This is a genomic window from Pantoea sp. USMM079 (assembly GCF_037153115.1).
Lineage (GTDB): Bacteria > Pseudomonadota > Gammaproteobacteria > Enterobacterales > Enterobacteriaceae > Pantoea > Pantoea communis.
Map to the genome: position 1 here is coordinate 57,672 of NZ_JBBCKX010000020.1, position 41,093 is coordinate 98,764.

The following is a 41,093-nucleotide window of genomic DNA, read 5'->3' on the forward strand; positions in this document are numbered from 1 at the left end:
GCTGGCCAGCATCGGTTCTGGGTATGATGCTTTATACGCTGGTGTTTATTTTTGCACACCATTTTTGGGCCGTTGCCGCGGAACAAGCGATGCGCGGACAGCCTGAATTATTGCTGTTTTTATTGCCGGGCATGTTAATGGCGCTGTTGCAGCCGGATAGTCCCCTGGTCAGTACACTGTGGGTCGCCGTGGTGGGCACGCTTTTGGGTATGGCCTGGATGTGGCTCACCGTCACGCAGATGCACAGTTGGCTGCTGATTGTTGCATGGAGTTTAAGTGCGCTGTTTTGGGCTGGATGCGGGGCGTTACTGATCCGCCTGATGAGGATTATGCTGGCGATGCGTGCCGAATAGCACGATCAAAAACGGGCCCGCAGGCCCGTTTGCTTAGGCTTCAACACCCAGATTTTCTTTGGTCCATGCCGCAAATTCGGTGTAACCACCGATGTGCTGGTCATCAAGGAAAATCTGCGGCACGGTGGTTACCGGTTTGCCGGCACGTGCTTCCAGGTCGGCCTTGGTGATGCCGGTCGCCTGAATATCGACGTACTGATAGTTGAAATCATCGCGCTCGCTGGTCAGCTTGGTGGCTAACTCTTTCGCACGTACGCAGTATGGGCAGCTTGAACGGCCAAAAATCACTGCAATCATTGCTTCTCTCCTTCCGCTGCTGTTTTGTGACCAGTTTCACATTACAGCGTGAATAATGGCTAACATCTTGCCCGCCCATCCTGCTTAAGCAAAGAAGAAAATGCCTGTTACTCTAATGACCGCAATCTATGTCCATCATACTTCACTCCGCAGACGCGTTTGGCTTCAGTTAAGCTGCTGGTGATAGCCATGCCTTGCTGCAGAGCGAATTATTCGGGTCTAAAATGCGACTGACCTATTGAGCAACTGAGGAAATCGCCCATGCGTAATCTGGCCACGTTGCCGAAACCGGTTTTGCTGCTGGAAGTGCTTGGCGTGCTCGCGGTGATTGGTGCGCTATTACTGGTTAATAACTGGATTGCGGCACCTGATTTTATGGCGCAGAAGTCGCTGGCGACGCTGCTTTTTTTCCTTGGCATTGCGCTGATGCTGCCTGCCGCCTGGCTGATGATGTGGCGTACCGCGCAAGCGATGGCACCGCAGTTGTTCAATCACAACCACAAAAAGAAGTAACCGGAGAGGATTATGACGCCGACCATCGATTTACTGTGCAGCCACCGTTCCATTCGCGCCTTTACCGAGCAGGGCATTGATGATGCTCAGCGCAGCGCGATCATTGCTGCAGCACAAGCGGCCTCGACCTCCAGTTTTTTACAATGCTCCTCGATTATTCGCATTACCGACCAGGAAAAGCGTGATCAGCTGGTGCAACTCAGCGGCGGGCAGCCATGGGTGAGTGCCGCCGCTGAGTTTTGGGTATTTTGTGCCGACTTTAATCGTCATCAGCAGATTTGCCCGGATGCGCATCTCGGACGCGCCGAGCAACTGCTGTTGGGTTGTGTCGATACCGCATTAATGGCACAAAACGCCATGGTCGCGGCGGAATCGCTGGGGCTGGGTGGCGTGTTTATTGGTGGTATCCGTAACAGTATCGCGCAAGTCACCGATTTGCTGGAACTGCCGAAATTTGTGCTGCCACTGTTTGGCTTCTGCATCGGCCATCCAGCCTCTGCCCCAGACGTGAAACCGCGTATGCCAGCGGCGATGCTGGTGCATGAAAATCGTTATCAATCTGTCGATAAAAGCGTGCTGGACCAGTACGATAACCAAATCACGGCTTATTACCAGCAACGTGACAGCAACCAGCGTTCGGAAACCTGGAGCGAACTGATTCAACGCCTGATCATCAAAGAAACGCGTCCGTTTATGCTGGATTATCTGCATCAACAGGGCTGGGCAACGCGCTAAGCACAAGGAATTCTGCAATGAAGATGGCCATTCTCACGCGTGATGGAACGCTGTACTCGTGTAAGCGCCTGCGCGACGCCGCGGAAGAGCGTGGCCATCAGGTGCAGATGATCGATCCGCTCTCCTGCTACATGAACATCAACTCCGATTCGCCCGCAGTGCATTATCGTGGCGAACCGCTGGGCCACTTTGATGCCGTTATCCCGCGTATTGGCACGGCGACCACCTTTTACGGCACGGCGGTGCTGCGCCAGTTCGAGATGTTGGGCAGCTATCCGCTGAATGAATCGGTGGCCATCACCCGGGCGCGTGACAAACTGCGATCGCTGCAGCTGCTGGCGCGCGAAGGCATTGATATGCCGATCACCGGGTTCGCCTCTTCGCCTGATGATACCCAGGATGTGATCGCCATGGTCGGTGGTGCGCCGCTGGTGGTGAAACTGGTAGAGGGCACGCAGGGGATTGGCGTGGTGCTGGCGGAAACGCGCCAGGCGGCTGAGAGCGTGATTGATGCCTTTCGTGGCCTTAACGCCCACATTCTGGTGCAAGAGTTTATCAAAGAGGCACAGGGGCGAGATATTCGCTGCCTGGTGATCGGCAATGAAGTGGTAGCGTCGATTGAGCGTGAAGCGAAAGAGGGGGATTTCCGCTCAAATCTTCATCGTGGCGGTAAAGCGCACGCGGTGACCATCACCGACAAAGAGCGGGAAATCGCCGTGAAAGCCGCATCCACGCTCGGGCTGGAAATCGCAGGGGTGGATATTTTACGCGCCAACCGCGGCCCGCTGGTGATGGAGGTGAATGCCTCGCCAGGGCTTGAGGGCATCGAAGGCACCACCGGCCTCGACATCGCTTCCATGATGATTCATTGGGTAGAAGCGCATGCTTGCCCCGGCTATCGTCTTAAAACCGGGGGCTAGGCGCGCTTTTACGTGGTTTTCGTGGCATCAGTTAGACTTTTTCCGTAAGCTAAGGCGCTTATTTCTTCACCCCACAGGACATAACGATGGATTCACTGGTCGTTCCTGACATCGACATCCTGCGTCGCTGGCTGGATCAACAAAATATCACCTGGTTCGAATGCGATGCCTGCCAGGCACTGCACCTGCCGCACATGCAGAATTTTGACGGGGTGTTTGATGCAAAAATCGACCTGGTGGACAACGTCATCCTCTTCTCGGCCCTCGCGGAAGTGAAACCCACAGCATTGATTCCTTTGGTCGGCGATTTATCGCAGATCAATGCCAGTTCGCTTACGGTAAAGGCTTTCATCGATATCCAGGATGACAATCTGCCCAAGCTGATTGTCTGCCAGTCGATCAGTACCACTGCCGGATTGACGTTTGGTCAGTTCTCGCACTTTATGAAGCAAAGTGAAGAGGGCGTTTCCATGGTGATCATGGAAGCCTTTGCCAATAATTTGCTGATGATGGGCGAAGAAGAGGAGCGCCAACCTGGCTCCAGCAGCCACGCGATGCTGCACTGAGTTCCCCGCCTCGCTAACTGCCGCTTTTTGCGGCAGTTTTCATTTTAGCCCTACCACTTTTTATTCTGCATTTTGCCCTTTATTGCCAGATATTAGTCGTGCTTTATGCCGCTAGTGCCAAACCCCATAGCAGAAACATGCATAAAATATCGCAAAAAGGCGTTTTTTACGCTGGGATCTGGCACGCCTGAAGCAGGGGGGCTATTCTTGCGGGGCTGCTTGAGACGTGCAACCTCAGCACAGGTATAGGTTTTTGCTATTAAACTCCCGCTGAATATTGATTCATTGTGTGTCTGTGATTAAACAGAAAACGCAACGTCCGGATCGCGTGTATGCAGCGTTGTGATGACCCCCTCAGGAGGATGGAAAACATGTTCAACCAACGTAAAAAATGGTTGCCAGGTGTGGTTGCTGGTGTGCTGATGGCTGCGGTCGCTGGTGCTCAGGCAGAAGATAAAACGCTGCACGTATATAACTGGTCCGATTATATTTCGGCCGACACCGTGCCGAATTTTGAAAAGCAGACCGGTATCAAAGTGGTCTACGACGTGTTCGATTCCAACGAAGTGTTGGAAGGTAAGCTGATGGCGGGTTCTACCGGCTACGACGTTGTGGTGCCATCCTCCAGTTTCCTTGCACGCCAACTGCAATCAGGCGTTTTCCAGGAGCTGGATAAGAGCAAGCTGCCAAACTACAAAAACCTCGATCCTGATTTGATGGCGAAAGTCGCGCAGCACGATCCGGGTAACAAATATGCGATTCCGTATCTGTGGGGTACCACCGGTATCGGCTATAACATCGATAAGGTAAAAGCCGCGCTGGGTACTGATGCGCCCGTCAACAGCTGGGATTTGGTGCTGAAGCCTGAAAACCTGGAAAAACTGAAAAGCTGTGGTGTTTCCTTCCTCGATGCGCCGGAAGAGATCTTCGCCACCGTGCTGAACTACCTCGGCAAAGATCCGAACAGTTCAGACGCCAAAGATTACACCGGTGCCGCGACCGATCTGCTGCTGAAGCTGCGTCCTAATATCCGCTACTTCCACTCGTCTCAGTACATTAACGACCTGGCGAATGGCAACATCTGTGTGGCGATCGGCTGGTCTGGCGATATCCTGCAGGCGAAAGATCGTGCAGCCAAAGCCAACAACGGCGTGCACCTGGCTTACAGCGTGCCGAAAGAGGGCGCTCTGGCCTTCTTCGATATGATGGCGATTCCGAAAGACGCGAAAAACCTCGACGCAGCCTATCAGTGGCTGAACTACATCATGGATCCAAAAGTGATCGCGGATGTCTCTAACAAGATGAACTACGCCAACGGCAACAAGGCGTCACTGCCATTAATCAATGCCGATGTGCGCAACAATCCGGGCATCTTCCCAACGCCGGATGCGATGGCCAAGCTGTTTGTGCTCAAAGTCCAGGATCCGAAACTGGATCGTGCGCGCACCCGTGCATGGACTAAAGTAAAAAGTGGTAAGTAATTCGTTCTAAACGGATTCGTTACCTGAAGACGACAACAGAGGTGCGGTGATGGCCTCTGTTGTGCCATTTTAGCGGCTGGCTGTGCCGCGCTACACCGCTTAGCGCCGGAGAAATGTTAGTGAACGACGCGATTCCCCGCCCCCCAAATAAAACGGCTAAGGCGTTAACGCCGCTGCTGGAAATTCGCAACCTGACCAAATCTTTTGACGGCCAGCACGCCGTAGATGATGTCAGCCTGACCATTTATAAAGGTGAGATTTTTGCCCTGCTGGGTGCTTCCGGCTGTGGTAAATCGACCTTGCTGCGCATGCTGGCGGGCTTTGAGCCACCGACCAGCGGGCAGATTGTGCTGGATGGGCAAGACCTGTCGCACGTTCCGCCTTATCAGCGCCCGATCAATATGATGTTCCAGTCCTACGCGCTGTTCCCGCACATGACGGTGGAGCAGAACATCGCCTTTGGACTGAAGCAGGATAAATTGCCGAAAGGCGAAATCAGCAGCCGCGTGGCCGAAATGCTGACGCTGGTGCATATGCAGGAATTTGCTAAGCGTAAACCGCATCAGCTTTCCGGCGGTCAGCGTCAGCGCGTGGCGCTGGCGCGTAGCCTGGCGAAACGCCCTAAACTGCTGCTGCTGGATGAGCCGATGGGCGCGCTGGATAAAAAACTGCGCGACCGTATGCAGCATGAAGTGGTGGATATTCTGGAGCGCGTCGGCGCGACCTGCGTGATGGTGACGCACGACCAGGAAGAAGCCATGACCATGGCCGGTCGTATTGCCATCATGAACCGCGGTAAGTTCGTGCAGATTGGTGAGCCGGAAGAGATCTACGAGCATCCTACCAGCCGCTATAGCGCCGAGTTTATTGGATCGGTCAACGTGTTTGACGGCCTGCTGCGTGAGCGCACGGAAGAGGGCGTGGTCATTGATGCGCCGGGCCTGGTGCATCCGCTGAAAGTGCAGACCGATGTCTCCATCATCGATAACGTGCCGGTGCACGTCGCCTTGCGTCCGGAAAAAGTGATGCTGTGCGAAGAGGTACCGGCAGATGGCTGCAACTTTGCCGTGGGTGAAGTGGTGCATATCGCTTATCTCGGCGACCTGTCGATTTATCACGTTCGCCTGCGCAGTGGTCAGATGATCAGCGCGCAGCTGCAGAATGCACATCGCTACCGCAAAGGTGCGCCAACATGGGGTGATGAAGTTCGCCTGTGCTGGGATGCCGACAGCTGTGTGGTTCTGACGGTTTAAGGAGGCGTAATGAGCCAGATTTCTCAACGCAGCGAGCCGGAGGTGGTGGGCACACCGCTGCAGCGCTGGGGCACGCGCATAAAAATGCTGCATGGTCGCAAGCTGGTGATCGCACTGCCTTACCTGTGGCTGATCCTGCTGTTTCTGCTGCCGTTCCTGATCGTCCTGAAGATCAGTTTCGCCGACATTGCGCGCGCCATTCCGCCATACACCGACCTGGTGACCTGGGCCGATGATCAGCTTAACCTGGTGCTGAATCTTGGTAACTACATCACATTGACGGACGATCCGCTGTATGCCGAAGCCTATCTGACTTCGCTCAAGGTGGCGGCGATTTCTACCGTGATTTGTCTGCTGATCGGATATCCGCTGGCGTGGGCGGTAGCACACAGCAAGCCTTCAATGCGCACCATCCTGCTGTTGCTGGTGATCTTGCCCTCCTGGACCTCGTTCCTGGTGCGCGTGTACGCGTGGATGGGCTTGCTGAACAACAACGGCATTCTTAACCGCTTCCTGATGTGGCTGGGCGTGATCGATCATCCTCTGGTGATCCTTTACACCAATACTGCGGTATATATCGGCATTGTTTACTGCTATCTGCCGTTTATGGTGTTACCCATCTATACCGCGCTAACCCGTATCGACTACTCGCTGGTCGAGGCCTCGCTGGATCTGGGTGCGCGTCCGCTGAAAACCTTCTTTAGCGTGATTGTGCCGCTGACCAAAGGCGGGATTATCGCCGGTTCGATGCTGGTGTTTATCCCGGCGGTGGGGGAGTACGTGATCCCAGAACTGCTGGGAGGGCCGGACAGCATCATGATTGGCCGTATTCTATGGCAGGAGTTCTTTAATAACCGTGACTGGCCGGTGGCTTCAGCGCTGGCGGTGATCATTCTGTTGATTTTGATTCTGCCGATCATCTGGTTCCACAAGCATCAAAATCGTGAGTTAGGAGAGAAGGAATGAATCAGTTACCGACCATTCGCTCTCCATGGCGTACGGCGATTTTGGCCGCATGCTTCCTGTTCCTGTACGCGCCGATGCTGCTGCTGGTGGTTTACTCCTTCAACAGCTCGCAGTTGGTCACCGTGTGGGAGAGCTTCTCATTCCACTGGTACAAAGTGCTGTTCCAGGACGATGCGATGCTGGATGCCGTTGGCCTCAGCCTGACCATTGCGGCGCTTTCCGCCACCATGGCGGTGGTGTTGGGCACTATGGCGGCGGTGATCATCGTGCGTTTCGGCCGTTTCCGTGGGCATAGCGGTTTTGCATTTATGCTCACCGCACCGCTGGTCATGCCGGATGTGATCACCGGGTTGTCACTGCTGCTGCTGTTTGTAGCAATGGGCAACACCTTTGGCTGGCCAAGCGATCGCGGCATGCTCACCATCTGGCTGGCGCACGTCACTTTCTGTACTGCTTACGTGGCGGTGGTGATCAACTCCCGTCTGCGCGAGCTGGATCGTTCCATCGAAGAAGCGGCAATGGATCTCGGGGCGACGCCGCTGAAAGTGTTCTTCGTGATAACCGTACCCATGATTGCTCCGGCAATTGTCACCGGTTGGCTGCTGGCCTTTACGCTGTCACTCGATGATCTGGTGATTGCCAGCTTCGTTACCGGGCCGGGCGCTACCACGCTGCCGATGGCGATCTTTGCTACCGTGCGACGCGGCGTCAATCCAGAGATCAATGCGTTAGCCTCATTGATTTTGTTTGTCGTCGGCCTGGTCGGTTTCATCGCCTGGCGCTTTATGGCGCACGAAGAAAAACAACGTTTACGCGATATTCAGAAAGCTAAACGTGGCTGAAAGCCGTAACATTTGCCAATATAATAACGGGCCGATTTAACGGCCCGTTTTTTTATGGTTACGGAGTCAAACCATGTCGGAAACCCTCAAAAATGCGATGGCAAATTCTACGCCTGCACCGGTGATGGTGGCGGGGATCGCCATTATTGCCACGCGCTGTCTCAGCGTGCTGATGCTGGCCAATGAACTGGGTTACGACGAAATGGCTAACTTTGTCCACCGCAGTGCACAGGCATGGGATTCCACGCTGATTTTTATCGCCAGTCAGCTAATCTTTCTGTTTGAACTACGCTGTGCCTTTACCCTGTTGCGCGGTAGCAATCGCGGACGATGGGGTTATGTGATGGCGCAAATTATCGTGCTCGGTTATATGCTGATGGCGTCCGTTGGATGGATCTACCCGGAAATCTTCAGTATTCCCGGTGAAACTAATGCACAGATCATCCACCACACGCTGATGCAGAAAGTACCAGATGCGCTGGTGTTACTGCTGTTGTTTGTGCCGGCCAGCAGTCGCGCATTTTTCCGCGCCCGGTGATACAATCTGCCCCCGATTTTTCTCCCGATTCTGAATACAGGCCTTTCCATGCATTGCGCGCATTATGATGCCGGTCGCTGTCGTTCGTGCCAGTGGCTGGAGAAACCCTATCCACAACAGCTCAGCGAGAAGCAGTCGCTGCTCGAGCAGTTACTGTCGCAGACTGCGGTAGCCGAATATTTACCGCCGGTAACCTCCGCGCTGCAGGGTTTTCGTAATAAAGCCAAAATGGTGGTGAGCGGCAGCGTTGAGCGGCCGATTTTTGGCATGGTGGCGCGTGATGGCGAACCGGTTGATCTGTGCGATTGCCCGCTCTATCCCGCCCGCTTTGCGCCGGTATTCGATGTGCTGAAACCCTTTATTGCCCGCGCCGGATTAACGCCCTACAACGTGGCGCGCAAACGCGGTGAACTGAAATTCCTGCTGCTGACCGAGAGTTCGCAAGGTGGCATGATGCTGCGGTTTGTGCTGCGTTCCACCAGCAAGCTGGAGCAGTTGCGTGCGGCCTTGCCCTGGCTGCAGCAGCAATTGCCGCAACTGAAAGTGATCTCCGCCAACATCCAGCCAGTGCATATGGCGATTCTGGAAGGGGATGAAGAGATTGCGTTGACGCCGGATCAAGCGCTGGCGGAGTGTTTCAATCAGGTGCCGCTGTATATTCGCCCACAGAGTTTCTTCCAGACTAACCCGCAGGTCGCCGCCGATTTGTATGCCACGGCGCGTGATTGGGTAGCAGAGCTGCCGGTGTCCAGCATGTGGGATCTGTTCTGCGGCGTGGGCGGTTTCGGCTTGCACTGTGCCACGCCAGAGATGCAGCTGACCGGTATTGAGATCAGTGCGGAAGCCATTGCCTGTGCGCAACAGTCGGCTGAACAGTTAGGACTCGATAAGGTGAGTTTCGCCGCGCTGGATTCGACCCAGTTCGCCACATCGCGTGAGCAGGTGCCACAGTTGGTGCTGGTCAATCCGCCGCGTCGCGGGATTGGTGCTGAGCTGTGTGCTTATCTCAGTGAAATGGCGCCAGACTACATTCTCTATTCAAGCTGCAATCCCAGCACGATGGCGCAGGATATTGCACGTCTGGCCGATTACGCGGTGAGCCGCGTCCAGCTGTTTGATATGTTCCCGCACACCGCACATTTTGAAGTGCTGACATTACTGATTAAGAAGGGTGGAGCCACGTAGCCACCGCCTGAACGGAGGACGTGCAGAACCTGCCAGATGGCACGCCACGCTGCTCCATAATGCTTATTCCGGGAACCACTTCTGATTGATTTGCTGCCAGGTGCCATCGGCTTTCAGCGCCACCAGCGCGTCATTCATCTCTTTCAGTAGCGTTGCATTGCCTTTGCGCACCGCAATGCCTAAGCCGGTGCCGAAGTATTCGGTATCGGTGATATGCTCACCCACCGCGCTGAGATCGTCGTTGGCCTTCAGCCACTGATTCACCACCGCGCTATCGCCAAACACGCCGTTCAGACGACCATTTTTCAGATCGAGAATCGCATTCTGGTAGCTGTCATAGGCCACGGCGATCACTTCAGGATGTTTCTCCAGCAGGTATTTCTGATGCGTAGTGCCATTCTCCACGCCGACACGCTTGCCTTTCAGCTGGCTGAAGTCGGTGTACTGGCCTTTATGTGCAATCACAATCGCGGAATTGGCGTAGTAGGGCTGAGTGAAATCGACCTGTTTGCTGCGCTCGGCGGTAATATCCATACCCGAGATAACCGCATCGTAACGACGGAACTTCAGCGAAGGGATCAGACTGTCAAACGCGTTATTGGTGAAGGTGCAATCCGCTTTCATTTGCTGACATAAGGCTTTAGCCAGATCGATATCGAAGCCAACGATTTGGTTGTCGTGATCGAGGGATTCAAACGGGGGATAGGTTGCAGAAGAGGCGAAACGAATTTTTTCCGCCGCATAAGCATTCATTGCCAGTGTTGCCAGCGCCGCAGCAACAATCCATTTTTTCATTATGTGACTCCTGTAAACCATGCCAGAGATAGAACGGGTTACACGATGCCAGTAAATGAATTTATATGCAAATATTATGATTAAAAAATTAAATGGCCAGTTGAGATCCGTAGCAGCGCGAGAAATTGAGCGTTTGTCCGCAGCACTTTCACCTCAGACAAACACGATACTTCGCGCCACTACAACACTCAATTACGGTGTTCGAATGCCAATGCGCGCTTTTCGATTAAACGCATCATCAGCGTGAGCAAACCGTTGACCACCAGATAGATCAGCCCGGCAGCAGCATACACCGTAATGTCATAAGTGCGGCCATACAGCAATTGCCCATGGCCCATCACTTCCATCAGCGTAATGGTGTACGCCAGTGAAGTACTCTTAAAGACTAAAACGACTTCGTTAGAGTAAGAGGAGAGGGCGCGTTTAAACGCATACGGCAGCAGAATACGCAGCGTGTCTTTACGGTTCATCCCCAGCGCAGCGCAGGATTGCCATTGTCCGGAGGGGATGGCACGTACTGCACCGTAAAATAGCTGAGTGGTATAGGCTGCACTGTTGAGCGACAGTGCAATCAGCGCGCACAGCCAGGGCTGTGATAGCAGATGCCATAACCACGGCACATTCTGAATGCTGGGAAACTGGCCGGGACCGTAATATATCAGGAAGATTTGCACCAGCAGCGGCGTGCCGGTGAACACCGTGATGTAGCCTTTCACCAGCCAGTTCAGCACCGGGACTTTCAGTGAGAGCACGATGGTACACAGCAGCGACAGCACCAGCGCGGCAATCAGTGACGCGATGGTTAAGGTCAGGCTGGTGTGCAGCCCTTTCAGGAGTTCGGGTAAGTAATCCAGCATGCGTCAGGCCCCCCGCTCGAAACGCGTGGTGCGTGATTCAATACGGCGCAGTATCGCCTGACTGAACAGCGTGATGATCAGGTAGACGGCCGCAGCCACCAGATACCAGGTAAAGGGTTCCTGGGTGCGTGTGGCAATGCTTTTGGTTTGCAGCATGATGTCATTCACGCTAATTAGCGACACCAGCGCAGTATCTTTCAGTAACACCAACCACTGATTGCCCAGGCCCGGCAGCGCATGACGCCACATTTGTGGCATGATCAGGCGGAAAAAAATCGCCGATTTCTTCATACCCAACGCCTGGCCAGATTCCCATTGGCCGACAGGCACGGCTTTCAGCGCGCCACGCAGCGTTTGGGAGGCGTAGGCCGAGTAAAGCATTGCCAGGGCAATGACGCCGCACAGGAAAGGGCTGACGTCGAAGTTTTCAATCTGAACCTGCACGGGAATGCTAAACAAGCCCAGATTGATATGGAAGCCATCGGATAAGGTCAGTAGCAGCTGTGAGGCACCAAAGTAGACAAACAGCACCACCAGAATTTCCGGCAGGCCACGGATCAGTGTCACCAGCCCGGTACCGATCCACGCCAGCGGTTTCCAGCGGACGGTTTCCCAGCCAGCAAAAATCATCGCCAGCACAAGGCCGGCGATCAGTGCACAAACAGCAAGCCCGACGGTCATGCCGGCGGCGCTTGCGAGTGGAATCATTTCATTCATCAGAGATTACTGCTGGAACCATTTGTTGTAGATGGTTTTGTAAGTGCCGTCAGCTTTGATCTTCTCCAGAGCGGTGTTGAATTTGCCCTGCAGCTCAATGTTGCCCTGACGGACGGCGATACCCAGACCGGTACCGAAGTAATCTTTATCGGTCACTTTCTCACCCAGTGGTGCGAGGTTGGCATTCTGTTTCAGCCATTCGTTCACCACGGCGGTGTCACCGAATACCGCATCAATACGGCCATTTTTCAGGTCCAGAACCGCGTTCTGGTAGCTGTCATAAGGCACAACCGTGATGTCGTTGTGTTTATCAGACAGGTATTTCTGGTGCGTGGTGCCGTTCTGAACGCCAACGCGTTTCCCTTTCAGCGCATCCACATTCGCCAGCTTGCCTTTCTGGGCAATAAAGATCGCGGAATTATCGTAGTAAGGCTTGGAGAACAGCACCTGCTTTTCACGCTCTGGGGTGATATCCATACCCGCCATCACGGCGTCAAAACGACGGAACTTCAGGCTGGGGATCAGGCTGTCAAATGCCTGGTTGGTGAAGGTACAGGTCGCATCAATCTCTTTACACAGCGCATTGGCCAGATCGACATCGAAGCCCTGAATTTTGTTGTCAGAATCCACAAATTCAAATGGAGGATATGAAGCTTCGGTGGCAAAACGCAGGGTTTGCGCAGCAGAAGCGCTCAGGCTCAGACTGGCAAGCAGTGCAGCAAGTACGACTTTTTTCATTAGATGCATCCTGACTTAGTGCGAAAGATAATGTGCAAACGCTTCGGTTTGCGGCTGTGTAAAGTGGCTGGCATCGCCTTGCTCAACGATATGGCCGTTCTCCATGTACACCACGCGGCTGGCGGTTTTGCGCGCCACCTCGACTTCGTGGGTCACAATCACCTGGGTGATCTGCGTTTGCGCCAGCTCACGAATGATGCTGACGATTTGCGCGGTGATTTCAGGGTCGAGCGCGGCGGTGGGTTCGTCGAACAACAGCACCTGCGGCTCCATCATCAACGCTCGGGCAATCGCCACACGTTGTTGCTGGCCACCAGAAAGATGCAATGGAAAACGATCGGCAAAGGGGGTCAGACGCAGACGCTCCAGCAGTTTGTCAGCGCGCGCGCGTGCGGCGTCTTTGCTGAGACCGAGCACGCGGCACGGCGCTTCAATCAGATTCTGCACCACGCTGAGGTGTGGCCACAGATTGTATTGCTGGAACACCATGCCCACGTTTTGGCGCAGTTCACGGATCGCGCTGTCTGACGGCGCTTTGCTGAAGTCGAAGTGATTCCCGGCAATCTGCAGGCTGCCGGAACGCGGCTGCTCCAGCAGATTGAGGACGCGCAGGAGCGAACTTTTACCCGCGCCACTCGGCCCGAGCAACACCAGCGTCTCTCCCTGCGGACATGCCAGGTTGATATCGAACAGTGCCTGATGGGCACCGTAAAAACAGTTTATGGCGTTTAGTTGAATACTCATGCGCAAAAAATGAATAGTAATTAGTGCCGCGAATCTTAACGTCACCAGAATAGTTATGCAAATGTGGTGGGTTAAAATTTATTAAACAGCAGTGAAGTCCCAAAAGCGTAGCACAATATCGCGCAGGTCAACGCCGGGAAGGGTTCGCTGGCTGCAATTTATTGATGAAAAATTAACAAAAAACGCCGCAAAGATGCGGCGCGCTTATGTTTAGAACTGAGTGCTGTAAAATTGAACAGCTATTTCTTCTCTTCCAGCAGCTGGCTGAGCGATCCGCCGCCTGCGTGCGGCCAGTCACCGACGTAACGAATATCATCCACCGCCCAGCAGGTTCCTTCGTGAATCATCAATACCTCGTCGTGCCAGCTTTTGCCATCACGGCTCAAATCGACGCGCAGTGGGATGTTTCGTGCATCGCGATTAGGAATGGTTGAGGCGCTGGCAACATCGGCGGATGTTGGACCCTGTGCGAGGCTGGAGAACAGATCGCCCTGGCTCCAGGAGGCAGGTTTATTGCTCTGCGTGCTGGCGCTCAGCAGTTTTTGATACAGGCGATCGCTCAGGTACGGGCGATATTTTGCCAGCGTGGTGCTATCGGGCAGACCCTGACCGGGCTGGCTGATGCGCAAATCGTAAAACTGCTGCGCGACGCTATCTGGGCCACCGTCGGCACAGCTGGCAGTGCGCGGTCCGTTATCCTTGATCACCGGTTCAACGGTGGTACAGGCACTGAGCAGTAACGCAGCGGGAACAAGCAGCGCAAAGGCATTGTTTCTCATCTCGATTTCCTTATTGTTCACTGGCAAAGCGTCATTTTTAGCATAGAGTATAGTCTTGCTTTTACGCCGTACGAGCTGTTCACCTCAGGAGAGAAAAATGAAATTTTCCACCACGCCCACCTTAGAAGGGCACAGCATCAGTGAATATTGCGGTGTGGTTACCGGTGAAGCGATTCTCGGGGCCAACATTTTCCGTGACTTCTTTGCCGGGATTCGCGATATCGTCGGTGGTCGTTCCGGTGCTTATGAAAAAGAGTTGCGCAAAGCGCGACAGATCGCGTTTGAAGAGCTGGAAGAGCAGGCAAAGGCGCTGGGTGCGAATGCGGTCGTGGGCATTGATATCGATTATGAAACCGTGGGCAAAGACAGCAGCATGCTGATGGTCAGTGTGACCGGTACCGCAGTGATTATTCGCTGATGCGTTTTGCTGTTCTGTTGGCGCTGGCGTTTTTACTGAGTGCCTGTCAGTCGTCTGTTGAGCCGCGCAACGGCTACTGGGTCGATACCGCGCATCCGGCGCAGGGCGCGCGGCCTCGCATTAAAGTGGTGGTGATCCATTATACCGCCGAAGATCTGCCATCCTCGCTGGCCACACTCACCGATCGTGAAGTCAGTGCCCACTATTTGATCCCGCAGCAGCCGGCGCAAAAAGGCGGCCAGGGCGTCATCTGGCAACTGGTGCCGGAGCGCGAACTGGCGTGGCATGCCGGGCCGAGTTTCTGGCGCGGTGCGGCCCGTATCAATGACACGTCGATTGGGATTGAGATCGTCAATCGTGGCTACACGCGGACATTAACCGGCGTGGAGTGGCAGCCTTTTACGCCCGCGCAAATCAGCGTGCTGGTGGCGCTGGTGAAGGATATTACGCAGCGCTATGCCATCACGCCTGAAAATCTGGTGGGGCACAGCGATATCGCGCCGCAGCGGAAACAGGATCCTGGCCCCCTGTTCCCGTGGCAGCAGTTGGCGGAGCAGGGGCTGGGCGCATGGCCCGATCGCGCTACCGTGCAGCGCTATCTCCACGGGAATGCGGCTGATGCGCCCATCGATCAGGCCGAACTGTTGGATGCGCTGCAGCGCTATGGTTATGACGTCAATTCAGCGAATACCCCGCCCATGCAGCTTAAGCTGATCGCGGCGTTTCAGATGCACTTCCGTGCGCGAGATTATCGAGGCATCGCCGATGCGGAAACGCTGGCGATAGCTCGGGCACTGCTGGCGAAATACGGTGCAGCACAGTGAAGAGAGGCTGTATGACATCGCTGATGAAGAAACGCTGGCGATAGCCCGAGCGTTACTGGCGAAATACGGCGCAGTGCAGTGAAGAGACGGTGTATGACATCGCCGATGCGGAAACGCTGGCGATAGCTCGGGCGCTGCTGGCGAAATACGGCGCAGCTGGCGAAATACGGTGCGGCTGAAACAGGGCCTCGCGTTGGTGAGCTTGTGGACGGCCCGAAAGCCGTCCCTGCAAGACACTTTGCGGCCTGTTACGCTAAAAACGCCTGCCAGTGCGCAACCAGACGTTGTAAATCCTGGCGGCTGACATCGAGGTGGGTGGCAATGCGCGTGATCGGACCCACGCTCATCAGCACATCGCCGGAGTGCATCCAGCTTTTCAGTGCGTCAACCTGATCCGCCGGTACTTTCACAAACAGCATATTGGTGTGCTGATTCAGTACCTCAACCCCTATGGCGCTGAGCTGTTCAGCCAGCCACGCGGCATTGTCGTGATCTTCTTTCAGGCGCGCCACGTTGTGCTTCAGCGCGTACAGACCCGCCGCCGCCAGAATGCCCGCCTGACGCATGCCGCCGCCGGTCATCTTACGCCAGCGACGCGCCTGCTCAATGTAGGCTTCATCACCGCACAGCAGTGAACCCACCGGGGTGCCGAGTCCTTTGGACAGGCAGATGGTCAGCGTGTCGCAATAACGCGCGATATCCTTTAGCTCAACATTTTGCGCCACCACGGCGTTGAAGATACGGGCACCATCAATGTGCAGCGCCAGTTTGTGTTCGCGCGTTAACTTCCACGCTTGTTCCAGATAGCTCTGCGACAGCACTTTGCCGTGATGGGTGTTTTCCAGGCTCAGCAGGCGCGTGCGCGCAAAGTGGATATCATCGGGTTTGATAGCGGCAACAATCTCCGCCAGCGGCAGCGACCCATCCTCGGCGTGCGAGATCGGTTGTGGCTGAATACTGCCCAGTACCGCCGCGCCACCCGCTTCGTATTTGTAGTTATGTGCCTGTTGACCGACGATATATTCATCGCCGCGCTGGCAGTGACACAGCAGCGCCACCAGGTTGGCTTGCGTGCCGGTCGGGAAGAACAGCGCTGCGGCTTTGCCACTCAGGCGGGCGGCCTCGATTTCCAGCGCATTGACGGTGGGATCGTCACGATAGACATCATCGCCAGTTTCGGCGGCCATCATCGCATCCAGCATGGCGGCACTTGGGCGGGTTACGGTATCACTGCGTAAATCGATCACATCGCTCTCCTGAAACAAAAAAGCGGGCTGAGCGCCCGCGTTGTGAGTTATATGGCCTGGTTATCCGTTTTACCTCAGCCAGTTGGTTTTCGCCAGTTCAACAATCTCATCACCCCGTCCATTCAGAATCGCGCGCAGCATATACAGGCTGAATCCTTTGGCCTGCTCGGCTTTGATCTGCGGCGGCATCGACAGCTCTTCCTTAGCGGTGATCGCATCGATCAGTACCGGGCCATCATGCGCAAACGCCTGTTCCAGCGCGCTGTTGAGTTCAGAGGCTTTCTCGACGCGAATGCCTTTAATACCGCAGGCGGTGGCAATGGCGGCAAAATCCGGGTTCTCCAGATCGGTGCCGTCGGTAAGGTAACCGCCGGCTTTCATCTCCATCGCCACGAAGCCCAGCACGCTGTTATTGAAGATCACCAGCTTCACTGGCAGTTTTAGTTGTGCCACCGAAATAAAGTCGCCCATCAACATACTGAAGCCACCATCACCGCACAGCGCCACGACCTGACGCTGCTTATCGATTGCCTGAGCGCCGAGCGCCTGTGGCATCGCGTTAGCCATCGAACCGTGGTTGAACGATCCCAGCAAACGGCGCTTGCCGTTCATCTTCAGGTAACGCGCGGCCCAAACGGTGGGCGTGCCGACATCACAGGTAAAAATGGCATCTTCAGCCGCGTAATGGCTGATTTGCTGCGCCAGATATTGCGGATGAATCGCCTGTTTATCATTGGCGGTGGCCAACTCATCCAGACCTTTTCGCGCATCCACATAGTGTTCCAACGCGCTGTCGAGATGATGACGATCGTTTTTGCTGTTGAGCTGCGGCTGCAGCGCCTGCAATGTGGCTTTGATATCCCCAATCAGCGCCATATTGACATGGCTGTGTGCGCCAAGGCTGGCGGGATTGATATCAATCTGGATGATATTGGCATCAGCCGGATAAAACGGGCGATAAGGGAACTGTGTACCCAGCAGCACCAGCGTGTCGGCGTTCATCATGGCGTGATAACCGGATGAGAAGCCGATTAAGCCGGTCATGCCGACGTCGTAAGGATTATCGTACTCGATGTGCTCTTTGCCGCGCATGGCATGCACCACGGGCGCTTTCAGCGTTTCTGCCAGCTTCACCACTTCTGCATGCGCGCCGGCACAGCCGCTGCCGCACATCAACGTAATATTTTCTGCGCCGTTCAGTGTTTCAGCCAGGCGGGCAATCTCGCTGGCGTTGGGCACAATATGTGGCAACTGCGGTGGATACCACTCACTGCGTGCGCCTTCCGGAGCCGGTTTCAGCGCCACATCGCCGGGAATAACAATCACGGATACGCCACGATTAAGGATGGCTTTGCGCATCGCAATCCCCAAAACCTGCGGCAACTGCTCAGGGTTAGAGACTAATTCGCAGTAATGGCTGCATTCGCGGAAGAGCTCCTGCGGATGCGTCTCCTGAAAATAGCCGCTGCCGATTTCGCTGGAAGGGATATGTGCGGCGATCGCCAGTACCGGAACGTGGTTGCGATGACAATCGAACAGTCCGTTAATCAGATGGAGGTTTCCGGGGCCACAGGAACCGGCACATACCGCCAGTTCGCCGCTGATTTGAGCCTCAGCGCCGGCAGCAAAAGCCGCCACTTCTTCATGGCGCGTGGGCATCCATTCGATGGTTCCCATGCGGTTGAGGCTGTCGCTCAGCCCGTTGAGCGAATCGCCCGTCACGCCCCAGATGCGCTTTACGCCCGCATTTTCCAGGGTTTTGGCCAGCAGTGCCGCCACAGTTTGCTTCATCGTTCGCTCCTTTCTGGTGTTTTGCCATCCATCCCGATGGCGGAAACGTGTCAGTCAGAAAGCGTAGACGATGGAGACGGCGCGCAGCCGTGAAAAAATGCGCTCTGTGGTCAGGCGGAGAACAACGCGATAAGAATCGGCGCTAATAAGCTCATGATAAAACCGTGCACGATCGCCGCTGGAACAATCTCCATGCCGCCAGTGCGTTGCAGAATCGGCAGGGTGAAATCCATTGAGGTGGCACCACTCAATCCCAGCGTCATACTGCGCTGACGGCTGATCAGGAGCGGAATTAACATGATGGTGATCAGCTCACGCAGCAGGTCGTTAAAGAAAGCCGCGCTGCCAATCACCGGGCCGAAGGATTCGGTCATCAGAATACCGGACAGCGAGTACCAGCCGAAGCCGCTGGCAAGCGCCAGGCCGGTTTTGATTGGCAAATCGAGCCATAATGCGGCCAGCATTCCGCCGATTAAGGCGCTGCACAGCGACACCGCGGCTACCAGCATGCCGCGACGATTGAGCGTGATTTGACGCAAGGTCATGCCGCTGCTGCGCAGTTGAATGCCGACCAGGAACAACATTAGCATCAGGGCATATTCACTGATGGTTGATGCGTGGCGCAGAATTGACCACTGGCTTAATCCCAACAGGAATCCGCCCAGTACCGAGCCGCACAGCTTGAGGGATTCCAGCGCCATGTGCAGACGTGAAGGCAGGGCTTGCTGCTTGTGCGGGTGATGCCACGGCACGCGCTTCTCCAGTAGCCAGAAAGCCATCAAGGAACAAGCGAGAATACACAGCATACTGACCAACGCGGTATGAAAAATGGTGAGTAGATTACTGCTGAGGTTATCGAGGAAAGCGAGACTGGTGCCCATAAAAAACAGGATGATGTACACCAGTGCGCTCAGCATGCGGGCGACGCCGCGCAGCAGATTGGCACGGGTTACATGCAGTAAATAGCCAGCAATCAGTGGCAGCAGAATGATGATCAAGCCATACATAGAGCGTTTCCATCCGTGGGAGAGGGCCGCAAGCTATCGGAAAACAGTTGAAGTGTAAACCTTTTACCCGTGCATTAACTTGACCAACTTAACGAGGCGAACCATGCTCAGGCAAAGCACTCAAGGGATAGCATGATGTTTCTGGAACATATCGATATTCGCGGTTTTCGTGGCATCAATCGGCTGTCGTTGCCGCTTACTGATACCAATCTGCTGATTGGTGAAAATGCCTGGGGTAAATCCAGCTTGCTGGATGCGCTGACATTATTACTGGCGCCTGCGGCTGAACCTTATCAGTTTACCGAACATGATTTTCACTTCCCACCGGGCGATCTGGAAGCACGCCTGCGCCAGCTGCAACTGGTGTTTCGCTTTCGAGCACAAGCGGGCGATGATGAAGCGGTGTTCCAGCCTTTCTGGCAGCGCGATGAAAACGGGCGCTTTATCCGCTTCAGCACCCGTGCGCGCCGCAACGAGCAGGATGTGAAAACCACCTGGCGCTTCATCGACCAAAATGGCGATGTGCTGGCGATGGAAGGCACTGAGGCGGCGCTGGCCCATCTGCGTGCCTTCTATCCCGTGCTCAGATTGCGCGATGCGCGCTTTGGCCGGCGTGGACGGCACAGCAGCACCGATGCTGACCGCCGGGCCACGACGCTGGGTGAATTGTCACAGGAAGTCGAGAAATTAACCCGGGATTTGGTGGTGCAGCCGCAGAATCTGAGCGACGATTTACTGCGTCAGGGCTTGCACACCATGCAGCAATTGCTGGAGCACTACTTCCTTGTGCAGCAACCGGGGGTCAGCGCGGCGCGTGTCGCACCTGAATTACGCGATGGTTCGCAAGGCTGGCGTTCACTTGACAAGCTTAACCACCTGATTGCGGGAACGGAATCACGCAGTCGGCAGGTCATTTTATTGCGCATGTTCTCTTTACTGATTCAGGCGCACGGCAATGAAGCGCTGCCGCCGGGCGCTCATCCATTGTTGCTGGTGGAGGATCCGGAAACGCGACTGCATCCAATTATGCTGTCAGTGGCGTGGAATCTGCTGGATTTAATGCCGCTGCAAAAAATCACCACCACCAATTCGGGGGAGCTGTTATCTCAGGTGCCGTTAGAGAATATTTGTCGCCTGGTGCGTGAACCTACACGCGTTGCGGCATGGCGGATTGGTCCTGAAGGATTGAGCGCTGAGGAGAGCCGCCGTATTGGCTTTCATATCCGCGTGAATCGCCCCTCGGCACTCTTTGCCCGCTGCTGGTTGCTGGTGGAGGGGGAGACGGAAGTGTGGATCATCAATGAACTGGCACGGCAGCGCGGTTACCATTTTGCGGCCGAAGGGGTCAAAGTCATCGAATTTGCGCAGTCTGGTCTTAAGCCGCTGTTGAAGTTTGCCAGACGCATGGGCATTGCCTGGCATGTGTTGACTGACGGCGACGAAGCGGGCAATAAGTATGCAGCCAGCGCACGGAGCCAACTGCAGGAGCATGAGCAGCAAGACGATCATCTGACGCAGTTCCCGGCCCCGGATATAGAACATTTTCTCTATAAGCAGGGGTTCAGCGACGTTTATCACGACATGGCGCACCTGCCGTTAAACGTGCCGATGAATGCGCGGCGTATTATTACTAAAGCGATTCATCACAGCTCAAAACCCGAATTGGCGATTGCGGTAGCCATGGCGGCGGCAGAGCGTGGGCCGCAGGCGATTCCCTCGTTACTGGATCAGCTGTTTGCTCGCGTGATGTGGTTAGCTCGCGGACGTGCAGATTGAGGGGCGGGAAAATCCGCAAAAGAAAAATGCCAGCGTCTGCGGCTGGCATTTTTTTTCGGGAGTGGTCAGAATGAATGAAGAGGCGCGCGTCAGGCGACTTGCGTGACTTCACAGGGCACAATCAAGCTGGCGTGATTGCCTTTTGGCCCTTCATGGACATCGAACTGAACCTGCTGGCCGGCCTTCAGCGTTCTGTATCCCTCCATCTGAATCGTGGAGTAGTGTGCGAAGATATCGTCGCCGCCGCCAATCGGACAGATAAAGCCGAAGCCCTTGGCGTTGTTGAACCATTTAACAGTACCCGTCTCCATGCTTTTACTTCCCTCGCAAGACATTTTGAACAGTAGGTGAGGTCATTGAAGCTGTGAGTCGAGTTTGTTTAAAACTCAATCAGCTTGTGTAAGTAGAATGTAGAGAAACGGTCCTTATCGTCAAGCAAACGGCCCTGGCGCACGGGGAGAAATTCATCAAAATTTGAGGCAGTTAACGCTATTGCAAATTTTGTGATACAGGTCGCGCATGGGCTTTTAGGGCCGTTTTTTCTTAAGGGAAAGGTGGCTTGACAGACATGTTAAACTTAGGAATGGGCGCAGAAATGCGCGCAATCGTAACGCAGAATTTCGACGGAACATTATGGCAAACACAAACGACTGGCTTAATTTTGAACATCTAGCCGAAGATAAAGTACGCGAAGGGTTAAAGCCGCCTTCAATGTATAAAGTCATTCTGAATAATGACGATTATACACCTATGGAATTTGTTATTGACGTTCTGCAAAAGTTCTTTTCTTATGATGTTGAACGTGCAACGCAACTGATGTTGAAAGTTCACTACCACGGAAAGGCGATTTGTGGTGTATTCACTGCAGAAGTGGCGGAAACCAAAGTCGCCCAGGTGAACAATTACGCACGAGAGAATGAACATCCGTTGCTGTGTACGCTGGAAAAAGCCTGAGCCCGTCTCCATATAGGGGAAAGGTCGTCAGAGCGATAATTGGGGGAGGTGCCAAATGCTCAATCAAGAACTGGAACTCAGTTTAAACATGGCTTTCGCCAGAGCGCGCGAGCACCGTCATGAATTTATGACCGTCGAGCATCTGTTGCTGGCATTGCTTAGCAACCCGTCGGCCAGAGAGGCACTGGAAGCCTGTACGGTGGATATCGTGGCTCTGCGACAGGAACTCGAAGCCTTCATCGAACAAACCACGCCGGTGCTGCCAGCCAGTGAAGAGGAGCGTGATACTCAACCAACGCTCAGCTTCCAGCGCGTGTTGCAACGTGCGGTATTCCATGTCCAGTCATCCGGTCGCAGCGAAGTGGCAGGCGCGAACGTGCTGGTCGCCATTTTCAGCGAGCAGGAGTCTCAAGCGGCTTACCTGCTGCGCAAACACGAAGTCAGCCGCCTCGATGTGGTGAACTTCATCTCCCATGGTACGCGTAAAGACGAGCCGGGCCAGCCGCAGAACAATGCGGAGAATCCGGTTAACGAAGAGCAAGCAGGCGGGGAGGAACGTATGGAAAACTTCACCACCAATCTTAATCAGCTTGCTCGTGTCGGCGGAATCGACCCGCTGATCGGCCGCGATAAAGAGCTGGAGCGTGCCATTCAGGTATTGTGCCGTCGCCGTAAGAATAACCCGCTGCTGGTGGGTGAATCTGGCGTGGGTAAAACTGCGATTGCGGAAGGGCTGGCCTGGCGCATTGTACAGGGCGATGTTCCGGAAGTGATGAAAGATTGCACCATCTACTCGCTGGATATCGGTTCGCTGCTTGCGGGTACCAAGTACCGTGGTGATTTTGAAAAACGTTTCAAAGCGCTGCTCAAACAGCTGGAACAAGACACCAGTAGCATCCTGTTTATCGATGAAATTCACACCATTATCGGTGCGGGTGCCGCTTCCGGTGGACAGGTGGATGCCGCTAACCTGATCAAACCGTTGCTCTCCAGCGGGAAAATCCGCGTGATGGGTTCAACCACCTATCAGGAGTTCAGCAACATCTTTGAGAAGGACCGTGCGCTGGCGCGTCGTTTCCAGAAGATCGACATTACCGAACCTTCTGTCGAAGAAACCGTGCAGATTCTTAACGGACTGAAACCGAAGTATGAAGCTCACCATGATGTGCGTTATACCGCGAAGGCAGTGCGTGCAGCCGTGGAACTGGCGGTGAAATACATCAACGATCGTCATCTGCCGGATAAGGCGATTGACGTGATAGATGAAGCAGGTGCGCGTGCGCGCCTGGTGCCGGTGAGTAAGCGTAAGAAAACGGTCAATGTATCTGATATAGAATCTGTGGTGGCACGTATTGCGCGTATCCCAGAGCAGAGTGTGTCAGCCACCGATCGCGACACGCTGAAAAATCTCGGCGATCGTCTGAAAATGCTGGTGTTTGGCCAGGATAACGCGATTGAAGCACTGACTGAAGCGATCAAGATGAGCCGTGCCGGTCTCGGTCAGGATCGTAAACCCGTGGGGTCATTCCTGTTTGCTGGTCCAACCGGCGTCGGTAAAACCGAGGTGACGGTTCAGCTGGCGAAGGCCCTGGGGATTGAGCTGCTGCGTTTCGATATGTCCGAGTATATGGAGCGCCACACCGTTAGCCGTTTGATCGGTGCACCTCCGGGATATGTTGGTTTCGATCAGGGTGGTCTGCTCACCGATGCGGTGATTAAGCATCCGCATGCGGTGGTGCTGCTGGATGAAATCGAGAAAGCGCACCCGGATGTCTTTAACCTGCTGCTGCAGGTGATGGATAACGGCATGCTGACCGATAACAACGGCCGCAAAGCGGACTTCCGCAATGTGGTGCTGGTGATGACCACCAACGCCGGTGTTCGCGAAACTGAGCGTAAGTCGATTGGTTTGATTCAGCAGGACAACAGCACCGACGCGATGGAAGAGATCAAAAAGATCTTTACGCCTGAGTTCCGTAACCGTCTGGATAACATTATCTGGTTCCGTCATCTGGATACCGCGGTGATCCATCAGGTGGTGGATAAGTTCATCGTCGAGTTGCAAGCGCAACTGGATGCAAAAGGCGTCTCGCTGGAAGTCAGTGATGATGCTCGTGACTGGCTGGCGGATAAAGGTTACGACAAAGCGATGGGTGCCCGTCCAATGGCACGTGCTGTGCAGGAGAATCTGAAGAAACCACTGGCTAACGAACTGCTGTTTGGTTCATTAGTGGATGGCGGTTCAGTCTCGGTGGCGCTGGATAAAGAAAAAAACCAGCTGACCTACCATTTCCTGAGTGCGGAAAAACGGAAAACCGAAGGGACTGTGCACTGATGTGCTGAGTTGCAGATAAGAAAAGGCCGGATGAAAATCCGGCCTTTTTTTTCGCGCTCAGTTAATTGCCACAAACGCGAGATGTGGACAACAACTTAGCGACTACGGAAGACAATGCGGCCTTTGCTCAGGTCGTACGGGGTCAACTCGACAGTCACTTTGTCGCCCGTCAGGATGCGGATGTAGTTTTTGCGCATTTTACCGGAGATATGAGCGGTAACCACGTGCCCGTTTTCAAGTTCTACGCGGAACATGGTGTTAGGTAACGTATCCAGTACGGTACCTTGCATTTCAATATTGTCTTCTTTGGCCATCGAATCCTCTGGGGTGAACTACCAAACTGTTGAACCGGCAAGATAATGCCGAATTCCATGATTTATGTAAAGAACCGTTGGCGATTTTGCCAACGCTTCGCCGTGCGTCGCGCCATTGCGCGTGCATTACGGAAAAATTCGGGTGTTTTTATTGACGTCTGCGGGGGATTAGCGGGCTAAGAAGTTGTCGCAATTGGCATCAAGTGCACAACGGTAACAGCTTCGGGAAATGGATGAGATTCCCAACCTGGCAATTCCGGCTCGCCACAGCGAAGCGCGGACGACATACCAAACTCGCTTATTGTATCACTTTTGTCGGGAATTGTGTGCAAAACATCTGCGAGCAGGGTCAAAAAAGGGTTTGTGTTTGCCAGCAACCGCTTAAAACAGGCTGCCACGCCAGTGTTTGCACGTACTGTAAATAATCGACACGCGGGATTTCAACGGCGCCCAACGAAGCCGTATGTGGGTTAAGCACCTGGCAATCAATCAAGCGTCCCTGATGAGCGAGAAAATGCTGAGAGAACACCCACAGCGCAGTTTTTGACGCATTTTCCTGGCGGCTAAACATCGACTCGCCACAAAAAATCTGCCCAAGCGCCAGACCATACATGCCGCCTACCAGCCGATTATCATTCCAGACTTCAATCGAATGCGCGTGACCCAGCTCGTACAAACGAAGCCAGGCGCGTTTCACCTCAAAGGTAATCCAGGTGCCTTCTTGTCTGCCGCTGGCACAGCCTTCCAGTACCTGCGGGAAAGCATGATTCATGGTAACGCGAAAAGGTGAACGGCGATGAAAACGCGCCATGCTGCGGCTGAGATGAAAAGATTCAGGCAGCATCACGGCACGCGGATCGGGCGACCACCATAGAATCGGATCGCCGGGCGAAAACCAGGGGAAAATGCCGCGCTGATAGGCGTTCATCAGTCGGGCAGGGGAGAGGTCGCCGCCCATCGCCAATAATCCATTCGGCTCGCGCAGCGCCATCTCCGGCGGAGGAAAATTTAATGAATCCCGTGAAAGTTGTACCAGTCTCATTGCGTCAATTACCCTTCGGGCTGCTCGCTAAGACTATAGCGCAAAGCGCTGGTGGAAACGCCAATAGCGTCCTGCTTTTGAGATTAATTCGTCATGCGTGCCCGACTCAATAATCTGTCCCTGGTCCATCACGCAAATACGATCCATTGTTGCCAGGCCACTGAGGCGATGGGTCACCATGATTACCGCCTTACCCTGACTGACCTGGCGCAACAGCGTCAATATCTGCTGTTCGGTGGTGGCGTCCAGGCCTTCGGTGGGCTCATCAAGCAACCACAGATCGCCGTTGTGCAGCAGGGCGCGCGCAATGGCCAGGCGACGCAATTCGCCTCCCGACAGCGGGCGGCCACCTTCACCCATCCACGCGTTGAGCCCTTCATCATGTTCCGCCAAATGGGTGAGTCCAACCTGATGCAGTACTGCATTCAGTTGTTCATCACTGGCGGCAGGGTGTGCCAGCAGTAAATTATCGCGTAACGTCTGACTAAACAGATGCACGCGCTGCGTGACCACGCTGATACGTTGACGCAGACTTTTTTCGTCCCACTCAGCTAGGGGAATATTATTCAGTCGAATGTCACCCTGCTGCGCCTGCCAGCCACGCGTGATCAGTGCCAGCAAACTGGATTTGCCGCAGCCGGTGGGGCCGAGCAGTGCCAGATGCTCACCGGTGCGCAGTGTCAGCGAGAAGTGCCTGAGTACCGGTTCCGGTCGCTGCGGATAGCTGAAAGTGATTTTTTCCAGCGTCAGGCTGATGCCCGAATCAGAGGGCACGGTCGAGGATGGAAAACGAATCAGAGGCGCTTGCTCAATGATTTCCTGTACGCGTTGCGCCGCACCAGTGACCTGCGAAAGCGGCAAAAAAGCGCCTGCTACCGGTGCCAGCGCTTCAAATGCCGCCAGGCCGCAGAACACGAAAAGTGCGATGAATGCGCCAGGTGCGCTATCGCCGCCCACGCCCGCTGCGGAGATCCACAGCACCAAGACGACGGTTGATCCGCTGATTAACAATAACAGGCTTTGTGCCAGCGCTTGCAGACGATGCTGACGCTGCTGTGCCTGCTGCCAGCGCATTTCCTCCGCATCCAGTTTTTGACGCCATAAGGCCGCAGCACCATAAATTTGCAGTTCAGCCAGTCCGGTTACCCATTGCGTCAGTTGCAAACGCCAGCTGGCTTGGTGCTGGGCGATGCGATGCCCGGCTGAGGTGCCTAATCGCCAGAACAGCGGCGGCATGAGCAAAAGCGTCAGCAACATCATCCCGCCCAACAGCAGCGCCAGTGGCACATCCAATATCGCCAGACCGCAAGTGACTACCACTATCACTACCGCCGCGCCGACCAGCGGTGAAATGACGCGCAGATAGAGATGGTCTAACGTATCGACATCACTGACAAAGCGGTTAAGCAGTTCGCCCTGTCTGAAACAGGCCAGTTGTTCGGGGGCCAGTGCGATCAGTTTGCTAAAGGTGAACACACGCAAATGCTGCAACACCCTGAAAGTGGCATCGTGACTGACTAAGCGTTCGAAGTAACGCGACGCAGTGCGAGTGATGGCCGCGCCACGCACTCCTGCTGCGGGCAACATATAGTTGAAACTGTACAGGCCAGCCACGCCAGCCAGCGATGAGGCGGCAAGGAACCAGCCAGATAGGGTGAGCAAGCCGATACTGGCGAGCAAAGTCGCAATGGCTAACACGATGCCCAGACCTAAACGCCAGGGATGACGACGAAACAGGCGCAGAAACGGCAATAGTGGATTCATCAGACAATCTCCTGCTGGCGATGCTGCACCATGGCACGCAACGGCCCGTCCTGAGCAATCAGTTGTTGCCACTGCCCCTGCTGCACCAGTTGCCCGGATTGCATCACCCAAACTTCATCCCAACTGGCAAGTTCGTGAAGTTGGTGGGTGATCATGAGGGTGGTTTGCTGTGTGGCTGCCTGGTTTAATGCGCGCAACACATGCTGTTCACTTTGGCTATCAAGACCTGAACCGGGCTCGTCCAGCAGCAGTAGTTGTGCCGGTTTCAACAGTGCACGCGCAACGGCGACGCGTTGTGCCTGGCCAACAGAAAGGCCCATTCCTCCATCGCCAATGGGGGTGTCGAGGCCTTGCGGTAAGCGGGCGAGAAACTCATCCACGCCCGCCTGTTGCAAAATGCTGCGCAGTGTTGCTTCATCCATGCTGCTGTTGAGAGACAGGTTTTCGCGCAACGTGGTCGCGGGCAAATGGGGATTTTGACCCACCCACGCCAGATGCTGCTGCCAGTTCTCACGGCTGATATCCCGCAGTTCCTGCCCATTGACCCGCAGCGATCCCTGATAGGGCAGAAAACCGAGCAACACGTTCATCAGTGCTGATTTACCCGCTCCACTCTGACCCACCAGCGCCACGCGTTTATTCGCCTCAAGCGTAAAATTCAGCGGCTGTGATAACGCTTCACCTTTGGCTGTCATCACCACCAAATCTTGTGCTTCAAGGCTTAAAGGGGTATCGAAAGCGACTGACAGGCTGGAGGCGGAAGCTGGGATTTCCGGACTTTCGTTAAGAAAACGATCCAGTGCATCGGCGCCCCCAACAGCTTGCGCTTTAGCGTGGTAAAAAGTACCCAGATCGCGCAGCGGCTGGAAAAACTCAGGCGCCAATATCAGTGCCAGGAATCCAGCAAACAAGGTCACGCCAGTGCCGTAATGACCAAAATTGAGTTCGCCAAGATAGGAGAAGCCGAAATAGACCGCGACCACGGCAATAGCCAGTGAGGCAAAGAATTCCAGCACTGCGGAAGAGAGAAAAGCAAGGCGCAGCACTTCCATGGTGCGCTGACGAAAATCCGTGGTGCTTTCAGCAATCGCCTGCTGTTCAGCGGCAGCCCTGTAGAACAGGCGCAAGGTTTCACGCCCGCGCAGGCGGTCATAAAAATCGCCGCTCAGACGTGCCAGTGCGAGGAAGTTGCGACGGTTTGCATCGGCGGCACCCATGCCGACCATCGCCATGAAAATCGGAATCAGCGGTGCGGTCGCGAGCAGGATCAATCCTGCCGCCCAGTTAATCGGGAAGATAGCGATCAGGATGGCGAAGGGAATAAAAACGGCCAGTGACATCTGTGGCAGATACCGCGCGTAATACTCTTGCATCTCTTCAATTTGCTCAAGCAGCAGCGTTGCCCAGCTTCCCGCTGGTTTGCCCTGAACCCAGGCAGGACCTAAATCATTCAGCTTATCCAGTACCTGCTTGCGCAGAGCGCGGCGGATGGCAACGCCAGCACGGTAACCTGCCATTTCTCGTGCATAGTGCAGACCTGCGCGAAGAGCAAAGCACAACAGCAGCAGGATGAAATCAGTCAGCAGGGCACCGCGCGGTTGTTGGGCGACAATAAGATTCTGCAGCAGCGAGGCCAGCAACCAGGCTTGAGCAATAATCACCAGTGCACCGGCAAAACCGAATAGCGATGCGGCACGTAAACTTCGTGCGCCATGAAGACGTTGCTGACGTAGCCAGCGAAGAAGATGTTGCTGCCGTGATTTTTCCATGCGAAGCCGTTTGATCACTGATGGAGAGAGGCAAAACCGGATAAAGTATCCGGAAATATTAAGCGCATGAACTTTAGCATGCAGGCAATAAAAAAGGCGACCTAAACAGGTCGCCTCTTTGCAATTATGATCAGCTTATTAACAAGTTACAGATCGGTTTTAACAAGCCCGTCAAGATAGCGTTCTGCATCCAGCGCCGCCATACAGCCGGTGCCGGCAGAGGTGATCGCCTGGCGATAAATATGATCCATCACGTCACCCGCCGCAAACACGCCAGGAATGCTGGTCTGGGTCGCATTGCCCTGCAGACCGGACTGCACTTTGATATAGCCGTTTTCCAGCGCCAGCTGGCCGTCGAAAATGGCAGTATTCGGGCTATGACCAATCGCCACAAACAGCCCGGCAACATCCAGCGTTTCCGGCTCTTCACCTTTGGTGGAAAGCAGTTTCACACCGGTGACACCCATCTGATCGCCGACCACTTCTTCCAGTGTGCGATCGGTGTGCAGTACGATGTTGCCGTTGCGCACTTTATCCATCAGACGATCGATCAGGATTTTTTCCGCACGGAAGCTATCACGACGGTGAATCAAATGGACTTTCGCCGCGATATTTGCCAGGTAAAGGGCCTCTTCCACCGCGGTATTACCGCCACCAATCACCGCGACTTCTTGATTGCGATAAAAGAAACCGTCACAGGTCGCACAGGCGGAAACGCCTTTGCCTTTGAACGCTTCTTCAGAGGGCAGGCCGAGATAACGTGCGGAGGCGCCAGTAGCAATGATCAGCGCGTCAGCGGTGTATTCGCCACTGTCCCCCGTTAAACGGAACGGGCGATTCTGCAAATCTACCGTATGAATATGGTCGAAAATAATTTCGGTGTTGAATTTCTCGGCATGCTCTTGCATACGTTCCATCAACGCCGGGCCTGTCAGATCGTTCGGATCGCCTGGCCAATTCTCCACTTCAGTTGTGGTGGTGAGCTGACCGCCTTTTTCCAGCCCGGTAATCAAAACCGGATTCAGGTTAGCGCGGGCGGCATAGACTGCCGCAGTATATCCGGCAGGGCCGGAGCCTAAAATGAGCAGCTTACTGTGTTTGGCCGTACTCATGCGTTCCTCAGTTTTTTGCGACAACATAGTTTTTGATTGTAGGGAAATTAGCGCAGCAAAAAAAGGTTTCAGCAATTTTGATAACAATCGCTGCAAGCGGCGTAGTCGATGAGTGCAAATTCTGCACGTCGATTGCGCCAAAAGGGGGCAATGCTCGGCAAATTCTGGTGCAGCAGCATAAAAATTCTCATTTAAAAACAGCAACCCAGAACTCTATCTGGCATCTTGTACTGAATTTGGATGTTTTACTTTGACAATCGCCTGCTGTTTTGCGAAAACATTACCAGAAGCGGAGAATATTTAGCGGTTCAAAACAGAATTTCATTTCTGTTTTGCACGTTTTTGCCGGATAAACTCAGTCTGACATTGGTAATGACGCATGATGTGGACAGACAACATGCGTCATACGGATGGAAGCGTTACTGCACAGACTTATCGTCTTCACTTCAGTAAGGCCCTGAACAATGAGCGTTTTCAGGGTGTGGCAGGTAAAGGGAAGGAATTAAGAGAGACAATAATAATGGTAGACAATAAGAAACGCCCCGGAAAAGATCTGGACCGTATCGACAGAAACATTCTGAATGAATTGCAAAAAGACGGCCGTATTTCTAATGTTGAGCTTTCAAAACGTGTTGGCTTATCACCTACGCCGTGTCTTGAGCGTGTGCGTCGCCTGGAACGTCAGGGCTTCATTTTGGGTTACACCGCACAACTGAACCCACATTATCTGGATGCTTCACTGCTGGTATTCGTTGAGATTACTCTGAATCGTGGTGCGCCAGATGTGTTTGAACAATTTAACGCCGCTGTGCAAAAACTTGAGGAAACTCAAGAGTGTCACCTCGTTTCCGGTGACTTTGACTACCTGTTGAAAACCCGTGTACCGGACATGTCCGCCTACCGTAAGCTTTTGGGTGAAACCTTGCTGCGCCTGCCGGGCGTTAACGACACCCGTACTTACGTGGTGATGGAAGAGGTCAAACAGAGCAATCGTCTGGTGATCAAAACCCGGTAATGCAGGGCAGGTGCAAAACTTGCAGGAATTCGGTACACTCCTGTGAATTCATACAGGACCAGCGTCGGGCTTGCCCGGCGCTGTTGCCTTCTTAATTTACAGGCACCTGGAGAGTTCTCTTGAGCCAGGAATATACAGAAGATAAAGACGTTTCGTTACAACCGCTGAGCAGTGGACGCAGGCTGCTGGAAGCGTTGCTCATCCTTGTGGCCCTGTTCGCCATCTATTTGATGGTGTCGCTGGTTAGCTTCAACCCTTCCGATCCCAGCTGGTCTCAGACCGCCTGGCATGAACCGATCCATAATTTGGGTGGTAGTGTCGGCGCATGGCTGGCGGATACGCTCTTATTCATTTTCGGCGTGATGGCGTATGCCATACCTCCGGTCATCATTGGTTTGTGCTGGATTACATTCCGTCAGCGCGATCGCCAGGATTACATCGATTACTTTGCGGTGGGCTTACGCCTGATTGGCGTGCTGGCGCTGGTGGTGACCACTTGTGGTTTAGCCGCGCTGAACGTCGATGACATCTGGTACTTTGCTTCGGGCGGTGTGATTGGCAGCCTCGTCAGTAATGCGATGGCACCCTGGTTTAGTTCTGCCGGCGGTACTTTAACGCTGATCTGCGTCTGGGCGGCAGGCATAACCCTGTACACAGGCTGGTCGTGGCTGACGATCGCCGAAAAAATCGGGAGCGTGGTGATGGGCGTGCTGACCTTCGCCAGCAACCGCTCTCGTCATGACGAACCCTGGCAGGAAGAAGATGAGTACGAAGAAGAGGAAGAGCATGCCGAACATGCTGCGCCTCAACTGCGTGCTGCGCAATCGCATGACGACGATGATGACGTTCTACTGGCTAAGCCGCGTAAGGTGGCTGAGCCTATCGCCGAACAGCTGCCGGATGATCCTCTGCTAGCCAAAGCCAGTGCCGCGACAGCTGCAGCCATTGCTGTGACCGCCGAAGCAGCACACCAGGCGCCAGTTGTGCCTTCCCCCGTGTTCAATGCACCAGCCGAAGCGGCACCTGTTGTTCATGCCCCGGAAGTGCGAGCGGCAGAAGCACCTGTTGCGGTACCGCCTGCGCCTGAACCGGTTATTCAACCCGCACCGCCGCTGTATCGCTTTGAAGTTCCGGGCGAACCTGCACCTTCAGCGTTTTCACCCGTTGATGACGATGAAGGGCCACGCATGGGGAACTGGCAGGATGCCGCTCAATCATCTGCTTCTCTGAACACTGCGGCAGCCGCAGCAGTGGGGGCAGCTGCAGCGAAAACGGCTTCTGCGTATACACCCGCTTTCGATGTGGTGCCGGAGCGCGATTACAACCCGCAGGTGAAGCAGGGTATTGGCCCTGAATTGCCGCGTCCGAACAAAGTTAAACTGCCAACACGTCGTGAACTGGCTTCTTACGGCATTAAGTTGCCGTCACAGCGTATGGCTGAAGACAAAGCGCGCGAAGAAGCCGAACAGCAACTGCCTGAAATGACCGCGACCTATCATGAACCGTTACAGGATCATGAAGAGGATGCCGCGTTGCAGGAAGCCCAACTGCGTGAAGCGTTTGCGTCTCAGCAACAGCAGCGCTATGCAGAGACCGGACAGCATCAAGTCGAAGAAGATGAAGAGGCTTTACATCAGGCGCAGTTGGCTAATCAGTTTGCCGCTCAGCAGCAACAACGCTATCAGCAATCTGATACCAATGAAGGCCCAGTATTTAACCTTGATACTTCATCAGCTTTTGATTTTTCGCCGATGAAAGATTTGGTTGATGACGGCCCAAGCGAGCCATTGTTTACCATCGCTGCCACGCCTGAGCCGGAAGCGCCTGCGCAATGGCAGCAGCCTGCCGCACCGCAACCGGAAGCGCCTGCGCAATGGCAGCAGCCTGTCGCACCGCAACCTGAAGCGCCTGCGCAGTGGCAACAACCTGCAGCACCGCAGCCGGAAGCCATGCCATCGCTGAGTGAGCACAATAGCCCATGGTCATCACCCGAGACCGAAAGCTATGCTGCGCCAGCAGAAGCGCCTCAACCGGTCGCACCTGCGCAAGATAGCCTGTTCCATCCGTTCCTGGTTCGGCATGAACGTCCGCTGGAAAAGCCTTCTACGCCGCTGCCGACGCTTGATTTGCTGACCTCTCCACCTTCGGAAGAGGAACCGGTGGATATGTTCGCGCTTGAGCAGACTGCACGTCTGGTTGAAGCGCGTCTGGCCGATTATCGTGTGAAAGCTGAGGTGGTGGGCATCTCGCCTGGCCCGGTTATCACCCGCTTTGAGCTGGATCTCGCTCCTGGCGTGAAAGCCGCACGTATCTCTAACCTGTCGCGCGATTTGGCCCGTTCGCTCTCTGCCGTCGCGGTGCGTGTGGTGGAAGTGATTCCAGGCAAACCTTACGTCGGCCTGGAATTACCGAACAAACATCGCCAAACCGTGTATCTGCGCGAAGTGCTGGATTGCGACAAGTTCCGTGATAACCCGTCACCGTTGTCAGTGGTGCTGGGTAAAGACATTTCGGGCCAGCCGGTGGTGGCCGATCTGGCGAAGATGCCGCACCTGCTGGTTGCCGGTACGACCGGTTCCGGTAAGTCGGTTGGTGTGAACACCATGATCATCAGCATGCTGTATAAAGCCACACCAGAAGAAGTGCGCTTTATCATGATCGACCCGAAAATGCTGGAGCTCTCCGTCTACGAAGGCATTCCGCATTTGCTGACTGAGGTGGTCACCGACATGAAAGATGCAGCGAACGCGCTGCGCTGGAGTGTGGGTGAGATGGAACGCCGCTATAAACTGATGTCTGCGCTGGGCGTGCGTAATCTTGCCGGTTACAACGAGAAAATTGAGCAGGCTGCTGCCATGGGGCGTCCAATTCCAGATCCGTTCTGGAAGCCGGGTGACAGCATGGACACTACGCCGCCAGTGCTGGAAAAACTGCCGTATATCGTGGTGCTGGTCGATGAATTCGCCGATCTGATGATGGCGGTGGGTAAGAAAGTTGAAGAGTTGATTGCTCGTCTGGCACAGAAAGCGCGTGCGGCGGGTATTCACCTGGTGCTGGCAACCCAGCGTCCGTCGGTGGATGTGATTACCGGCTTGATCAAAGCCAACATCCCAACGCGTATCGCCTTTACGGTGTCCAGTAAAATTGACTCACGTACCATTCTTGATCAAGGCGGCGCGGAATCACTGCTGGGGATGGGTGACATGCTGTACATGCCGCCTAACTCCTCAATGCCGGTGCGTGTCCACGGCGCCTTCGTGCGCGATCAGGAAGTGCATGCGGTGGTGCAGGACTGGAAAGCTCGTGGACGTCCGCAATACATCGACAGCATTACCGCGGGTGAAGAGAGCGAGAGCACAGCGGGCGGTCTTGATGGTGATGAAGAGCTTGATCCGCTGTTCGATCAGGCGGTCTCATTTGTGGTCGAGAAACGTCGCGCCTCTATCTCCGGTGTTCAGCGTCAGTTCCGTATTGGTTACAACCGTGCAGCCCGCATCATTGAACAGATGGAGGCGCAGGGTATTGTCTCTGAACCGGGCCATAATGGTAACCGCGAGGTGCTATCACCGCCGCCGCATGAGATGTAATCTAGCGCACGCCATGACTTACTTCTGGGCCAGTTAACACTGGCCCGTTGTTTATCTGCAGAACGATCCCCATATCGTTGGGAGCTTTCGGCTTTTTCTTCTGTCGAACAGACAGAGCGGCAACTACGTTTAATGCAGTAAGTGTCGGGAAACCATGAATAAGGAATCGAATCAGATGAAATTACGCGTTATTGCCTGCGGCCTGCTGGCCGGTTTTGTTTCTTCGTCGGTATTGGCGGATGCGTCGAGCGATTTGCAGCAGCGTCTGAACAAAGTGAACAGCTTCCATGCCAGCTTTAGCCAGAAAGTGACAGATGGCAGCGGTGCAAATGTACAGGATGGTGAAGGTGAGCTGTGGGTTAAACGCCCAAGCTTATTCAACTGGCATATGACCGCGCCAGACGAAAGCGTGATTATCTCCGACGGTAAAAACCTGTGGTTCTATAATCCGTTTGTCGAGCAAGCCAGCGTTAGCCTGCTGCAGAACGCCACCAGCAATACGCCATTCATGCTGATTGCCCGAAATCAGCCAAGCGACTGGCAGCAGTACAACATCAAGCAGCAGGGTGATAATTTCGAACTGACGCCAAAAAGCAGCGATGGCAACCTGAAGCAATTCACCATCAACGTCTCTGCATCCGGAACCATCAACAAATTCAGTGCGATTGAGCAAGATGGTCAACACAGTGATTATCAGCTGAAGAGCCAGAAAAACGGTGCGATTAGCCCAGATAAGTTCACCTTTACACCGCCAAAAGGGGTAACGGTGGACGATCAACGTCAGTGAGGTCGCGGTGAGTAACCTGTCCCTGGATTTCGCCTCTTCAAATGAGTTCCAGCCGCTGGCCGCGCGTATGCGGCCAGCCACATTGCAGCAGTATATCGGGCAACAGCATCTGCTGGCGGCGGGTAAACCGCTGCCGCGCGCGATTGAAGCCGGGCATTTGCACTCAATGATTTTGTGGGGGCCGCCAGGAACAGGGAAAACAACGCTGGCAGAGATTATTGCGCACTATGGCAAGGCGGATGTTGAGCGAATTTCTGCCGTGACATCTGGCGTGAAAGAGATCCGTGAAGCCATCGAGCGCGCGCGGCAGAATCGTCAACTGGGCCGCCGTACCATCCTGTTTGTGGATGAGGTGCATCGTTTTAATAAAAGCCAGCAGGATGCATTCCTGCCCCATATTGAAGATGGCACCATTACCTTTATCGGTGCGACCACCGAGAATCCATCGTTTGAACTCAACTCGGCACTGCTATCGCGTGCTCGTGTCTATCTGCTGAAATCGCTCACCACGGAAGATATTGAACAGGTGCTCACCCAGGCGATGGAGGACAGTGCGCGAGGGTATGGAAATAGCGACATTCTGCTCCCAGAAAACACCCGGCGCATGATTGCTGAGTTGGTTAACGGCGATGCGCGTCGTGCACTGAATACGCTGGAAATGATGGCGGATATGGCAGAGAGCAACGCGCAAGGTCAGCGTGAACTGACGCCTCAGCTGTTAAATGAAGTATCCGGCGAAAGAGCGGCGCGCTTTGATAACAAAGGCGACCGTTTTTATGATCTGATTTCGGCGCTGCATAAATCCGTGCGCGGTTCAGCACCGGATGCCGCCCTGTATTGGTATGCCCGCATTATTACGGCCGGCGGCGACCCGTTATATGTTGCACGCCGTTTACTGGCGATCGCTTCTGAAGATGTGGGCAACGCCGATCCGCGCGGCATGCAGGTCGCTATCTCAGCGTGGGATTGTTTCACTCGCGTCGGGCCTGCAGAAGGTGAGCGCGCCATCGCACAGGCGATCGTCTATCTGGCCTGCGCGCCCAAAAGTAATGCGGTTTATACGGCGTTCAAGGCGGCCATGCGCGACGCACGAGAATTCCCGGATTATGATGTGCCAGAGCACCTGCGCAATGCGCCCACCAAATTAATGAAAGAGATGGGGCTGGGCAAAGAATATCGTTATGCACATGACGAACCCAATGCTTACGCTGCCGGAGAGGTGTTCTTCCCACCTGAAATGGCGCAAACGCGCTACTATCAACCCACCAATCGGGGGCTTGAAGGGAAAATCGGCGAAAAACTCGCCTGGTTGGCTGAACAGGATCAAAATAGCCCGATAAAACGCTACCGCTGATAAACGCCTTACGGTAAGGTGAGCAAGTATTTCAATGCATTCCAGTGGGATGCATCCCTTCATTCGTTCAACCAACCTTAATTACACAGGATAAGCATGCTCGATCCCAATCTGCTGCGTAATGAGCCAGACGCAGTCGCTGAAAAACTGGCACGCCGAGGATTCAAACTGGATGTGGAAACGCTGCGCTCGCTCGAAGAGCGTCGTAAAGTACTGCAGGTAGAAACTGAAAATCTGCAGGCAGAGCGTAACTCCCGATCCAAATCCATCGGTCAGGCCAAAGCGCGTGGGGAAGACATCGAGCCACTGCGTCAGGAAGTGAACGTGCTGGGCGAACGCCTGGATGCGGCGAAGGTTGAGCTGGATACACTGCAAAATACCATCCGCGATTTTGCCCTCTCGCTGCCTAACCTGCCGGTCGATGAAGTGCCGCTGGGTAAAGATGATACTGAGAATCAGGAAGTCAGCCGCTGGGGTCAGCCCCGTCAGTTCGATTTTCCGGTAAAAGACCATGTTGAGCTGGGTGAAGCGGTTAAAGGGCTGGATTTTGCCGCTGCAGTGAAACTGACCGGTTCACGTTTCATCGTGATGCAGGGTCAGATCGCTCGTCTGCATCGTGCACTCAGCCAGTTCATGATTGATCTGCATACTCAGCAGCACGGGTATCTGGAAACTTACGTGCCGTATCTGGTTAACCATGAGACGCTGTTTGGTACGGGTCAATTACCTAAGTTTGGTGAAGACCTGTTCCACACCAAGCCTTTGGGTGAAGAAGCGGGCAGCAGCAACTACGCACTGATCCCGACGGCGGAAGTGCCGCTGACCAACCTGGTGCGTGATGAGATCGTGGAAGAAGAAAATCTGCCGATAAAACTCACCGCGCACACGCCGTGCTTCCGCTCTGAAGCAGGTTCTTACGGACGCGACACGCGTGGTCTGATTCGTATGCACCAGTTCGACAAAGTTGAGATGGTGCACATTGTTGCGCCTGAGACTTCAATGGACGCACTGGAAGAGTTGGTTGGTCACGCTGAGAAAGTCCTGCAGTTGCTGAACCTGCCGTACCGTAAGGTGCTGCTGTGTACTGGTGATATGGGCTTTGGTTCGGCCAAAACCTACGATCTTGAAGTGTGGCTGCCGGCGCAGGATACCTATCGTGAGATCTCTTCTTGTTCCAACATGTGGGATTTCCAGGCGCGTCGCATGCAGGCTCGCTGCCGCAGTAAAACCGACAAGAAGCCTCGCCTGGTGCACACACTGAACGGTTCAGGCCTGGCAGTTGGACGTACATTGGTGGCGGTGCTGGAAAACTACCAGCAGGCTGACGGCCGTATCGAAGTACCAGAAGTGCTACGCCCTTATATGGGCGGATTGGAAATCATTGGTTAACCCCAGCTTTCTGATAGTCAAACCCGGCAATGCCGGGTTTTTATTTTCAGGAGCGAGCGATTATTTTTTAGTAAGAATTAATCAGAAATAAACGTTATCGTCAGTAGAGTCGCTTAAAACACTAAAATCCATAAATTCATGCAGATAGCATTGAGTTTTTATAATGATATATCTCCTCTAAGCTGCTGAAGATAAAAATAATAAATTGTTCAGCAGCAAATTGTGCTGTGGTGTTTTTTTGCCCGTTGACTTTAAAATAGCGAATGGCAAACTGCGCGCAATTATCTCCATTTCTTTGGTTTTTAATCCCTATGTCTACCTGGTCACGCCCCGTCGTGTTGCTGCTTTGCGGCTTAATGCTCATGACGGTGTCTATTGCTGTGCTTAATACGCTGGTACCGCTTTGGCTTACTCACGATCAACTGCCGACATGGCAGGTGGGTATGGCCAGCTCAGCCTATTACACCGGGAATCTGCTGGGGACATTGCTCGCAGGCTGGTTAATCAACCGCTATGGCTTTAATCGCTGTTTCTATCTGGCCAGCGCCCTGTTTGCCGTCGCAACTATGGGAATGGTGTTGTTAGAAGGCTTCTACAGCTGGACTGCGCTGCGTTTTGTTGCGGGTGTCGGTTGTGCGCTGATCTGGGTGGTGGTGGAGAGTGCGTTGCTGTGCAGCGGTACAGTGCGTAATCGCGGTCAACTGTTGGCTGCCTATATGATTATCTATTATCTGGGCACGGTGGCAGGCCAGTTGCTGGTGAGCCGCGTTTCGACTGAACTTCTGCATGTCATTCCATGGGTCACCGCGCTGATCGTCTGCGCCGTGCTGCCAGTGGTCTTTCTGCGTGTTAATGCCAGCTCAGCGACTGAAGAGGCTTCTACCGGTCGTATCTGGACCATGTTGCGCCGTCGCAGTTCACGTCTGGGCATCAACGGCTGCATTATTTCCGGTATCGTACTGGGCTCACTGTATGGTCTGATGCCGTTGTATCTGTCGCATCGGGGAATGAGTGATGCCAACGTCGGATACTGGATGGCGCTGCTGGTGAGTTCGGGCATTGTCGGTCAGTGGCCGGTGGGTCGTCTTGCCGACCGTTTTGGGCGCCTGATGGTGTTGCGCGTTCAGGTGTTTGTGGTGATTCTGGGTGCTATCGCCATGTTGGGCGATACTGCTATGGCGCCTGCACTGTTTGTTTTGGGACTGGCTGGCTTCACGCTCTATCCAGTGGCGATGTCATGGGCATGTGAAACCGTTGCGCATCATGAACTGGTTGCCATGAATCAGGCGCTGTTGTTTAGCTACACCATCGGCAGCCTGGTCGGGCCGGGTATGACATCGATGCTGATGCAAAATTACTCTGACCGTTTGCTGTTTGTGATGATAGCCGCTGTGGCGCTGGTCTATCTGGTGATGCTGCTGCGTAAAGCTGACCAGCATGCCACGCCAATTGCACATGCATAATATCTGAATGAACAAATGAACAAATGAACAAATGAACAAATGAACAAATGAAAAAAGGGAGCGTTAAGCTTAATGCCAATCAGTTAAGACAAAAATGATCGGTTGAACGATCCGGCAGTTCTGCAAGAATCCGTAATCTCTCAGGGATTACGGATTTTTTTATGCTTCTCAGTCAGGCTCTCGATATCGTTCATAAGTTTACGCCTCAGGAATTCTCGGGGCTTTCCGATCTCCTTTCTCCTGAACTCATTGACGAGTGTCTCGCTGATACCGGGACAGTGACGTTACGAAAGCGCCGTTTATCGATGGAAATGATGGTCTGGGCTGTAACCGGCATGGCACTTTTTCGCTCCCATTCGATGACCCAGCTCGTCTCACACCTGGATATCCTTCTGCCGGGGAAAAGGCCCTTTGTTGCGCCCAGCGCAGTTGTGCAGGCCCGGCAGCGATTTGGAGAAGATGTTATCCGGCTGATGTTTGAGAAAACACAGCGCCTGTGGTTTGAAAAGACCCCGCTGTCTCACTGGAACGGACTGACGCTGATGGCGGTGGATGGCACCGTATGGCGCACGCCTGATACACCAGAAAATGATGCCGCCTTCGGGCGAACGGCCAATATTAATAAGTGCTCTGAGTGGCCGCAGGTGCGTATGGTCTGTCAGATGGAAGTCACCAGCCATCTGTTGTCAGCAGTAGCGTTCGACAGCGTCTCAGCTGTCGGCGAAGCCGATCTTGCCGCTCAGCTTATCCCACAAACCCCCGACCACTCTCTGACCCTCTTTGATAAAGGTTTTTATGCGCTGGGTCTGCTGCACGCCTGGCAGTCAGCGGGAACGGAAAGACACTGGATGCTGCCGCTGCGCAAA

At 54.3% G+C, this 41,093-nt stretch carries 40 protein-coding genes (1 of these 40 only partly in view); 23 read left to right on the forward strand and 17 right to left on the reverse strand.

Annotated elements, in window-relative coordinates:
* Positions 1-353: the 3' portion of an inner membrane protein YbjM gene (gene ybjM, locus WFP70_RS20300; protein WP_034820751.1), read on the forward strand. It extends 19 nt beyond the left edge of the window; the window shows 353 of its 372 coding nt (coding positions 20-372); its start codon lies off the left edge, out of view; it ends in the stop codon at positions 351-353.
* A 33-nt stretch (positions 354-386) separates the two neighbouring features.
* Here the strand turns inward: ybjM and WFP70_RS20305 are convergent, their stop codons facing one another.
* Positions 387-650 carry a GrxA family glutaredoxin gene (locus tag WFP70_RS20305; RefSeq protein ID WP_034820748.1) on the reverse strand — a complete coding sequence of 88 codons (264 nt, stop codon included), beginning with the start codon at positions 648-650 and terminating at the stop codon, positions 387-389.
* Between the two features lie 261 nt (positions 651-911).
* Here WFP70_RS20305 and WFP70_RS20310 point away from each other — a divergent pair, with 261 nt between their 5' ends.
* The 10 genes from WFP70_RS20310 (at position 912) to rlmC (ending at position 9,649) form a co-directional block, all read left to right on the forward strand.
* A complete protein-coding gene (locus WFP70_RS20310) occupies positions 912-1,163 on the forward strand; it encodes a DUF1418 family protein (RefSeq protein WP_097119351.1) in 252 nt (83 codons plus the stop codon).
* Positions 1,164-1,175: 12 nt separating this feature from the next.
* Positions 1,176-1,898 (forward strand): oxygen-insensitive NADPH nitroreductase, encoded by a 723-nt coding sequence (gene nfsA / locus WFP70_RS20315; RefSeq protein ID WP_337024167.1) that lies wholly within the window; start codon positions 1,176-1,178, stop codon positions 1,896-1,898.
* Between the two features lie 17 nt (positions 1,899-1,915).
* The gene (gene rimK / locus WFP70_RS20320; RefSeq protein ID WP_337024166.1) at positions 1,916-2,818 is read left to right on the forward strand and encodes a 30S ribosomal protein S6--L-glutamate ligase; all 903 of its coding nucleotides are present in this window, start codon (positions 1,916-1,918) and stop codon (positions 2,816-2,818) included.
* A gap of 86 nt (positions 2,819-2,904) precedes the next feature.
* Positions 2,905-3,384 carry a YbjN domain-containing protein gene (locus tag WFP70_RS20325; RefSeq protein WP_337024165.1) on the forward strand — a complete coding sequence of 160 codons (480 nt, stop codon included), beginning with the start codon at positions 2,905-2,907 and terminating at the stop codon, positions 3,382-3,384.
* Positions 3,385-3,755: 371 nt separating this feature from the next.
* The gene (gene potF / locus WFP70_RS20330; RefSeq protein ID WP_337024164.1) at positions 3,756-4,865 is read left to right on the forward strand and encodes a spermidine/putrescine ABC transporter substrate-binding protein PotF; all 1,110 of its coding nucleotides are present in this window, start codon (positions 3,756-3,758) and stop codon (positions 4,863-4,865) included.
* Positions 4,866-4,984: 119 nt separating this feature from the next.
* Positions 4,985-6,118: a putrescine ABC transporter ATP-binding subunit PotG gene (gene potG, locus WFP70_RS20335; protein ID WP_156102820.1), complete on the forward strand. Its 1,134-nt coding sequence runs from the start codon at positions 4,985-4,987 to the stop codon at positions 6,116-6,118.
* A gap of 9 nt (positions 6,119-6,127) precedes the next feature.
* Positions 6,128-7,084: a putrescine ABC transporter permease PotH gene (gene potH / locus WFP70_RS20340; protein WP_034820712.1), complete on the forward strand. Its 957-nt coding sequence runs from the start codon at positions 6,128-6,130 to the stop codon at positions 7,082-7,084.
* The gene (gene potI, locus WFP70_RS20345; RefSeq protein ID WP_097119348.1) at positions 7,081-7,926 is read left to right on the forward strand and encodes a putrescine ABC transporter permease PotI; all 846 of its coding nucleotides are present in this window, start codon (positions 7,081-7,083) and stop codon (positions 7,924-7,926) included. Before potH ends, potI begins: the two co-directional genes overlap by 4 nt.
* Positions 7,927-7,999: 73 nt before the next feature.
* A complete protein-coding gene (locus WFP70_RS20350; protein WP_034820707.1) occupies positions 8,000-8,464 on the forward strand; it encodes a YbjO family protein in 465 nt (154 codons plus the stop codon).
* Positions 8,465-8,512: 48 nt separating this feature from the next.
* Positions 8,513-9,649, forward strand: coding sequence for a 23S rRNA (uracil(747)-C(5))-methyltransferase RlmC (gene rlmC / locus WFP70_RS20355; RefSeq protein ID WP_337024163.1), 1,137 nt, complete (start codon positions 8,513-8,515; stop codon positions 9,647-9,649).
* A 63-nt stretch (positions 9,650-9,712) separates the two neighbouring features.
* Here the strand turns inward: rlmC and artJ (WFP70_RS20360) are convergent, their stop codons facing one another.
* From artJ (WFP70_RS20360) to WFP70_RS20385, 6 genes are all read right to left on the reverse strand, one after another.
* Entirely contained in the window at positions 9,713-10,444 is a 732-nt protein-coding gene (artJ, locus tag WFP70_RS20360; protein ID WP_034820703.1) for an arginine ABC transporter substrate-binding protein, read from the reverse strand.
* 188 nt (positions 10,445-10,632) lie between these two features.
* Positions 10,633-11,301, reverse strand: coding sequence for an arginine ABC transporter permease ArtM (artM, locus tag WFP70_RS20365; RefSeq protein WP_097119344.1), 669 nt, complete (start codon positions 11,299-11,301; stop codon positions 10,633-10,635).
* A gap of 3 nt (positions 11,302-11,304) precedes the next feature.
* Positions 11,305-12,018 (reverse strand): arginine ABC transporter permease ArtQ, encoded by a 714-nt coding sequence (artQ, locus tag WFP70_RS20370; RefSeq protein WP_097119343.1) that lies wholly within the window; start codon positions 12,016-12,018, stop codon positions 11,305-11,307.
* 6 nt (positions 12,019-12,024) lie between these two features.
* Positions 12,025-12,756, reverse strand: a complete 732-nt coding sequence (gene artJ / locus WFP70_RS20375; protein WP_337024162.1) for an arginine ABC transporter substrate-binding protein — start codon at positions 12,754-12,756, stop codon at positions 12,025-12,027.
* Between the two features lie 15 nt (positions 12,757-12,771).
* Positions 12,772-13,500: an arginine ABC transporter ATP-binding protein ArtP gene (gene artP, locus WFP70_RS20380; protein WP_058961797.1), complete on the reverse strand. Its 729-nt coding sequence runs from the start codon at positions 13,498-13,500 to the stop codon at positions 12,772-12,774.
* Positions 13,501-13,739: 239 nt separating this feature from the next.
* Positions 13,740-14,279 (reverse strand): lipoprotein, encoded by a 540-nt coding sequence (locus tag WFP70_RS20385; protein ID WP_058961796.1) that lies wholly within the window; start codon positions 14,277-14,279, stop codon positions 13,740-13,742.
* A 97-nt stretch (positions 14,280-14,376) separates the two neighbouring features.
* Here WFP70_RS20385 and WFP70_RS20390 point away from each other — a divergent pair, with 97 nt between their 5' ends.
* Both WFP70_RS20390 and WFP70_RS20395 read left to right on the forward strand, forming a co-directional pair.
* The gene (locus WFP70_RS20390; RefSeq protein ID WP_038647859.1) at positions 14,377-14,697 is read left to right on the forward strand and encodes a heavy metal-binding domain-containing protein; all 321 of its coding nucleotides are present in this window, start codon (positions 14,377-14,379) and stop codon (positions 14,695-14,697) included.
* The gene (locus WFP70_RS20395; RefSeq protein WP_337024161.1) at positions 14,697-15,521 is read left to right on the forward strand and encodes an N-acetylmuramoyl-L-alanine amidase; all 825 of its coding nucleotides are present in this window, start codon (positions 14,697-14,699) and stop codon (positions 15,519-15,521) included. Before WFP70_RS20390 ends, WFP70_RS20395 begins: the two co-directional genes overlap by 1 nt.
* A gap of 248 nt (positions 15,522-15,769) precedes the next feature.
* Here the strand turns inward: WFP70_RS20395 and ltaE are convergent, their stop codons facing one another.
* The 3 genes from ltaE to WFP70_RS20410 form a co-directional block, all read right to left on the reverse strand.
* Positions 15,770-16,768, reverse strand: a complete 999-nt coding sequence (gene ltaE, locus WFP70_RS20400) for a low-specificity L-threonine aldolase (RefSeq protein ID WP_337024160.1) — start codon at positions 16,766-16,768, stop codon at positions 15,770-15,772.
* A gap of 69 nt (positions 16,769-16,837) precedes the next feature.
* Positions 16,838-18,559 carry a ubiquinone-dependent pyruvate dehydrogenase gene (gene poxB, locus WFP70_RS20405; RefSeq protein WP_337024159.1) on the reverse strand — a complete coding sequence of 574 codons (1,722 nt, stop codon included), beginning with the start codon at positions 18,557-18,559 and terminating at the stop codon, positions 16,838-16,840.
* Between the two features lie 110 nt (positions 18,560-18,669).
* Positions 18,670-19,566, reverse strand: a complete 897-nt coding sequence (locus WFP70_RS20410) for a lysine exporter LysO family protein (RefSeq protein ID WP_337024158.1) — start codon at positions 19,564-19,566, stop codon at positions 18,670-18,672.
* A 135-nt stretch (positions 19,567-19,701) separates the two neighbouring features.
* Between WFP70_RS20410 and WFP70_RS20415 the strand changes: the two genes are divergently transcribed.
* Positions 19,702-21,342 carry an ATP-dependent endonuclease gene (locus WFP70_RS20415; RefSeq protein WP_337024189.1) on the forward strand — a complete coding sequence of 547 codons (1,641 nt, stop codon included), beginning with the start codon at positions 19,702-19,704 and terminating at the stop codon, positions 21,340-21,342.
* Between the two features lie 89 nt (positions 21,343-21,431).
* On the opposite strand, the gene cspD is transcribed toward WFP70_RS20415, so the two are convergent.
* Entirely contained in the window at positions 21,432-21,653 is a 222-nt protein-coding gene (gene cspD / locus WFP70_RS20420) for a cold shock-like protein CspD (RefSeq protein ID WP_038647847.1), read from the reverse strand.
* A 322-nt stretch (positions 21,654-21,975) separates the two neighbouring features.
* Between cspD and clpS the strand changes: the two genes are divergently transcribed.
* Both clpS and clpA read left to right on the forward strand, forming a co-directional pair.
* Positions 21,976-22,296: an ATP-dependent Clp protease adapter ClpS gene (gene clpS / locus WFP70_RS20425; protein ID WP_034820663.1), complete on the forward strand. Its 321-nt coding sequence runs from the start codon at positions 21,976-21,978 to the stop codon at positions 22,294-22,296.
* Positions 22,297-22,351: 55 nt separating this feature from the next.
* Complete coding sequence (gene clpA / locus WFP70_RS20430) at positions 22,352-24,631, forward strand: ATP-dependent Clp protease ATP-binding subunit ClpA (protein ID WP_034820660.1); 2,280 nt, start codon at positions 22,352-22,354, stop codon at positions 24,629-24,631.
* A gap of 95 nt (positions 24,632-24,726) precedes the next feature.
* Here clpA and infA read toward each other — a convergent pair whose 3' ends face one another.
* The 5 genes from infA to trxB form a co-directional block, all read right to left on the reverse strand.
* Positions 24,727-24,945, reverse strand: a complete 219-nt coding sequence (gene infA / locus WFP70_RS20435) for a translation initiation factor IF-1 (protein ID WP_002211347.1) — start codon at positions 24,943-24,945, stop codon at positions 24,727-24,729.
* Positions 24,946-25,294: 349 nt separating this feature from the next.
* Positions 25,295-25,987, reverse strand: coding sequence for a leucyl/phenylalanyl-tRNA--protein transferase (gene aat / locus WFP70_RS20440; RefSeq protein ID WP_097119335.1), 693 nt, complete (start codon positions 25,985-25,987; stop codon positions 25,295-25,297).
* Positions 25,988-26,020: 33 nt separating this feature from the next.
* Complete coding sequence (gene cydC / locus WFP70_RS20445; protein ID WP_337024157.1) at positions 26,021-27,751, reverse strand: heme ABC transporter ATP-binding protein/permease CydC; 1,731 nt, start codon at positions 27,749-27,751, stop codon at positions 26,021-26,023.
* Positions 27,751-29,520, reverse strand: coding sequence for a heme ABC transporter permease/ATP-binding protein CydD (gene cydD / locus WFP70_RS20450; protein WP_337024156.1), 1,770 nt, complete (start codon positions 29,518-29,520; stop codon positions 27,751-27,753). The genes cydC and cydD overlap by 1 nt, the downstream gene beginning before the upstream one ends.
* Positions 29,521-29,666: 146 nt before the next feature.
* A complete protein-coding gene (trxB, locus tag WFP70_RS20455) occupies positions 29,667-30,632 on the reverse strand; it encodes a thioredoxin-disulfide reductase (RefSeq protein WP_045834092.1) in 966 nt (321 codons plus the stop codon).
* 520 nt (positions 30,633-31,152) lie between these two features.
* Here trxB and lrp point away from each other — a divergent pair.
* From lrp to serS, 5 genes are all read left to right on the forward strand, one after another.
* Positions 31,153-31,647, forward strand: coding sequence for a leucine-responsive transcriptional regulator Lrp (gene lrp / locus WFP70_RS20460; RefSeq protein WP_006118610.1), 495 nt, complete (start codon positions 31,153-31,155; stop codon positions 31,645-31,647).
* A 119-nt stretch (positions 31,648-31,766) separates the two neighbouring features.
* The gene (locus WFP70_RS20465) at positions 31,767-35,234 is read left to right on the forward strand and encodes a DNA translocase FtsK 4TM domain-containing protein (protein WP_337024155.1); all 3,468 of its coding nucleotides are present in this window, start codon (positions 31,767-31,769) and stop codon (positions 35,232-35,234) included.
* A gap of 175 nt (positions 35,235-35,409) precedes the next feature.
* Positions 35,410-36,021, forward strand: a complete 612-nt coding sequence (lolA, locus tag WFP70_RS20470) for an outer membrane lipoprotein chaperone LolA (protein WP_034820613.1) — start codon at positions 35,410-35,412, stop codon at positions 36,019-36,021.
* A gap of 7 nt (positions 36,022-36,028) precedes the next feature.
* Positions 36,029-37,375, forward strand: coding sequence for a replication-associated recombination protein A (locus WFP70_RS20475; protein WP_034820611.1), 1,347 nt, complete (start codon positions 36,029-36,031; stop codon positions 37,373-37,375).
* A 96-nt stretch (positions 37,376-37,471) separates the two neighbouring features.
* Complete coding sequence (gene serS, locus WFP70_RS20480; protein ID WP_034820608.1) at positions 37,472-38,764, forward strand: serine--tRNA ligase; 1,293 nt, start codon at positions 37,472-37,474, stop codon at positions 38,762-38,764.
* A gap of 136 nt (positions 38,765-38,900) precedes the next feature.
* Here the strand turns inward: serS and WFP70_RS20485 are convergent, their stop codons facing one another.
* Positions 38,901-39,128, reverse strand: coding sequence for a hypothetical protein (locus WFP70_RS20485; RefSeq protein WP_337024193.1), 228 nt, complete (start codon positions 39,126-39,128; stop codon positions 38,901-38,903).
* Between WFP70_RS20485 and WFP70_RS20490 the strand changes: the two genes are divergently transcribed.
* Both WFP70_RS20490 and WFP70_RS20495 read left to right on the forward strand, forming a co-directional pair.
* Positions 39,076-40,227 carry an MFS transporter gene (locus WFP70_RS20490; protein WP_034820605.1) on the forward strand — a complete coding sequence of 384 codons (1,152 nt, stop codon included), beginning with the start codon at positions 39,076-39,078 and terminating at the stop codon, positions 40,225-40,227. The genes WFP70_RS20485 and WFP70_RS20490 overlap by 53 nt on opposite strands.
* Positions 40,228-40,388: 161 nt before the next feature.
* A partial coding sequence (locus WFP70_RS20495) for an IS4 family transposase (RefSeq protein ID WP_337024154.1) occupies positions 40,389-41,093 on the forward strand: 705 nt, incomplete at its 3' end.

Coding starts and splice junctions, on each gene's coding strand:
- lolA (WP_034820613.1), top strand. CDS start 35,410: ATGAAATTACGCGTTATTGCCTGCGGCCTGCTGGCCGGTTTTGTTTCT.
- WFP70_RS20325 (WP_337024165.1), top strand. CDS start 2,905: ATGGATTCACTGGTCGTTCCTGACATCGACATCCTGCGTCGCTGGCTG.
- artM (WP_097119344.1), bottom strand. CDS start 11,301: ATGCTGGATTACTTACCCGAACTCCTGAAAGGGCTGCACACCAGCCTG.
- serS (WP_034820608.1), top strand. CDS start 37,472: ATGCTCGATCCCAATCTGCTGCGTAATGAGCCAGACGCAGTCGCTGAA.
- WFP70_RS20485 (WP_337024193.1), bottom strand. CDS start 39,128: ATGAGCATTAAGCCGCAAAGCAGCAACACGACGGGGCGTGACCAGGTA.
- WFP70_RS20385 (WP_058961796.1), bottom strand. CDS start 14,279: ATGAGAAACAATGCCTTTGCGCTGCTTGTTCCCGCTGCGTTACTGCTC.
- artJ (WP_337024162.1), bottom strand. CDS start 12,756: ATGAAAAAAGTCGTACTTGCTGCACTGCTTGCCAGTCTGAGCCTGAGC.
- WFP70_RS20395 (WP_337024161.1), top strand. CDS start 14,697: ATGCGTTTTGCTGTTCTGTTGGCGCTGGCGTTTTTACTGAGTGCCTGT.
- WFP70_RS20305 (WP_034820748.1), bottom strand. CDS start 650: ATGATTGCAGTGATTTTTGGCCGTTCAAGCTGCCCATACTGCGTACGT.
- rimK (WP_337024166.1), top strand. CDS start 1,916: ATGAAGATGGCCATTCTCACGCGTGATGGAACGCTGTACTCGTGTAAG.
- trxB (WP_045834092.1), bottom strand. CDS start 30,632: ATGAGTACGGCCAAACACAGTAAGCTGCTCATTTTAGGCTCCGGCCCT.
- aat (WP_097119335.1), bottom strand. CDS start 25,987: ATGAGACTGGTACAACTTTCACGGGATTCATTAAATTTTCCTCCGCCG.
- WFP70_RS20350 (WP_034820707.1), top strand. CDS start 8,000: ATGTCGGAAACCCTCAAAAATGCGATGGCAAATTCTACGCCTGCACCG.
- potF (WP_337024164.1), top strand. CDS start 3,756: ATGTTCAACCAACGTAAAAAATGGTTGCCAGGTGTGGTTGCTGGTGTG.
- cydC (WP_337024157.1), bottom strand. CDS start 27,751: ATGAATCCACTATTGCCGTTTCTGCGCCTGTTTCGTCGTCATCCCTGG.
- potI (WP_097119348.1), top strand. CDS start 7,081: ATGAATCAGTTACCGACCATTCGCTCTCCATGGCGTACGGCGATTTTG.
- infA (WP_002211347.1), bottom strand. CDS start 24,945: ATGGCCAAAGAAGACAATATTGAAATGCAAGGTACCGTACTGGATACG.
- WFP70_RS20415 (WP_337024189.1), top strand. CDS start 19,702: ATGTTTCTGGAACATATCGATATTCGCGGTTTTCGTGGCATCAATCGG.
- artJ (WP_034820703.1), bottom strand. CDS start 10,444: ATGAAAAAATGGATTGTTGCTGCGGCGCTGGCAACACTGGCAATGAAT.
- potH (WP_034820712.1), top strand. CDS start 6,128: ATGAGCCAGATTTCTCAACGCAGCGAGCCGGAGGTGGTGGGCACACCG.
- cspD (WP_038647847.1), bottom strand. CDS start 21,653: ATGGAGACGGGTACTGTTAAATGGTTCAACAACGCCAAGGGCTTCGGC.
- poxB (WP_337024159.1), bottom strand. CDS start 18,559: ATGAAGCAAACTGTGGCGGCACTGCTGGCCAAAACCCTGGAAAATGCG.
- clpA (WP_034820660.1), top strand. CDS start 22,352: ATGCTCAATCAAGAACTGGAACTCAGTTTAAACATGGCTTTCGCCAGA.
- artQ (WP_097119343.1), bottom strand. CDS start 12,018: ATGAATGAAATGATTCCACTCGCAAGCGCCGCCGGCATGACCGTCGGG.
- lrp (WP_006118610.1), top strand. CDS start 31,153: ATGGTAGACAATAAGAAACGCCCCGGAAAAGATCTGGACCGTATCGAC.
- WFP70_RS20310 (WP_097119351.1), top strand. CDS start 912: ATGCGTAATCTGGCCACGTTGCCGAAACCGGTTTTGCTGCTGGAAGTG.
- WFP70_RS20390 (WP_038647859.1), top strand. CDS start 14,377: ATGAAATTTTCCACCACGCCCACCTTAGAAGGGCACAGCATCAGTGAA.
- clpS (WP_034820663.1), top strand. CDS start 21,976: ATGGCAAACACAAACGACTGGCTTAATTTTGAACATCTAGCCGAAGAT.
- WFP70_RS20490 (WP_034820605.1), top strand. CDS start 39,076: ATGTCTACCTGGTCACGCCCCGTCGTGTTGCTGCTTTGCGGCTTAATG.
- rlmC (WP_337024163.1), top strand. CDS start 8,513: ATGCATTGCGCGCATTATGATGCCGGTCGCTGTCGTTCGTGCCAGTGG.
- artP (WP_058961797.1), bottom strand. CDS start 13,500: ATGAGTATTCAACTAAACGCCATAAACTGTTTTTACGGTGCCCATCAG.
- cydD (WP_337024156.1), bottom strand. CDS start 29,520: ATGGAAAAATCACGGCAGCAACATCTTCTTCGCTGGCTACGTCAGCAA.
- nfsA (WP_337024167.1), top strand. CDS start 1,176: ATGACGCCGACCATCGATTTACTGTGCAGCCACCGTTCCATTCGCGCC.
- WFP70_RS20410 (WP_337024158.1), bottom strand. CDS start 19,566: ATGTATGGCTTGATCATCATTCTGCTGCCACTGATTGCTGGCTATTTA.